This is a genomic window from Streptomyces sp. So13.3, assembly GCF_005860785.2.
GTDB classification, from domain to species: Bacteria; Actinomycetota; Actinomycetes; order Streptomycetales; family Streptomycetaceae; genus Actinacidiphila; species Actinacidiphila fildesensis.
On sequence record NZ_CP048835.1, the window covers coordinates 1 to 56272 of the forward strand.

Annotated in this window: 56 protein-coding genes and 4 pseudogenes (1 of these 60 cut by a window edge); 26 read left to right on the forward strand and 34 right to left on the reverse strand. The window is 69.3% G+C overall.

The annotated features are described in order from the left end of the window. Together C8250_RS00005 and C8250_RS00010 are read left to right on the forward strand one after the other, a co-directional pair. A pseudogene (locus C8250_RS00005) lies at window positions 1-324 on the forward strand (transcriptional regulator); the annotation flags it as partial. Between the two features lie 3 nt (window positions 325-327). Beyond that, window positions 328-885 (forward strand): helix-turn-helix transcriptional regulator, encoded by a 558-nt coding sequence (locus C8250_RS00010; RefSeq protein WP_138359395.1) that lies wholly within the window; start codon window positions 328-330, stop codon window positions 883-885. A 77-nt stretch (window positions 886-962) separates the two neighbouring features. Here C8250_RS00010 and C8250_RS00015 read toward each other — a convergent pair whose 3' ends face one another. Further along, window positions 963-1310 carry a hypothetical protein gene (locus C8250_RS00015; protein WP_232486115.1) on the reverse strand — a complete coding sequence of 116 codons (348 nt, stop codon included), beginning with the start codon at window positions 1308-1310 and terminating at the stop codon, window positions 963-965. Between the two features lie 315 nt (window positions 1311-1625). On the opposite strand from C8250_RS00015, the gene C8250_RS00020 reads away from it, so the two are divergent. Both C8250_RS00020 and C8250_RS00025 read left to right on the forward strand, forming a co-directional pair. Beyond that, on the forward strand, window positions 1626-2246 hold the full coding sequence (locus tag C8250_RS00020; protein ID WP_138359393.1) for a hypothetical protein: 621 nt from the start codon (window positions 1626-1628) through the stop codon (window positions 2244-2246). Window positions 2247-2452: 206 nt separating this feature from the next. Then, window positions 2453-3007, forward strand: coding sequence for an XRE family transcriptional regulator (locus C8250_RS00025; RefSeq protein ID WP_138359391.1), 555 nt, complete (start codon window positions 2453-2455; stop codon window positions 3005-3007). A gap of 57 nt (window positions 3008-3064) precedes the next feature. Here C8250_RS00025 and C8250_RS00030 read toward each other — a convergent pair whose 3' ends face one another. From C8250_RS00030 to C8250_RS43085, 4 genes are read right to left on the reverse strand one after another with little or no spacing between them, the layout of a single operon-like run. Next, a complete protein-coding gene (locus C8250_RS00030) occupies window positions 3065-4186 on the reverse strand; it encodes a hypothetical protein (protein ID WP_232486114.1) in 1122 nt (373 codons plus the stop codon). Next, window positions 4183-4926: an ATP-binding protein gene (locus tag C8250_RS00035; RefSeq protein WP_138359389.1), complete on the reverse strand. Its 744-nt coding sequence runs from the start codon at window positions 4924-4926 to the stop codon at window positions 4183-4185. The genes C8250_RS00030 and C8250_RS00035 overlap by 4 nt, the downstream gene beginning before the upstream one ends. Further along, the gene (locus C8250_RS00040; protein ID WP_244808908.1) at window positions 4923-6635 is read right to left on the reverse strand and encodes a Mu transposase C-terminal domain-containing protein; all 1713 of its coding nucleotides are present in this window, start codon (window positions 6633-6635) and stop codon (window positions 4923-4925) included. The genes C8250_RS00035 and C8250_RS00040 overlap by 4 nt, the downstream gene beginning before the upstream one ends. Window positions 6636-6667: 32 nt before the next feature. Beyond that, window positions 6668-7342 (reverse strand): ATP-binding protein, encoded by a 675-nt coding sequence (locus tag C8250_RS43085; protein ID WP_244808909.1) that lies wholly within the window; start codon window positions 7340-7342, stop codon window positions 6668-6670. A gap of 888 nt (window positions 7343-8230) precedes the next feature. Between C8250_RS43085 and C8250_RS00050 the strand changes: the two genes are divergently transcribed. Next, window positions 8231-8815 carry a hypothetical protein gene (locus C8250_RS00050; RefSeq protein ID WP_244808910.1) on the forward strand — a complete coding sequence of 195 codons (585 nt, stop codon included), beginning with the start codon at window positions 8231-8233 and terminating at the stop codon, window positions 8813-8815. 58 nt (window positions 8816-8873) lie between these two features. Beyond that, entirely contained in the window at window positions 8874-9293 is a 420-nt protein-coding gene (locus tag C8250_RS00055; protein WP_138359113.1) for a helix-turn-helix domain-containing protein, read from the forward strand. Between the two features lie 753 nt (window positions 9294-10046). On the opposite strand, the gene C8250_RS00060 is transcribed toward C8250_RS00055, so the two are convergent. The 8 genes from C8250_RS00060 to C8250_RS00095 all read right to left on the reverse strand — a co-directional run bounded on the left by C8250_RS00060 (window position 10047) and on the right by C8250_RS00095 (window position 16814). Beyond that, window positions 10047-10358, reverse strand: a complete 312-nt coding sequence (locus tag C8250_RS00060) for a hypothetical protein (protein ID WP_187144652.1) — start codon at window positions 10356-10358, stop codon at window positions 10047-10049. 294 nt (window positions 10359-10652) lie between these two features. Further along, window positions 10653-11318: a class I SAM-dependent methyltransferase gene (locus tag C8250_RS00065; protein WP_138359115.1), complete on the reverse strand. Its 666-nt coding sequence runs from the start codon at window positions 11316-11318 to the stop codon at window positions 10653-10655. Window positions 11319-11544: 226 nt separating this feature from the next. Next, a complete protein-coding gene (locus C8250_RS00070) occupies window positions 11545-11817 on the reverse strand; it encodes a hypothetical protein (RefSeq protein ID WP_187145371.1) in 273 nt (90 codons plus the stop codon). 1125 nt (window positions 11818-12942) lie between these two features. Beyond that, on the reverse strand, window positions 12943-13308 hold the full coding sequence (locus C8250_RS00075) for an STAS domain-containing protein (protein ID WP_187144654.1): 366 nt from the start codon (window positions 13306-13308) through the stop codon (window positions 12943-12945). 47 nt (window positions 13309-13355) lie between these two features. After that, window positions 13356-13667 carry a hypothetical protein gene (locus tag C8250_RS00080; RefSeq protein WP_187144655.1) on the reverse strand — a complete coding sequence of 104 codons (312 nt, stop codon included), beginning with the start codon at window positions 13665-13667 and terminating at the stop codon, window positions 13356-13358. An 84-nt stretch (window positions 13668-13751) separates the two neighbouring features. Next, entirely contained in the window at window positions 13752-15050 is a 1299-nt protein-coding gene (locus C8250_RS00085) for an ArsB/NhaD family transporter (RefSeq protein ID WP_138359119.1), read from the reverse strand. Next, the gene (locus C8250_RS00090) at window positions 15047-15514 is read right to left on the reverse strand and encodes a CBS domain-containing protein (protein ID WP_138359121.1); all 468 of its coding nucleotides are present in this window, start codon (window positions 15512-15514) and stop codon (window positions 15047-15049) included. Before C8250_RS00090 ends, C8250_RS00085 begins: the two co-directional genes overlap by 4 nt. Next, entirely contained in the window at window positions 15501-16814 is a 1314-nt protein-coding gene (locus C8250_RS00095) for a cation:proton antiporter (RefSeq protein WP_138359123.1), read from the reverse strand. Before C8250_RS00095 ends, C8250_RS00090 begins: the two co-directional genes overlap by 14 nt. A 209-nt stretch (window positions 16815-17023) precedes the next feature. On the opposite strand from C8250_RS00095, the gene C8250_RS00100 reads away from it, so the two are divergent. Then, window positions 17024-17344, forward strand: a complete 321-nt coding sequence (locus C8250_RS00100; RefSeq protein ID WP_138359125.1) for a hypothetical protein — start codon at window positions 17024-17026, stop codon at window positions 17342-17344. A 1-nt stretch (window position 17345) separates the two neighbouring features. On the opposite strand, the gene C8250_RS00105 is transcribed toward C8250_RS00100, so the two are convergent. From C8250_RS00105 to C8250_RS00115, 3 genes are all read right to left on the reverse strand, one after another. Then, window positions 17346-17747: a hypothetical protein gene (locus tag C8250_RS00105; protein ID WP_138359127.1), complete on the reverse strand. Its 402-nt coding sequence runs from the start codon at window positions 17745-17747 to the stop codon at window positions 17346-17348. A 215-nt stretch (window positions 17748-17962) separates the two neighbouring features. Then, window positions 17963-18223: a hypothetical protein gene (locus C8250_RS00110; RefSeq protein WP_138359129.1), complete on the reverse strand. Its 261-nt coding sequence runs from the start codon at window positions 18221-18223 to the stop codon at window positions 17963-17965. Beyond that, window positions 18220-18525 (reverse strand): DUF6247 family protein, encoded by a 306-nt coding sequence (locus C8250_RS00115; protein ID WP_138359139.1) that lies wholly within the window; start codon window positions 18523-18525, stop codon window positions 18220-18222. Before C8250_RS00115 ends, C8250_RS00110 begins: the two co-directional genes overlap by 4 nt. A 505-nt stretch (window positions 18526-19030) precedes the next feature. Between C8250_RS00115 and C8250_RS00120 the strand changes: the two genes are divergently transcribed. After that, window positions 19031-19420, forward strand: a complete 390-nt coding sequence (locus tag C8250_RS00120; protein WP_138359131.1) for a hypothetical protein — start codon at window positions 19031-19033, stop codon at window positions 19418-19420. A gap of 335 nt (window positions 19421-19755) precedes the next feature. Here the strand turns inward: C8250_RS00120 and C8250_RS00125 are convergent, their stop codons facing one another. The 5 genes from C8250_RS00125 to C8250_RS00145 form a co-directional block, all read right to left on the reverse strand. After that, on the reverse strand, window positions 19756-20256 hold the full coding sequence (locus C8250_RS00125) for a hypothetical protein (RefSeq protein ID WP_138359133.1): 501 nt from the start codon (window positions 20254-20256) through the stop codon (window positions 19756-19758). A 47-nt stretch (window positions 20257-20303) separates the two neighbouring features. Beyond that, window positions 20304-21821 carry a hypothetical protein gene (locus tag C8250_RS00130; protein ID WP_138359135.1) on the reverse strand — a complete coding sequence of 506 codons (1518 nt, stop codon included), beginning with the start codon at window positions 21819-21821 and terminating at the stop codon, window positions 20304-20306. Between the two features lie 214 nt (window positions 21822-22035). Next, window positions 22036-22590: a helix-turn-helix transcriptional regulator gene (locus C8250_RS00135; protein ID WP_138359137.1), complete on the reverse strand. Its 555-nt coding sequence runs from the start codon at window positions 22588-22590 to the stop codon at window positions 22036-22038. 3 nt (window positions 22591-22593) lie between these two features. After that, a complete protein-coding gene (locus C8250_RS00140; RefSeq protein WP_187144656.1) occupies window positions 22594-24708 on the reverse strand; it encodes a helix-turn-helix transcriptional regulator in 2115 nt (704 codons plus the stop codon). Between the two features lie 273 nt (window positions 24709-24981). Next, the gene (locus tag C8250_RS00145) at window positions 24982-25656 is read right to left on the reverse strand and encodes a DUF6193 family natural product biosynthesis protein (protein WP_244808911.1); all 675 of its coding nucleotides are present in this window, start codon (window positions 25654-25656) and stop codon (window positions 24982-24984) included. A gap of 479 nt (window positions 25657-26135) precedes the next feature. On the opposite strand from C8250_RS00145, the gene C8250_RS00150 reads away from it, so the two are divergent. After that, window positions 26136-26426: a hypothetical protein gene (locus C8250_RS00150; protein ID WP_232486113.1), complete on the forward strand. Its 291-nt coding sequence runs from the start codon at window positions 26136-26138 to the stop codon at window positions 26424-26426. A 407-nt stretch (window positions 26427-26833) separates the two neighbouring features. Here C8250_RS00150 and C8250_RS00155 read toward each other — a convergent pair whose 3' ends face one another. Further along, on the reverse strand, window positions 26834-28192 hold the full coding sequence (locus C8250_RS00155; protein ID WP_138359259.1) for an alpha/beta fold hydrolase: 1359 nt from the start codon (window positions 28190-28192) through the stop codon (window positions 26834-26836). A gap of 126 nt (window positions 28193-28318) precedes the next feature. On the opposite strand from C8250_RS00155, the gene C8250_RS00160 reads away from it, so the two are divergent. The 3 genes and pseudogenes from C8250_RS00160 to C8250_RS00170 all read left to right on the forward strand — a co-directional run. Then, window positions 28319-29493, forward strand: a protein-coding gene (locus tag C8250_RS00160) for an IS3 family transposase (RefSeq protein ID WP_138359257.1) whose coding sequence is annotated in 2 segments (ribosomal slippage) — window positions 28319-28586 and window positions 28586-29493 — 1176 coding nt in all. Because the reading frame shifts where the segments join, the coding sequence is not laid out codon by codon here. Further along, window positions 29490-29834 carry a helix-turn-helix domain-containing protein gene (locus C8250_RS00165; protein WP_138359255.1) on the forward strand — a complete coding sequence of 115 codons (345 nt, stop codon included), beginning with the start codon at window positions 29490-29492 and terminating at the stop codon, window positions 29832-29834. The genes C8250_RS00160 and C8250_RS00165 overlap by 4 nt, the downstream gene beginning before the upstream one ends. Window positions 29835-29875: 41 nt before the next feature. Continuing rightward, window positions 29876-30097, forward strand: a pseudogene (locus C8250_RS00170) (ISAzo13 family transposase); the annotation flags it as partial. A 359-nt stretch (window positions 30098-30456) separates the two neighbouring features. On the opposite strand, the gene C8250_RS00175 reads toward C8250_RS00170, so the two are convergent. Further along, window positions 30457-30996 (reverse strand): hypothetical protein, encoded by a 540-nt coding sequence (locus C8250_RS00175; RefSeq protein WP_232486204.1) that lies wholly within the window; start codon window positions 30994-30996, stop codon window positions 30457-30459. A gap of 959 nt (window positions 30997-31955) precedes the next feature. Then, on the reverse strand, window positions 31956-33914 hold the full coding sequence (locus C8250_RS00180; protein WP_138359253.1) for a glycosyltransferase family 39 protein: 1959 nt from the start codon (window positions 33912-33914) through the stop codon (window positions 31956-31958). 422 nt (window positions 33915-34336) lie between these two features. On the opposite strand from C8250_RS00180, the gene C8250_RS00185 reads away from it, so the two are divergent. Then, on the forward strand, window positions 34337-34918 hold the full coding sequence (locus tag C8250_RS00185; protein ID WP_269290382.1) for an IS5 family transposase: 582 nt from the start codon (window positions 34337-34339) through the stop codon (window positions 34916-34918). After that, the gene (locus tag C8250_RS44370; RefSeq protein WP_269290385.1) at window positions 34879-35118 is read left to right on the forward strand and encodes a transposase; all 240 of its coding nucleotides are present in this window, start codon (window positions 34879-34881) and stop codon (window positions 35116-35118) included. The genes C8250_RS00185 and C8250_RS44370 overlap by 40 nt, the downstream gene beginning before the upstream one ends. On the opposite strand, the gene C8250_RS00190 is transcribed toward C8250_RS44370, so the two are convergent. The 3 genes from C8250_RS00190 to C8250_RS00200 all read right to left on the reverse strand — a co-directional run bounded on the left by C8250_RS00190 (window position 35084) and on the right by C8250_RS00200 (window position 37767). Continuing rightward, complete coding sequence (locus tag C8250_RS00190) at window positions 35084-35578, reverse strand: hypothetical protein (protein ID WP_138359645.1); 495 nt, start codon at window positions 35576-35578, stop codon at window positions 35084-35086. The genes C8250_RS44370 and C8250_RS00190 overlap by 35 nt on opposite strands. Window positions 35579-35792: 214 nt before the next feature. Continuing rightward, complete coding sequence (locus C8250_RS00195; RefSeq protein WP_138359363.1) at window positions 35793-36401, reverse strand: cysteine hydrolase; 609 nt, start codon at window positions 36399-36401, stop codon at window positions 35793-35795. Window positions 36402-36522: 121 nt separating this feature from the next. Continuing rightward, window positions 36523-37767 (reverse strand): MFS transporter, encoded by a 1245-nt coding sequence (locus C8250_RS00200; RefSeq protein WP_187144657.1) that lies wholly within the window; start codon window positions 37765-37767, stop codon window positions 36523-36525. 138 nt (window positions 37768-37905) lie between these two features. On the opposite strand from C8250_RS00200, the gene C8250_RS00205 reads away from it, so the two are divergent. Continuing rightward, window positions 37906-38841, forward strand: coding sequence for a LysR family transcriptional regulator (locus C8250_RS00205; protein WP_138359361.1), 936 nt, complete (start codon window positions 37906-37908; stop codon window positions 38839-38841). Between the two features lie 414 nt (window positions 38842-39255). After that, a complete protein-coding gene (locus C8250_RS00210) occupies window positions 39256-40230 on the forward strand; it encodes a site-specific integrase (protein ID WP_138359359.1) in 975 nt (324 codons plus the stop codon). A gap of 134 nt (window positions 40231-40364) precedes the next feature. Here C8250_RS00210 and C8250_RS00215 read toward each other — a convergent pair whose 3' ends face one another. Both C8250_RS00215 and C8250_RS00220 read right to left on the reverse strand, forming a co-directional pair. After that, window positions 40365-41978, reverse strand: coding sequence for an MFS transporter (locus tag C8250_RS00215; RefSeq protein ID WP_138359357.1), 1614 nt, complete (start codon window positions 41976-41978; stop codon window positions 40365-40367). A 129-nt stretch (window positions 41979-42107) separates the two neighbouring features. Beyond that, on the reverse strand, window positions 42108-43118 hold the full coding sequence (locus C8250_RS00220; protein WP_138359355.1) for an NAD(P)/FAD-dependent oxidoreductase: 1011 nt from the start codon (window positions 43116-43118) through the stop codon (window positions 42108-42110). Window positions 43119-43213: 95 nt separating this feature from the next. Here C8250_RS00220 and C8250_RS00225 point away from each other — a divergent pair, with 95 nt between their 5' ends. The 6 genes and pseudogenes from C8250_RS00225 to C8250_RS00250 form a co-directional block, all read left to right on the forward strand. Further along, window positions 43214-43807: an XRE family transcriptional regulator gene (locus C8250_RS00225; protein WP_164297689.1), complete on the forward strand. Its 594-nt coding sequence runs from the start codon at window positions 43214-43216 to the stop codon at window positions 43805-43807. A 127-nt stretch (window positions 43808-43934) separates the two neighbouring features. Continuing rightward, window positions 43935-44180: pseudogene (locus C8250_RS00230) on the forward strand (SAM-dependent methyltransferase); the annotation flags it as partial. Window positions 44181-44267: 87 nt separating this feature from the next. Further along, entirely contained in the window at window positions 44268-45722 is a 1455-nt protein-coding gene (istA, locus tag C8250_RS00235) for an IS21 family transposase (protein WP_164299683.1), read from the forward strand. Continuing rightward, window positions 45719-46489, forward strand: a complete 771-nt coding sequence (gene istB, locus C8250_RS00240; RefSeq protein WP_138359593.1) for an IS21-like element helper ATPase IstB — start codon at window positions 45719-45721, stop codon at window positions 46487-46489. The genes istA and istB overlap by 4 nt, the downstream gene beginning before the upstream one ends. A gap of 82 nt (window positions 46490-46571) precedes the next feature. Further along, complete coding sequence (locus tag C8250_RS00245; protein WP_138359591.1) at window positions 46572-46940, forward strand: VOC family protein; 369 nt, start codon at window positions 46572-46574, stop codon at window positions 46938-46940. A 78-nt stretch (window positions 46941-47018) separates the two neighbouring features. Next, a pseudogene (locus tag C8250_RS00250) lies at window positions 47019-47651 on the forward strand (class I SAM-dependent methyltransferase); the annotation flags it as partial. 1175 nt (window positions 47652-48826) lie between these two features. Here the strand turns inward: C8250_RS00250 and C8250_RS00255 are convergent. Together C8250_RS00255 and C8250_RS00260 are read right to left on the reverse strand one after the other, a co-directional pair. Continuing rightward, window positions 48827-49816 (reverse strand): aldo/keto reductase, encoded by a 990-nt coding sequence (locus C8250_RS00255; RefSeq protein ID WP_138359529.1) that lies wholly within the window; start codon window positions 49814-49816, stop codon window positions 48827-48829. A gap of 51 nt (window positions 49817-49867) precedes the next feature. Further along, entirely contained in the window at window positions 49868-50455 is a 588-nt protein-coding gene (locus tag C8250_RS00260; RefSeq protein ID WP_138359531.1) for a flavodoxin family protein, read from the reverse strand. 236 nt (window positions 50456-50691) lie between these two features. Between C8250_RS00260 and C8250_RS00265 the strand changes: the two genes are divergently transcribed. The 3 genes from C8250_RS00265 to C8250_RS00275 all read left to right on the forward strand — a co-directional run bounded on the left by C8250_RS00265 (window position 50692) and on the right by C8250_RS00275 (window position 53777). Continuing rightward, on the forward strand, window positions 50692-51441 hold the full coding sequence (locus C8250_RS00265) for a TetR/AcrR family transcriptional regulator (RefSeq protein ID WP_138359533.1): 750 nt from the start codon (window positions 50692-50694) through the stop codon (window positions 51439-51441). Between the two features lie 270 nt (window positions 51442-51711). Then, window positions 51712-53157, forward strand: coding sequence for an NF041680 family putative transposase (locus C8250_RS00270; RefSeq protein ID WP_138359647.1), 1446 nt, complete (start codon window positions 51712-51714; stop codon window positions 53155-53157). 125 nt (window positions 53158-53282) lie between these two features. After that, window positions 53283-53777, forward strand: a complete 495-nt coding sequence (locus C8250_RS00275; RefSeq protein WP_138359645.1) for a hypothetical protein — start codon at window positions 53283-53285, stop codon at window positions 53775-53777. Here C8250_RS00275 and C8250_RS44375 read toward each other — a convergent pair. The 3 genes from C8250_RS44375 to C8250_RS00285 form a co-directional block, all read right to left on the reverse strand. Then, on the reverse strand, window positions 53743-54027 hold the full coding sequence (locus tag C8250_RS44375) for a transposase (RefSeq protein WP_346268794.1): 285 nt from the start codon (window positions 54025-54027) through the stop codon (window positions 53743-53745). The genes C8250_RS00275 and C8250_RS44375 overlap by 35 nt on opposite strands. Continuing rightward, window positions 53943-54524 carry an IS5 family transposase gene (locus tag C8250_RS00280; protein ID WP_269290382.1) on the reverse strand — a complete coding sequence of 194 codons (582 nt, stop codon included), beginning with the start codon at window positions 54522-54524 and terminating at the stop codon, window positions 53943-53945. Before C8250_RS00280 ends, C8250_RS44375 begins: the two co-directional genes overlap by 85 nt. A 482-nt stretch (window positions 54525-55006) precedes the next feature. Next, on the reverse strand, window positions 55007-55675 hold the full coding sequence (locus C8250_RS00285) for a winged helix-turn-helix transcriptional regulator (protein WP_138359541.1): 669 nt from the start codon (window positions 55673-55675) through the stop codon (window positions 55007-55009). Between the two features lie 165 nt (window positions 55676-55840). On the opposite strand from C8250_RS00285, the gene C8250_RS00290 reads away from it, so the two are divergent. Continuing rightward, window positions 55841-56272: the 5' portion of a dihydrofolate reductase family protein gene (locus C8250_RS00290; RefSeq protein WP_138359539.1), read on the forward strand. It continues 141 nt past the right edge of the window; only the first 432 of its 573 coding nucleotides appear in the window; its start codon is at window positions 55841-55843; the stop codon falls past the right edge of the window.

Genomic DNA, 56272 nt, shown 5'->3' on the forward strand with positions numbered 1-56272 from the left:
TTCCGCGCCGCCGTCATCAGCAAGGCGCGGGTCAACATGCACCGCAAGCTCAACAACATGGTCAAGATGACCGGCCTGTACCCACTCGCCGTACTCTCCGACTGCGTCGTCTACCCCTCACCGGGCGAGAGCCCGCTGGACTTCCTCCCCTACGCGGCGTCCGGCAAGCCGCAGCCCGGCGGGTTCCGCCTCGGCGCTACGCCCGGCCTGGCGAAACTGGAGGGCGTCCAGTCGATGCTGTGGGCGGTCGAGCTGATGGAGAAGGGTCTGAACCCGGCCCGCCACATCAAGGGCGGCGACGCCGTCCTGGACGAAGGAGAGTAGGCCATGGGCGAGATCGAGGCCGCCATCGAGCGCGCCGACCGGGAAGCCTTCACCCGTCAGCCGCCCAAGACCCTTCCGGCCCGCATCAACTACCTGCTCAAACAGCTCGGAACCGCGAAGGCCGTCGCGCAGGAGCTCGGCATCACCGCCGACTCCGTCAACCGCTACCGGCGCGGCGCCCGCAAGAACCCACCCAAGGACATCGCCGCGAAGATCGACAACGCCGTACGTCAGCGATGGCAGCCCCAGGTCCGCAAGCGCCGGCAGCGGCAAGCCGCCGCCACGACTGGGGTCACGGTGGAGACGAGGGCACGGTTCGGGTACACGGCACCGGTCGGCACAACCGACGACGGAAGATTCCGGCGGCTCACCGTGCACCTCCCCCCGGCCTACGCACAACGCCTGTTCGACGCCCGCAACACAGGCGCCAGCGACCAGCAGATGCGGGGGATCATCGCCGAGGGATTCAAAGAGGTCTACTTCCAGGACGGCGGAGGCCGCGCCACAGGACTCTCCGACGTCACCCTCAACGACATCGACTACCTCGACCTCGACTACTGAGGCCGCGGAGTGACGCTGTGGCGTCGGCAGCGTGGGTGTGCCGAAGCACGATAGGTGTCACCAAGGCAGGCGTGTTGTCACTCGGGGACTTCGGTCGGCTCCTGCAGGGGGGTGGGCCGGAGTCCGCCTGCGCAGGCCAGCACTTCCGTCGCTGAAGAGTTCAGGAAGATCGTGAACACGGACGATCTGTCCACGGAGTCGATGGATCCGGTACGAAGCGGCTCTTCCCCAGCCTGCCGGAGGATGTCGACAGAGGCGGCAAGGCCCTCAATTGTGTGGCCGCGCCGAGCGGCCGTGCGCACTCGAATCGCGAACACACCCGCGTGCCGGTTGGCGGGGACCAGACCGTCCGAGACATCGAAGGCGCCACCGCCAATCAAGGCGTCACGGGCAGGTCCGCATGCCGGGGTCTGTTCGCGAAGCATGGCGATGAGTTCCTCGCGAGGCAGGCTGCGCGCCGGTACCCGTACGACCCACTCATCGACCTCGTGTGACAACTGCAGTGCCTCTCTGGTGACAGTCCGACTGCTTCGATCTGCTCCCTTCGCAGGCTATCCGGTGCCGACGGTGACAACTACTGAACTTCGGCACAGTGGGACGTAGCTCTTCAGTTGGCGAATGAGCGCGAAACTTGGCGAGCTGAGCGTTCACGGTCGCGGCTGGCATGATCGACGGGTGATAGATGTTCGCTTGCCCGCGTGCCGGGGATCGGTGCGGCTGTTCGACCGGGGTGGATTGTGATGGCCTGGTGGCTCCGTCGGCGGTCGGAGCCCGTCGAGGAGTTGGTGTCGGGCCGGCTGCCGGTCGGCAGCGCCGAGATGCCATCGGACGAGGAGCTGGCCGACCTGAGGGTTGCGGCAGAGGTGGGCGATGATGTGGCCATGGTGAGCCTGGCGGCGGCCCTGCATCTGCAGGGCGACCGGGTCGGCGCGCTGCACTGGTGGGACCGGGCATGGGCGGCCGGAAACGTGGTTGCCGGCTACAACCTGGGCATGTTGCACGCGGCCGCCGGTGACGCGAACCGCGCGCAGGTGGCCTGGGAGAAGGCGGCGGCGTTCGGCGACCCGGACGCCATGCTGGGCCTGGTCAAGCAGGCGTTCGGCCGTGGCGACGCGGTCGGCGTCGAGCGCTGGGCGCCAGTGATCCTCGCGCAGGACGAGGCGTTCCCGATCACTGCGCTGGGCGTGGCCTTCCGGGATGGTGGCGACCTGGCGCGGGCCATGCAGGCGTTCCTACGCGCCGAGCAGCTGGGCGACGGGTATGCAATGGAGTACCGGGCCCGGATCCTGGCTGCTCAGGGGCAGCACGAGGAGGCTGACACGTTGCGAGCACGGGCAGCGGCGGCCGAGCGGATGCTCTGAGGCGTAGACGTGCGGCGAGCCGGCTCCGACATGCCTCCGCGCGGCCGGCCCAGCAGATGCTCAACTCGCCAACTGAAGCGCGCAGTCACACAGCGGTAGCTGAAGTCGGATACCGCGGCCATGAGTACGCGGAAACAGGTCGGGGCGGAGCAGAAATGTGGGACCTCTGGAGCAGTAGGTAGTCGACACGGGCATCGGGAGGGGTCTTGGGCGAGATCGACGAAGGATTAGAGCGGGTCTTGCGTACCCGGCCACTGCCAGTCAGTGTCAGTGCCCGCCTGGGCTTCCTGCTCAGAGCGGAGAAGGGATCCACGAAGAGGCTGGCTCCTGTTCTGGGGGTCTCGCAGCGTACGGTGCAGCGGTGGGTCACCTCCGGCCCGGGGAGGCGCCAGCCGGGCCCTGTGCAAGCGCAGGTAATCGAGGATGTCGTCCGAGCGCGATGGCAGCCCCGGATTCGCGAGCGGTTGCGTGCGGATGCCGAGGCCCGCGGCTTCTGTCTGCATACCCGGGCGCGGTTCGGGTTCGCGTCCGCAGTCGGCTCCTCCGATGATCCGCGTCGGCGGCTGATCACCCAGCGGCTGTCTGGCGCGGTCGCGCGGGAGCTGTTCGCCGCCCGGGACGCCGGTGCCGGCGAGGCGCAGCAGATGGTCATCCTGGCCCGCTCGCTGGGGCATGCGTACTTCCGTGACGGAGGAGGGCGCGCCCACGGGCTCCAGGTGGCCTTCTCGGATGTCGAGTTCGCCGACTTCACCATCGGGTGACCGGGGCGGTGGTCGAGGAGGTCGGGTCCGCCGCAGGCTGTGTGCGGATCTATTGGTCTACCGGCGCGGTCGGGACGGCTTTCCGGGCCGGGACAGCAGGGTCTCATAGCGCTCGGCCTGCCCGCGTTCCGCCCAGTCCCACATGACGCCGCTGGTGACGGTCGGCTGCGGGAGCGGGGGCTGGGGTGGGCGCAGTCTGGCGTTCTCGGCCAGAGCCAGGATGTGGGGGCGTTCGTCCTGGCGGGCCAGCAGCTCTTGGCTGTCGGTGAGAGCAGCGAAGGATGCCGCAGCGCTCAGGAACGGGCGGGCCCATGCCGGGATCGGGTGGGAGGCGCAGCCGTCGGTGTAGCGGGCGGGGTCGTGGAAGGCGAGGGTGGCCGCGTCGGGGCCGAGGTCTTCGGCGCGGACGGTGAGGAGTTGCTGGAACGACGCGCGGGTGAGCAGCGTGGTGGCAAGGGCGGCGGCCAGCCGGGGGTGGGCGGTTGCCTGGCGGATTCTGCGGGTGATCTCGCGTACGGCTGCCTCGGTGAGGGAGCGTGGGGGCGGCCGGTGGCGCCAGTCGATCGGTGCCGGCGTGCACGGGCCGGTGCAGGACTGGGTGCTGTCGTAGGAGACGAGGCGGTCCAGGGCGGGGATGGTCATCCAGCGGACCGCAGACGCGGTCGGGGTCTGCGCGGAGAGCTGGGTGCCAGTTGCTGCGGGTGTGCCGCCGTAGTAGTGGCTGCGGGCGGTATCCAGGTCGCTGGTGACGGTGTGGGGCACGGGGTGCAGGGCCCGGTGGAGCGCGATGGTCAGGTGGGGGCGGTGGCAGACCAGGGTCAGGGGGATGCTGGTGGTGTCGCGTAGGTGCAGGAGGCGATCGAGGCGGCGTGTGGTGAGCCGGTGGGCGCGCAGGACGGTGAGCCGGGCGGCAGGCAGGGCGGCGATCCAGGCGGTGGCGGCCTCCCACGCGGGCTGTCGGCCTGCAGGGAAGCGGCCTGGCAGTAACGGCGGTTTGCCCAGGGCTGCGAGGAGGTCGTGGGCGAGAGCGGTGTCGCTGGTGGTGCCCGGTCCGGGGTGCAGCGTGATCCGGCCGACGGCAGGATCGTGGGCTGCCAGGGCGGTGTGAGTGTGGGCGACGTCGTCGTACCGGTCCATGACCAGGGCGACGGGCGGCGGGGCTCGGCGGGTGGCGTTCATGCGAGGCGGCTGAAGGCCCAGCGCAGCAGTTCCTGATCCACCACGGAGCGTCCCGTGCGGGCCAGGGCGGTACGGGCATGGGCGGTCAGTTGCGCCCACGCGCGGAAGTTGCCGTGCGCGGCGTGCTGGTCGGCGAAGGCGATGTCGTCGGGGTCGGCGTCGGCCCAGACCGGGTGGAACAGCGGAATCACCTCAAGGACCTCGGCGGGGGTGAGGCGGGTGAAGTGCTGCCAGATGAAGACGCGGGAGGACAGCATCGGCTCGCGACGCAGCACGGTGTGGCAGCCCGCACCACCGACGAAGATGATCGCGAGCTGGGTTGCGGGTTCGTCCCACAGGTAGCGGAAATATTCGAACGCCTCCCCGTTGAGCCACTGCGCCTCGTCCACCAGGAACGTGCGGGGGCGTTCGGCCAGCGCGGTCTTCAGCAGCCGGTCGAACTCGCTCGGGTGGCGCGGTGGTTCACCGGCCAGATCGAGCGCGGTGAACAGTTCGTAGCGCACCGCGCGGGCCGTGGGCCGGGCCCGGAAGGTGATCTTGCGGACGTCCTCGCCGGGTTCGAGTTCGCGCAGGCAGGTGTTGACGGCAAGGGTCTTGCCGAAGCCGGCACCGCCGTGGATGCACATCATGGCCCGCGCGGCGACGGTGTCGGTGATGTTCTCCCGGGCAGTGAGCAGGGCGCGGGTGGTGACCACGGAGGCGTCGGGCAGGTCGACGTACTGGTAGGTGGCCGCGGTCACGGGGCGTCTCCGGTGCGATGGGGCGGATGGGCGGGCGGACCATCGGGGGCGGGATCGGGGTCGGTTGTGGTCGCCGCGGGCAGCCCCGGCGCGGCGCGGGTGGCGAGAGATGGCGGGGTCCGCCAGTCGAGCGGCGGCGCAGCGGGCGGGATCAGATCAGGCAGCGCCAGCTGCGACAGGTCCGACTCGGTGGCCTGAGCGAGCTGTCGACTGGCCTCGGCGGCGCTGAGGGTGCCCAGACGCCGGGGCGGCCCGGGTTCGGTGGCGGCGGCGTAGCGCTCGCGCTGGGATGCTTCGAGGTCTTTCCTCAGACGACGGGTGCGCGCGGCCCGCACCCGGCGTACGGCGCTGACCTGCTCCTCGGTGGCCTGGTCGGCCAGGTCTGCGGGGCCGAGGTAGCGGCCGGTGACGGGGTCGAAGATCTCGATGCGGTGGTCGTGGTGGGGCATGTAGCGCACCTGGACCCGGATGCCGGTCTTGCCGGTCATCCACGCGGCGACATAGTCGCGTGTGCGGAAGCGGATCCCGCGCGTGGTGAGTGTGCGGGTGCCGGCGTCCTCCAGGGTGAAAGTCCACACATCGGTGGCCGGCACGTCCCGCAGTGGAGTGGGATCGGCCTGCCACGCCTCCAACGGGGTCTTCCCGCCCAACGGCGCCGGCCGGTGGGAGGTGTTCCACCACTGCACCCACTCCAGCAGCCGGGCGGTGAACTCCTCGAAGCCCAGCAGAATCTCGTCCCTGGGCCGGGAGGGGCGTTTGCCGGGGCGGGGCTGGCGGGCGTAGCCGGGCAGCGCGGCCAGGAACATGCTTTCCACTGCCCGGTTGAGGCCCTCGACGGTGCCCTTGAGGTGCGGGGTGTAGGCGGGCAGGTCCTCCACGCCCACGTCCAGGAGGTCGAGGGCAGTCATCACCATGGCGGACAGGAAGTCTTTGCCGCGGTCCATGCGGACCTTTTCCGGCCGCCCGCCGAACGGACCGTAAGGGTCCTCGCGCAGCACCGCGGAGCGCAAGGCGGCCAGCACCGATTCCCGCGACGGATACCCCGGGCTCACCGCCAGCCCGGTGATCGCGTTCGTCGCGCAGTCGGTGAACCACGTGATCCAGGGCCGCCGCGCGGTCCCCTCCACATCGACCAGCAACGGGGCCTGGACGTGGTCGGTCTCCCACACCTGGTTGCGCCAGCCCCGCGGCCGGGACAGGAACACATCGTGCTTACGCGCCGCCCGCTCGCCACCCGCAAGCCCGGCCCGCTCCCCCGGATCCAAATCCCGCTGGAGCGCCCGGTGCAGTGTCGTCAGCGACGGCACGCAACCGGGCGGGGACTGCCGGGCGGCCCGTGCGGTGAGCTCGCGGTGGACCGCAGCCACGTTCCCCTTCCACAGGGCCAGCAGCCCACGAACCTCGGGCGTGATAGTGAACCTCTCCCCCGACTGGGCACGGGCGCCCGGCTCAACGGCCGCGGCCTCGTCGCGCCCGGCAGCGGCCAACCACCGCCACACGGTGCGCTCGCTCACCCCCAGCGCGTCCGCAGCCACGCGCACGTGGCCGGCCGTCAGTGCGCCCGAAGCACGCAGAGCAAGCAGCCGCCGCACCGCCGGGCCCCGCAGCGCTGTCCTCGACGCCGCCGGCAGTCCACCGCCGGTGGTCGCACGGGCGGCGTCACCGGTCTCCCCCGCGCCCGCTCCCCCGTGCGATACGGTTCGGGCCACGTCGGCCGCCACCGGTGGTGGAAGCGGTCCGCTCACTGTGGCGGCGCGATCCGCTGGAACAGCCGCCGCAGCAACGCCCGGTCCACGGCCGCATCGGCGACGGTGAGCAGTGCGTTCTGCAGATGCGTGGTCAAAGCGGCCCACGTGCGGAACGTGCCGTGCGCGCATGAGCGGTCGATCCACGCCAGATCAGCGGCCGCCACGGTGCCCCACAGCGGATGGAAACCGGTCACCGCGGTCGCCGCCTGCGCTCCGGTCAGACGCGGAACCTCCTGCCATGCGCCGACCCGGGACGCCAACTGTGGCAGTCGGGCCAGCGCCCGCTCACTGCCCGCCCCGCACAGCACCAGGGTGATCCGTGTGCCGGGGTGGTCCCACAGGCTCTGCACATACTCCAGGCACGGTCCCGGCAGTCGCTGCGCCTCGTCGAGCACCAGCACCCGCGCCTGTCCCAACGCCTCCGCGACCGCGGCATCCGCCAGCGCCGAGGTGTGCGGGAACCGGCCCGGCAGTCCCAACGCTTCGAACACCGCCCGTCTCATGCCGGCCACCGACGGGCGCACCGGTACCGGCACCCACGTCGCCTTCCAGCCCGCGGGCGGCTCGGCGAGCGCCATCCGCACGGCCGCGGTCTTGCCCCGGCCCGGGTCGCCGAACACGCACACGGCGCCCTCGGCCGCCATCGCCTGCCCGATCGCCTCAGCCACCGCCCGCACCGGCGGCGTCCCGCCACCGGGCCCCGGCCCAGCACCACCACCACCCCGCCACCACCACCGCCCCCCCCCGACGCCCGGCCCGCGGGCGGCGCGCGACGCCAGTTCGGCCGACGGCGCGCAGCACCATCCGGTGCGGCGCTCCCACCGCTCGCCGCCAGGGCGAGGTCGGCCAGCGCCTGCCGCATGTCCCCTTCCTCCCGGGCACGCCTCACCAACGCCCGGTCCGGCAACACCCGGCCGGCCTCCACGTCCCGGCGCACCACCCGGTACAGCGAGGCAAGCGACGGCACCTCACACCCGTCCGCAGCGCCCTTGAGATGCCGGTGCAGTACCGCCACGTTCCCGCCCGCCTGTGCCAACACCTCCCAGTCCCGATCGGACAACTCAAGGCGCGGCCGCGGCCTGCGCTCCACACGGCCCTCGGTCCGCGCCGCCTCCAGCCACCGCCATACCGTCCGCACGTTCACCCCGCCGACCTGGGCCCCCGCACGCACATGCGCCGACGTCAACGCCCCGGCCGCGTCCAGCTCCAGCAGCCGCGCCACCAGCACCGGCCTGGCCACCCCTAACCCGGCAGCCACCTCACCCCATCCGCCCCGCTCCCCCACCAACCAACCCTCCCGCCCGCGGACACCGACACCGACCACGGTGCAGGCCGCACACCCCCCGGACGATCAGAAGTGCCGTTCCCATGACAGCGGAGCAGGGCACGGTGTACCACCCCATGACACCAAAACCCACCGCATGTACCGCCCCGCGTCAGCGAACCAAACCACCACACCCACCGCTACCAGCACAAAGACCAGCATCTGACGTGCCGTCACTGACACCACCCCACTGACACCAAAGCGGCACATCGCAGTCCGCCCCGGCGAGCGCGTGGTTGCGCGGTCGGACGGCAAGGGCGGCTTGATCCTGGGCGTGGAGAAGATCCAGGGCCGCGAGTTCGCCGCGAGCGCGGGGTGCAGCGGCTACGTGCTGGATGCCCGGCTGCTGATGGACGTACTCGGCAGCCTCAAGATGCCCGGCTCCTGGTTCCAGGTCTGGTGCAAGCAGGTGGCGCTGCAGAACGCGAACCGCGCCGACGACCAGCTCCGGGAAGCCGCCCGCGGCTTCGTGAAGACCAACCAGCGCGACCTCCAGGCCCGGTGCAACCTGTCGGCGGCCTCCGTGAACGAGGCCAGCCAGTTCTTCACGCACATCGGCTGGCAGCGCACCGCCAAGCGCGGCATCCTCCAGCTGAACCCGTGGCTGACGGTGGCCGGCACCTCCGGCGAGCAGGAGAAGTGGCAGGCGCTCTGGAACGGGGCCAAGGGCCCGGCCTGCGTCATCCCGCACGCCGACTACCCCACCGAGTGGCGTCAGCTGCGCGAGGCCGAGAAGAAGGCCGCCGAGTCCGCCCGCCGCAAGGAGAAGGTCGTCACCCTGCGGCAGCGGCGTCCCGTACGCAAGGCGAGCGCATGACCTCGCCCGGCATATCCTCGGTACAGCGTCCCGACCTGATCGGAAGTGGTGAGGCTCCGTGAGCAGCTTTTACGTACCCAGCCCTCCCACGGAGGCCCCCGTCACGATCCCCCGTGACGTCCTGCGCCTCCTGGCCCTGGTCGACGTCTCCACCGCCGGCCGCCGCGTCCTGGACCAGCTGCTGTACCTCAGCGACCCGGATACCGGCACCGCTTCGATCAGCCAGAACGAGATGTGCACCGAGCTAGGCGCGAGCAAGCCGACCGTGAACCGCGGCTTCAAGGAACTCCGCGAGTGCGGACTCGCCTGGAGCCTCGAGGATGGCCTCTACCAGCTCCACCCGCTGCTGACCGGCGGCGCGGTCTCCTCCCCCGTCATGAAGGTCCCGGAGATCAAGGCCGCCGAACCCGGCCGCTTCACCGAACAGCGACGGGCCCGCTTCGCCGCCCAGATGGCCAACCTCGCCCCCACCGGCTGAGCACCCTACCGCGGCCCTCGTAGGCCGCCCAGCGGGCTCCTGGCCCCGCGAAGACCCCAAGGCGCCGCACTCTCCGTGCGGCGCCTTCTTCGTGCCCGCCCGCACCTGAGCCGGTAGCACTAGGTAAACCGGTTTGTTCTGGAGGAGCAGAACAAACGCGAGGCGCTCCACCACGCTGCCCGGCCACGAGACGCGGCCGAGCGGTAGCACCAGGTGAACCGGTTTGTTCTGGAGGAGCAGAACAATCAGCGGCCTCTCGGACCGAGGGCAATGTATGCGCCAACTGCGCATGGATCTCCTGCGTAACATCACAGCTCCGCTATGTTCCGCAGCCGCCGAAACGGGTCCGAGGTACTGCCCCCTGGCCCCGGAGCAGCAGGCACCGGCCAGAAGCAGCACGGCCCGAGCAGCGTGCAGGGGCTGGCCGTGCTGCAACGGCCGGGGCCGGCCTGCTACCCGTGCAGCACCCGTGTGCCGCCTGACCCAGGCAAATGCTGCGCTGCACCCACGACACCACCGTGCTGCAACCCGACAACCACCACCAGGACCACGAGCAGTAACCCGCCAACCACCGCCACCACCCCCGCTACCCATCGAGCAGCAGCCCGCTCCACACCACCGCGAGCAGCACAGCCAGGAGCAGCGGCACCCCGGTGCCGAAGGCCATCGCCTCACACCTCGCACCCTCACAGCGCGCCTCGCCAACCTGGGGAAACGGGCTGTGTGCCACACAGGACCGCCGGGGTGAGCGGTCTACAGGACGGTGCCGTACAGGGCGCGGCGGTCACCGGACATCGCGTAACGGCGGGCGGCGAGGCCGTTGTCGAGGGTCTCGCCGATCTGCTCGCACAGCGGGGTGAGGACGTCGGCCGCGACGGTGTCGGAGAGGTACGCCGGGGCGACTTCGAGCATCAGCTCCCCGAGCTGGTGGGTGGTGGCGGCGAGGTCGTCGACGACGAGGCGCAGCTCGGTGAGTGCGGGATCCGCCGGCGGACCGGCGGGCGGCGGGGGCGGTGCGGATGTTGCGGACGGACTGGTGGACCACGGCGCGCACGGTGGGCTCATCGAGCACCTGAAGGCCGGTGCGGGCGAGCGTAGCGAGGCGGCGGGTGATTTCAAGCTCCGCGACGTCGCCGGTACTGCCGGAGATGGCGATCAGGGCGCGTTGGGACAGGTCGTAGTCGAGCGCGGCCGCGGCGGCCGGTTCGCTGTCTCGCGTGCGGGACGTTCTGGGGTCGGCGGTGTGGCTTTGTCCACGAGAACGGGCAGCGTTTTGACACCAGGACGGACTGAGCTCAGGGGCTCTGGCGAGCCGGGAATGTTCACGAGATGGGACAGCACCGAGAGTTCAGGCGGTACTCACCGGGGGACGGTCTGGGTGACGCGCCACAGCCTCCGGGGGAGGCCGCCTTCCTCGAACGCGGCGACCTCATCCAGAGTCCAGCTCTTGGCGAGGTCGTCCACCAGGTCGCGGGGGAAGAAGTGGACGGCGAAGCCGCCGTGCTCCCAAATGTCGTCTCCGTGCCCGGTACCGGCCTGGTAGTGGGCATCCCCGGTGTGACGGACGGTGTAGACGAAGGCTCCGCCCGGCCGCAGCACCCGCCGCACCTCGGCGACCAGGGCGTGGATCTCCTGGGTGGACAGCGCCATGCAGAGCAGCATGTGCGCGAACACGGCATCCACCGAGGCGTCCGCGAGCGGCAGAGGCTGGCGGACGTCGTGAACCGCCGTGGTGGCCCGCCCGGCCACGCCCTGGGCTGCGGCGGCCTCACACAGCTGATCCAGACCCACCGGACTGAAGTCGGTGGCCATCACGGAGAAACCCTCGCGGGCGAAGTACAGCGCGTCACGGCCATGGCCGGCACCCAGCTCCAGTACCTGGCGGGCACCGGCGGCCCGGAAGACCGCAGCGGCACGGACCGCCGGCTCGGACGGCTCCTCGCCGTACATGCCGGGATGCTCGCCATAGATCTGCTGCCAGTGCGCGCGCTGAACCTCAGCCAGCCCCTGCTCCGATTCCGACACGCTGACGCCCTCCTCGCCGGGTCGGCATCGAACAACCGGCCCCCGTCAGGCCACCCTAAAGGGACCCCACCTCGTCGCCTCGCCTGCCCGCTGCACCAAAGACAGACGGTGCTGTCGATTCTCGTGAACATCGACTTCGACCCGAACCGGGTGCCTTCCGAAGCCCTGAACAATCGCTGCCGGAAATCGTGAACAAAGCCAGCGGTGACGGCGTCGTGGATCGCGGTCAGGGCGTGGCGACGTCGAGCAGCCGGTACGCCTGGGCGCGGCTGATGCTGAACTCCGCGCCGCAGTAGGATTCCCAGCTGCTGTGCCCGTGGGGAAGCCAGATGCGGGCGGCGTGCGCGGCGCGAACCCGGGTGGCGAGCACCGCCACGGAGCGTCGGACGTCGTCCATCGCCTCGCGCAGCCCGGCCGTCATCTCGCGGGTGCCGGCCACGGTCAGTGTCGCCCGCGCCGGTTCGGGGACATGTCCGTGATGCTGCTCGTGCTCGCCCATGTCCTCATCGTCCTCCGCGCTGGCGGGCCAAGGCCAGGGCGCACGGAAGCGAGGCGCAAGCCTCGTCTCACAGTCGGCGGCGTTCCGGGAGCGCCTACAGTTCGGAGTAGGACATCCTGGCGGTCTCCTGTTCGCCCTCTGGCGCGTGAGGGCCCGGCGTTGGGAAGACCTTGGCGGGGTTCACCCGCCGGGACGCGATCTGGAGTATGTGAGGGGGTGGCGAGTTGCGCCTGGTCAATGTTGGCAGGGCTCTGCTCATGGCCGTATGGATCGACGCCCTGAACGTATGGGAGAGCGGCGTTCACGCGCGAGGTCTGGTGATCGGGGGAGTCGGTACGTTCATCTTGGGACTCCTGATGTTCGAAGGTCTCGAGTGGCGGGACCGCCGTCGAGAGACCAGCAAATCGGGCCCGCCGCCGCCACTGCCCCCGGTCGGCTCAAGGTCCGGCCAGGCCAACGGCGTTGGCGGCAGCAGCACGAAGGCGGATGGCTAGCCGCGGGCGGACACGGTCGCAGTTGCTGGAAATCGTGGCAGGTCGTTGCGGTGGCGCATGCTGTGGCCGCTGGTCGTCGCCCGGACACCTGCCGGCGCTCCACGGTTGCCGCCGCACCAGTGGGTACAGCCGGCTACCTCTGAAGCGGACGGCCACTCTCACCTTCATCGATGACCAAACACACTCTGACCTGGAATGACATCAGCCGTCCTGGCGGCGCGTCCCACGGCGCCGCAGACTCGCACGCGTCAGTTGCGAGATCGTAGTGATCTGCAAAATGAGGGCCCAAGCTATCCACCAGGCGGACCCTCCGGAGAGAGTCGCCTGGATTGCAGCAGTTAGCAGCATGACGCTAACCAGGACCGCCACAGTCGAGGTCAGCAAGCTGAAGCGATCACTCACGCGTGCACTATCGCTGAACATGCACCTACTTGCCTAGCTAGTGAGTTGTCGCGGGCGAGAATGGTCTGGGCCTCGCCAGGAAGTGGTTCACCGCTGGCGTCACGCTGGAGCTGTCGTTCATCTGGATCGCGTCCAGGTCGGTCAGTGTGCGGTTCACGCCGCTTCGCTCCGCACCAGCACTGCTGACGTGTGCGCCGCGCCGCGCGTGGTCATGGTGCCGATGCGGTGTTCAGGCGGGTTGGTCGTCGTAGAACAGCGCGCGGTCCAGACCGAGTGCGCGGAGGTTGGCGCGCAGAGGTGGGTTGGCGCGATGGACGATGAGGGTGGTGCCGTGTTCGCGGGCGGCTGCCATGAGAGGGAAGAACAGCGAGCCAGCCGCCGTCCCCAGAGCCGAGATTTCCGCGAAGTCCAGATGCGCCTCGTCGGGTGATGCCTGCAGGAGTTGGGCCAGGAGTTGTCCGATCGGTGGGGCGTTGTCGTGGCTGATGTCGCCGTGCAGGCTCACCACGACGCGCTCGTGGTCATTGCGGTGGATGTGCACGTTGCGGCGCAGGGCACGTGCTGCGCGCCATGCTTTCCATCCTCGTTCCGGCATCGAGGTCTCTCCCTTGGCTATGTCGGATTGCACTGACCTGGGCCCGGTCAGGGCCGTGGACGGGCGGACCCGGGTTGTACGGCGCTGGCGATGGCGGTGAGGGTCAGGGCCACAAGGACCATGGCTATGCCCGCGCCGGTGCAGAAGATCAGGACGCGGTCGCTGACATGGGCCAGTCGCGGGAGGGTGTTGATGGCCACGACGCCGTAGTACAGCAGCGCACACACCCCCAGCATCCGGCGGTGGGTGAAACGCGGTGCCAGCCGCGGCAGCGGGACGCCGAGGAGCAGCAGGATGCCCAGGGGCAGCAGGACGGCACTGCTGATGGCCAAGGCTGTCCAGTTGATGGTGGGGTTCATCGGGGGCCTGTCGTGGATGCGATCTGATGACGGGGTGCCGGCCGGAGTAGCGCGGTGGCTGCCCTTGAGGTCGCGGGCAGGGGTTCAGGCGAGGGCGAAGTAGCGGAGCCATATGTAGAGGGCGGAGACGGTGATGGTGACGGCGGCGACGGGGGCGCCGTAGCGGGTGAAGGTCCAAAAGCTGATGGGGGTGCGGTTGCGCTCGGCGATGCCTAGGACGACGACGTTGGCGGAGGCGCCGATGGCGGTGGCGTTGCCGCCCAGGTCGGCGCCTGCGGCCAGAGCCCACCACAGGACCGGTCCGTGGGGGTCGCCGACGCTGTGGACCAGGTCGGCGGTGATGGGGGCCATGGTTGCGACGTAGGGGATGTTGTCGACGATGCCGGACAGGATCGCGGAGGCGCCGAGGAGCAGCATGGTGGCGCCCAGCGGGTTGCCGCCGGTGGCGTCGGCCAGTGCGGTGGAGACTTCGGTGATGACGCCGGTTTCGATCAGGGCGCCGACCATGATGAACAGGCCGGCGAAGAAGGCCAGGGTGGGCCATTCCACGTCCGCCAGGACGTCGTTGGTCTTGACCGGGCTGATGGCGACCAGCAGTCCGGCGCCGAGCAGGGCCACGACGCTGGGCTCGTAGTGCAGCACCGGGTGCAGCACGAACGCGGCCACCACCAGGCCGAGCACGATCAGGCCCTGGGCGAGCAGCCGGCGGTCGCGGATCGCTTCGCGTTCGCTGAGCGCCATCACCTCGGCGGCGCGGTGTTCGTCGTAGACGAATGCCGTGCGGAACATGAACCGGCACATGCCCACCAGCACGGCGGTCAGGATCACGGCCAGCGGGGCGAGGTGGACGAGGAAGTCGTTGAAGTTCAGGCCCGCCCGGCTGGCGATGATGATGTTGGGCGGATCACCGACCAGGGTGGCGATGCCGCCGATGTTGGAGGCCAGCACCTCGGCGATCAGGAACGGGGCGACAGGAAGGTTCAAGCGTTCGCACACCAACAGCGTGACCGGGGCGACCAGCAGCACCGTGGTGACGTTGTCCAGTAGCGCGGACGCCACCGCGGTGATGACCACCAGCATCACCATCACCCGGAAGGGCTTGGCGCGGGCGCGTTTGACCGCCCAGATCGCCAGAAACTCGAACAGTCCCGTGCGGCGCAGCACACCGACGATCATCATCATGCCCAGCAGCAGGAAGATGACGTTCCAGTCGATACCGGAACCGGTGGAGAAGAACGCGGCGTCCGCGTCCGTGGCGCGCAACGCGAGCATCAGCGCGGCGCCGCCCAACGCGGCTGCGACCCGGTGCACCCATTCGGTGATGATCAGAACGTAGGCGCCGGCGAAGACCGCCAGGGCTGCCCAGGCGTGCCAGTTGTTCATACCGCACCCAACAGACGCTCGAGGAGACGGGAGGCGGTGATGACCCCCAGCAGATGGTCCCGCCCCTGGCCCTTGGCGGCGCGCTCGACGACGGCCACCAGCGGGCTGCGGGAGGTCGCCATCAGAGCGGCGACCTCCACCGCCGTGTCCTCGGCGTCAGCGACCGGCGGGAATGTGGCGCCCGTGGGCAGCACCTGGCCGACCGTGCGACCGGCCAGCGCCTGGCACAGCCGGTCGGCGTGGGCCTCATCGATCACGGCCGCCAAGGCGGGGTCTTCCAGCACGTAGTTCGGCACCAGCAGGCGGACCAGTTGCGAGGCGGGCAGGATCGCACCGGGCATCCCGTTGCTGTCCAGCACCAGTACCGCCGGCAGGCGTTCTTCGGCCAGCAGTCGTGCAGCGGCCAGCGCGTCGTCGCCGACCCCGACGCTGGGGTACGGCTCGGCCAGATCACGTGCGCGCACGTCGGAGCTCCTTGCTCTTGAGATCGGTGTCGTCCTGTGCACCGGATTCCGGGCCGGCGGCCGTCCCCGGAACCTGTGGCTGTGGGTCGCGGCCCTCCACGACATCGGCCGTGGTGTCGTCCTCGTCGTCCGGGATGCCGATCAGGTCGTCGACGTGGAAGACGCGGGCGATGGGGACATCACTGCTGGAGTGCACCGCGATACACACCGCGATCAGCGTGTACGCCTGCTCGCCCTCGGGAATGCCCGCCTGCAGCACCAGCAGCCCGTAGACCACCGAAGCGAAGCCCTTGGGGCCGAACCAGGCCGCCACCCACCGCTCCCGGCGATCGATACCCGTGCCCAGCAGGGAGATCAGCAGCGAGGCCGGGCGAACCAGCACGATCGCCAAAACCACCACCACATACCCGCCCACCGACAGCCCCCCGAACAAAGCCGGAGTCAGCAGCGCCCCGAAGACCAGCAGCGCGGCGAACTTGCTCAACTCCGCCAACGCCTCGCCCAGCAGCTCAAAAGCGTGGGCGCTCTGCGGAGCGCACGAGGCCAGCACCGCCCCGGCAGCGAAAGCCGCCAGGTAGGGGTTGGCGCCGGTCAGGTGACAGGCCGCATACAGCACGATGCCGACCGCGAGCGGCCCCAGCGGCTGCAGACGCGGCTCCGCACCCAGCCCCGGAAGCCGCACCACGGCCGTGACCAGCAACGGCACCACCACACCCAGCGCGAGACCGCCGGCCAGCTCCAGGCCCACCACGCCCAACGAACCGTTGCCTTCGGCGTGCAACGGGCCGGCGGCGGTGATCAGGACCAGGACCACCGGAAGCGCCAGCCCGTCATTGAGCCCCGACTCGACGTTCAGCAACTGCCGCAGCCGGGCCGGCACCTCTTTGCGGCCCACGATCGCCGAGGCGAACACCGGATCGGTCGGTGACAGCACCGCACCCACCAACAACGACGTCGTCCAGTCCAGCCCCACCAGATAGTGCGTCAGCACGGCCACACCCGCGAATGCCAACGGCATCCCGATACCCAAGGCACGCGCGGGGGTGCGCCACGCGCTGCGCAGGCTGGGGAAGGAGACGTGCATGCCGTCGGTGAACAGCACCGTGAACAGCGCCAGGTCCGCGGTCGCGGTCACCAAGGGGCTGTCCGGGGTGATGTGAACCAAGCCCAGCGCACCGTCACCGACAGCGGCGCCGGCGAGCAGGAACAGCAAGGACGTGGAGAGAACGGAGCGGGCGGCAAGGCCGGACACCAGTACCGCTATCAGCAGGGCGACACCGAACACCGCGACAAGTACCACAGGAAGCTCCCTGGATCGGCAGAAGGATCGCCAAAGCGATCGCCGACCAGACTTCCCGGCACACCGTCCATGAACTTACACGATCTTTACGCGCTGACGACAAATTTTCGCCGGTCACGCTGGAGCCGCGAGTACCGCACGTCCCCCGGCGGGGAAGCGCCAGGTGACGACGCAGGTGTGATCGCTGAAAGATGGGGCAGACGGTCCCCGTGTCAAATGCTCCCGAACTCGTGTCGCGGGTGCGGCATGCCCTGGCGCACGCGGGCTTTCACCTGGTCGGCGAGGTACCTGCCGACAACAGGCCGGGGCTGCGGGTGACGGAAGACCCCTCCGGAGTCTTGATCACCTGGACCGCATCGGACGGGTTCTCCGCACTGGCCTCGAACCAGTTGGCCCCAGGTGACAGCATGAAGGCCATCGTCCAGGCCGCCGTCTCGGGCCTATTGCTGCAACTCGGACACACGGTCACGAAACCGCCCCACGAAGGTGACCTGCTGGTTCTGCCCGAGGGACCCCACAGCGGCGCCTAGCTCAGTCGCGCGACCCCACCGAAGCGTCCCCCGAAGGCGTACTCACTCCACCTGTGCCGGTTTGCGCGCGTGGTCGTTGCGTCCACACCACCAGGACCAGGGCTGCGACGAGCACCGCGATGGTGGGAGCCAGCACGTCGGCGATGGACGGGACCAGACGCTCTCGCAGGGCGTCCACCAGGAAAAAGCCAGCCGCACAGCTGGCTGCCACCGCCGCTACTCCGGCCCAGATCGACAGGTGATGGCGTCGCCACCATCCACCGAGGTACATCGCTGCCGGCGCCCAGACCGGCAGACCCGCACCGTACGGCACCAGCCACAACACCAGATACGCCACACCAATGAACAGCCACGTGGCCGCCAGCAAGCGCAGCGCCTGCCGTATCGAAACCTGGCCCATCATGGGCCCGCCCTTCCTCAAGCCCCGCCGATATCAGCCACGATGTTATCCAGACTCCGGCGACCGGCACCTGGCCAGAGGGAGCGCCCATCGCTCCAGGCTTCCCGGCGTGAAATCTGCACGCGGCTTCCTGTTCCAGTGCCAGGGCCGTCGCCGACACAGGGCCGCAGCTCTTGCCGAGCCCCGGATGAGCATCGACCAGGGCGGCCAACGAGTGGCTACCCGATCCAGATGATGGTGAGGACGGACAGTCGGCGCAGGGGCCGGTTCACCCAGTAGGTGAGGGACAGCTGGCCGACGGAGGCGTGGCGGACGTCCTCGCCTTCGGGGTCCTCGGCGTTCCACTGCCGGAAGCCCCACGGGTCGGCCGCGGCGGCGTCCAGGACGTCCCACACGGTGTCCTCCACGTGCTCAGGCAGGACGCCCAGAACCTTGGCGGCCGAGGCGGAGAAGCGGACCGCGTACGGCTGTCCGCTCACCGGCGCCTGCCGCGGAGCTCCGCCATGTCGATGAAGTCGCCGTCGTCGTAGCCGGAGGCGACGAACGCGTCGACCGCCGGGGCGGAGGCGACCAGGCCCTGCCACTCCTGGAGGACCTCGTACAGCGCGGCGAGGGAGAACGTGCGGCGCGATTCCTCGAGCGCCGCCGCCCACTGCCGCTCGAATGCCGGCACCCAGGTGTCGGCGCGCCGGTCGGCGCGCAGCTGGGTCAGGAGTTCGGCCGGCGCCCCGGGTGCGGGGGCGTACGGCGTGACGGGGGCGTGGTCGGGCTGCGCGCTCATCTGGTCCTCCCGGCGGGTCGTCACCTCACGGTACGCGCGCCGGGTCGCCATGGAAGCGGACATGCGGTGATCCCTCCTACCGGGTGCGCAGGGCGCGGGCGACGACCCGCGCGCGCTGGTCGGCCGCGTACGCACCGGCGGAAGCAGCGGCGTGCTCATCGAGGGGCTGACGGTCGGGCACGGGTGCGGTAGCCGGCTGGGCTGATGCCGGTCGAGCAGGGCGCCGACTTCCGCCGGCCGCCCGGCGAGCCCGAGCCCGACCCGGCCTGACGTCCGCTCGCCCCCGGCGGCCTCACCTTCTCAGGCCCGGACCGCCATATTTGAGTGCTGACACCATGGGTTGCGCCACGTCCAGGACCAGCTCACCATCTAGCCCCACCGCCCGGTGTGCAAGCGCCTCCACCTGGACAGTGGCCGTAGCTGGCCCGGCTCCCGCCTCGGATACCGTGTTCCTCTACGGGGTGTCATAACGGAAGTGACGCCCCCGACCGGAGGTAGTCAGCGTATGAGTTCAAAGCGCAGCAAGAATCCAGCCCTGCCCGTACTTGACGACGCATTTCGACTCGCGTCGGTCGAGGACGCCGAAGAGTCCGCCCGTGACGTGGCCGCGCGGCTGGCCACCACCGAGCTGCGCCGCGTTTCCCACCCGGGGCGGGTCACGTGGGGCCCCACCGATCAGGCCGAGCCCGTACCGGTCCCGCCGACTGTGGTCGACGGTGACGGGGACCTGTGGTTGCGGGACCGGGGCACTGGGACCTGGAGCATGCCCGAGTTCGACCCGAAGGAGTTCCCGGCCCGCTGTGGCGAGGTTCTGACGTGGGACCAGCTTGCCCGCGAGTTCGGCCCGCTAACCGCGCTGGCCGATGACCGCCGCATCGGCGGCGGCCGGCGCTGACCGCGCAGCCTTCTGGGATGACCGCGCCTCTTGAAGCGCCCGTTCACACGGGTGTCCCTCAGGCTCAGTGCTGAGGGGGATCTCCAGTGGATCTCGGCGCCCGGCAAGACAGCAGTCACGACGCCGCTCAGCACGCGGCACGGTGAGAATCCGACAGCTTCAATGCGACAGGACGCCCGGCTGACCCCGGCAGACCCAGGCACCCACCCGAAGTGACAACAAGCCTGCCTCGGTGTCATCTATCGTGCTTCGGCTCATGGCCGGAATTGTGACTGCGCGCTTCGTCTGGTGGGCCGGCCCGCGCGGAGGCATGCTGGAGCCGGCTCGCCGCGCGTCTACGCCTCAGAGCATCCGCTCGGCCGTCGCTGCCCGTGCTCGCAACGTGTCAGCCTCCGCGTGCTGCCCCTGAGCGGCCAGGATCCGGGCCCGGTACTCCATTGCATACCCGTCATTGCATACCCGTCGCCCAGCTCCTCGGCGCGTAGGAACGCGTGCATGGCGTGCGGCAGGTCGCCACCATCCCGGAAGGCCACGCCCAGCGCAGTGATCGGGAACGCCTCGTCCTGCGCGAGAATCACCGGCGCCCAGCGCTTGACGCCGACCGCGTCGCCACGGTCGAGCGCATGCTTGACGAGGCCCAGCATGGCGTCCGGATCGCCGAAGGCCGCAGCCTTCTCCCAGGCCACCTGCGCGCGGTTCGCGTCACCGGCCGCGGCGTGCAGCATGCCCAGGTTGTAGCCGGCAACCACGTTCCCGGCTGCCCATGCCCGGTCCCACCAGTGCAGCGCGCCGACCCGGTCGCCCTGCAGATGCAGGGCCGCCGCCAGGCTCACCATGGCCACTTGCACGTTCAGCTCGCCAACTAAGTCCTCGTCCTACGTGGTCAGAAGTCCTTGCTCTCGTTTTCGACGCCCGCCAGCCAGTCGGTCAGCTCGGCCAGGTGGTCGCGGGTGAGGCCGTGGGCTACCCATTCGTCCTGCCGATCGAGCCGGAGGAAGCCCTTACTGGCGAACGCCCGCCGCAGGTAGTCGGTGAAGCTCAGGACGTGTTCTTCTTCACGGACCAGCGGATCGGCGCCTGCGTGTGGAAGCCAGACGGAGTATGGGGCCCCGCCACTGATGTTCGCCTTGTGGAGGTAGTCGGCAGCAACGGTCAGTTCTAGCGGGCCGGCGATTTCGGGGCGCAGGTCCGCGGACTCGTCCTGCCACTCCTCGACTGAGAACCACGCGGTGGTGAGGTCGAGGATTTCCAGCGGGTCGGCGACGGCAAGTTGTTCTGGCACACCGGACGGGAAGGGGACGTCCCATGTGTCGCGCGGGACGAGGTCGATTGTTCCGACGATGCGCCAGTATGCGGCAAGAGCCGGTGGCGCCGGCGAGCCGGTGATCTGTTCCAGATGCCTCAGGCGGTCTTCGACGTCCGGGGCGGGTCCCGGCAGCGCCTGTTCCAGGGTGACCGGCCAGCCGTGGGCGATGAGGGCGGTGGCGAGGCTGTGGGCGTTCTGTCGGACACGCTCCATGGTCAGGGCGGCCACCTGCTCGGCCTCGGCGCGCTGCGGGCCGTCCAGGTGACCGAGGGCGCCGAGCTCGCGCCAGACACCCTGGTGGTCCCCGTTCGCATAGCGCGCGACGAGATCCCCCGCCCGCCACTGCTGGCGGGCAGGCCGAGACTGCGTCGTGCGCACCGTTGCGGCCGCGTCCAGGGCCGGGCCGGTGACGGCAGGATCGGCATACTTGAGCACCTCGCGGGCCTGCCCGCCCAGGACTTCGTGGTCACGGAGGCCGACGCAGAGGTCGAGCCAGCGGCGGTCCCGGGACACCAGGTCGCGGAGATCATCGGAGTGCCATTCAGGACCGGACTGGGAGAACGATTGTGGCGACAGGAAGGCGAGAGCCTGAATGGCGGCGATCTGACCGGGTGCAGCAGTCAGGCACTCGTCGGCGAACAGGTGGCTGACGTTGCCCCAGGCCGTCCCCTCGTCGGTGAACATGACCTTCAGGGCCATGAACTGGCCGAGGTGCTCGTGGTCGTGGATCCCCTTGCGCAGCGTGTCGCGGGCCCCGGCGGTCCCGATCTCGAACAGTGCGTGGGCAGCAGCCACCGCAACCGGATGGACCGGGCACTGCTCCCACAACCCGATCAATGTCGAGACGGACGGCTCGTAGCGCATCCTCCCGAGCGCACGGACCTGGTCAGAGACTGCCCGTCCGCCGTCAACGCTTCGGACGGCGGAGATGCCGACATCTTGGTAAGCCCTCGCTTCGTCCGCAGTCAGGCCGCTCCACTGCTCGATGCTGACGCGCGCCCTGACTCCGAGGTCCGGCCACGCGGCGAGAGCCTCCAGGAGGGACTCCAAAACTTGCGCGCCGGCGGTGTCATCTGTACTTGTGTTCTCCACCACGCGCGCAGTATGGCACCTCGCCGAACGTGCAAGTGATCATTGCGGGTCATAGCCCGCCCTGGACGACAGATTGCATGCTGACACGACAGTTGGCCTGCTGAGTCACACATGCCAGCCACGACGGTGAACGCTCAGCTCGCCAAGTGTCGCGCGCATTCGCCAACTGAAGCGCTGAGTCACAGCGGGAATTCAGCGGTCATGATTTCGTTCCTATTCAGAAATCCAGATCCAGGTAATCGATGTCATTCAGGGTTACGTCCGAGAGTCCCATGGCGCGGCCGCCGCCGTCCTGGAAATAGACTTCCTTAAACCCTTCGGCGATGATCCCACGCATGTCCTGGTCGCTGGCCCCTGTGTCGCGGGCGTCGAACAGGCGCTGCGCGTACGCGGCAGGGAGACGGACGGTGAGGCGGCGAAAGCGGCCGTCGTCGGTGGATCCGGCGGACGACTCGTAGCCGAACCGGGCCCGGGTCTCCACCGTGACCCCGGTGACGGCGGCCTGCTGGCGCCGGCGCTTGCGCACCTGGGGCTGCCAGCGGGAGCGGACGGCGTTGTCGATCTTCGCGGCGATGTCCTTGGGCGGGTTCTTGCGGGCGCCGCGCCGGTAGCGGTTGACGGAGTCGGCGGTGATGCCGAGCTCCTGCGCGACGGCCTTCGCGGTGCCCAGCTGCTTGAGCAGGTAGTTGATGCGGGCCGGAAGCGTCTTGGGCGGCTGACGGGTGAACGCTTCCCGGTCGGCGCGCTCGATGGCGGCCTCGATCTCGCCCATGGCCTACTCTCCTTCGTCCAGGACGGCGTCGCCGCCCTTGATGTGGCGGGCCGGGTTGAGGCCCTGCTCCATCAGGTCGACCGCCCACAGCATCGACTGGACGCCCTCCAGTTTCGCCAGGCCGGGCGTGGCACCGAGGCGGAACCCGCCGGGCTGCGGCTTGCCGGACGCGGCGTACGGCAGGAAATCGAGCGGGCTCTCACCTGGGCTCGGGTAGACGACGCAGTCGGACAGCACGGCGAGCGGGTACAGGCCCGTCAGCTTGACCATGTTGTTGAGCTTGCGGTGCATGTTGACCCGCGCCTTGCTGATGACGGCGGCCCGGATGTCGGGGCGCCATGTCGGCCGCGACAGGGCCGGCCACGGCTCGCCCTCCTTGTAGGACTTGCCCTGCGGGCGCTCGCGGAGCTTGCCGACGCCGCCCTTGATCGTGGCCTTGATCGCGGCCAGCACCGCGGCCAGGGCCGGGTCGTTCTGCTTGTGCTGTGCCATCGCGGCCAGGAACGCCGCATCGTCCAGGTCCTTGGTGACACCGAGGTCGGCGAGGGTGTCGACGTACGCGGTTTTGAGCCGGTCGTGCCACGGGTCCAGGTACGCGCCGGTCTCGCGCCGCAGGTACGCCTCGATCGGGTGCACGTCGTGCCCGAGCTCCTGGGCGTAGGCGACGGTGTGCGTCTGGTACCAGGCCAGCCCCGTCGGGCGGGTGCCGTCGGGGGTGAAGGGTGAGGGCAGGCGCGGGTCCAGCTCGATGCCGCTGAGGTCGACCAGCCAGCTGCCGGGGATCTTCGGGTTGAACGTCGGGGCGGTGAAGTGGTCGGGTCCGGACAGGCCCACGACCAGGCGGGCGGCGGCCGCGAGGAACGCGGTGTTCAGGTCCAGGCCGACCGCGAACGGCAGCAGGCACTCCTCATCCGTGAGCGAGTCCACCGACCGCACCCACTGGTACGCCTCTTCGTCGAGGAACCCGCCGGTCCAGCCGGAGTTCACGACGACGGGGTGTTCCGGGGTAGCCTCCGGTGGCGCGGGGTCCATCGACTCCGTCCCCAAGCTGCCGGGGTTGTAGCCGGCCACCCAGTTCCCGGTTGTCGGGTCCTGCACGGCCTTCGTCGGCGGGCGCAGCGCCGTCATCAGCTCCAGCCCGGACACGGCGGTGGAGCCGCGCGGGGTGGTGACCCGCTGGGCGTACACCCCGAGAACGCGGGCGACGTCGGCCGGCTCCATATCTGCGACGCCGGGCCAGGACCGCTCATCGAGGGCGTCCCACGACAGGATCGCCAGCTGCACGCACTGCCGCTCACGCCCGGTGGCCTTGCGGTAGATGCGCGCCCACGGGCCGAAACCGCGCTGGGTGAGCTGCCACTTCGCCTTGGTGACCTGCTTGACCACGGGATGGTCCTCGGGCAGGCGCAGGGAACGGCGCTGCTCGTGGCCCTCCAGTCGCTCCGGCAGCCCGAGCTTCACCGCGGCCGCCGCAGTCAGCACGATCAGCGGGTCTGAGTCCTTGCCGTAGCGGTTGAGCTTGGCGGCACCCAGGCCGGACTCCTTGAGGGTCCATTCCACCAGTTCCGGGATCGTGGTGGCCGGGCAGTCGAGGACGATGCCGTCGACGCCGTACGCGGAGCCGTCGCCATCGAGTACGGCGAGCGGGCCGTGCGGGAACCGCGGGTCGACGACGGCGGCCTTCGTGGCCTTCTTCGCGGCCGGGCGGCGCGACGACGTCGCCGGGCGGGTGGCCGGGCGCTCCGGTGCGACCGGGGTGGCGGGTGCCTCCACCGGTGCGACGGTCTCCGCCTCGGGCGCGGTCGGGCCGGTGAACGTCTCCGGCACCGCCACCGGCTGCGGCGCGACGACCGGAACGGGGGCGGTGTGGGCGGGGTACTTCGCAGCCCAGCCGTTCAGTAGTCGCTGGTAGGCCTCCAGGCGCGGCGGCTTGGGCTCGGAACGGCCGTTCTCGTAGTTCTTGACCGACTGCACAGTCGACTTCAACGCCTGCGCGAGACGGGCCTGGGTGATGCCCGCAGCTTCCCGCAGCCGGGCCCGCTCCGCCGGGGGCGGAAGCTGCGGCTCCTCCGCCAGCAACGCATCGATATTCGCGAACAGCTCTTCCTCGGATGCCATGGGTGGATCTCCTCTCGTGCCTCCACACTAGCACCGATTACCCTTGTTTTTAACCTGTTTTTTTACCCGTTCGGATTGATTTCCAGCAAGGAGCGGACAGCTTGAGCCTCTGTTTGCGACCGAGACTTTTACTTGGCGGACGAGTGCAGTAGTTGGCGGATCTTGTCTCCGCAACGCTGTGTCGTGTGTGACTGAACAGCCCAGGTGGCACCGTTCGCCAGGTACGTGCGCAGTCCGCTCCCGTACTGTCGGCCGAGCGTTTGCCGGGCGGGATCATCCGCCGAGCGTGGTGGGGCCGAGTCCGGACGGCAGTTGACGCACTGCCACGGCCACGGCCTCCCGCACTGTGGCGAATCGGCCAAGGTCCTGGCTGATGAGGCCCCTGCCCACCCCGTGCGTGCCGTCGCTGTTGGCGCTCAGGCACGGTCCGACGACGGTCAGGTCCGGGCGGGTGGTGGTCGAGAAGCGCAGTGCCCAGTGGCTGGTGAATGGGTAGAGAGCGCGCAGCGCCGGCTCGGTGTGCGCCGCCTCGATCAGGCTGTGGTACGTCTCCTGCCAGGCGTATTCCAGTTCGGCCGCTTCCTGGCGTATGCCCTGCCATTCCGATTCCGTCAAGCGCGCGGGATCGTTATCGGGCACCTCGAACCGGCCGGTCAGGTGCACGAACGGGGCCGCTTGGCGGATGTCGGCCAAGGGCGCCCCGTCGTGCCACGCTCGGGCGGCCCTGGCGACCTCCGCCAGGTCGTCCGTCGTGCCATCGATGAGGGGCAGGCTCTGGAACGGCTCCTCGCCGCGGATCGACCACCGGCGTTCGTGCGACCAGGCGCTGATCGCCAACGGCTCGCGGTGCGGCAGGCTACTTGAGACGGCCGCGTGGCGCAGCGGATCGAAGTCCGGCGACGCGACGGGGACGGCACCGAGGCAGCCGTCCGCCTCGGCCCGGAGCACTGTGGCGAGGCTGCCGCAAGCCGCAACGTCGGGGTACAGGACGGAGGGATCGGGAGGGGTAGTCACGGCTCATGATTGTGCCCGAGTCGCCGATTCCCAGGGCAGGCGGATGGCGCGCGTGAGGCCCGGACGGCTCCATCAAGGTTCTGATAACACCCGGTCGGGCTGTGAAGGACGTCGGACCGCCTCACCAGACACTCGCGCACAGCGAACGTCCACAATCATGATCCGCCAACTAACCCTCTCAAGATGCGCCAACAAGAATTCTCCACGCGCCCCTGACCTGCTCAGTTCGGCTCATGATCCGCCAACTACCACTCTCGGTCACACTGTTGCGACCGAGATTTCTACTTGGCGGACGAGCGCAGTAGTTGGCGGATCTTGCTTCCGTAACTGTTGTCTGTCACGAGAACGTCAGTGGAGTTTGCCATTGGACGTCAGTGGCTCTGCCATGAGGCGTGGCAGTAGGAAGTGCTGTCGTGGGAGTCCGTGAGCCGGAGGCTGTACCGAACGTCGTCGGCCAAGACGGCGGTACCGTCTCCACCGACCCCGATGGCCGCGTTGGCGGCCGGCCCACCGTCGTCAACGAGCAGCCGCTGCGCGCCGCTCGCGACATGCTGCCCAACCCCAAGAACAGCATCGAGACGATCGCGGCCCTGCTCGGCGTCTCGGTGGGGCACCCTCTCTACAACCACATCCCCGACCTGCGGGCGCTGCGGACCTCCCGCGTCCCCGCCCAGCTCGAAGGCAGCAACCCGTCAGCGACCTGACCCTCTTCGCCGACGCTCCCGCCGACCGCGTCCGTCGTCCACGGCGCGGTCATCATCAGCGCCATCGAGACCGCGTGGCGGGAGATCCGGCGCCGCTTCGACGGTTGTGCCCGGACATAGCCGGGCACAGCCGTCAGTACCGGAGGTGATCTGGCGCTGCTGGCCCTGGCCGCCGGCGCGATTGCTGAGCGGCCGGGCACATTGTGGGCGGCCGTCGGCCTGCCGACCGTGAACACCGAATGAGCTGAATCCGGGAACGGTGAGCGCCGGGGCGGTGCGACCGGATAGTCGCACCGCCCCGGCGTGCCGGTGGCGACTCGTCGGCCCCGCTGGCTGGCTGGCTGGATGCGCTGCGGCGGGGATGCTGCCCTGGGCCCCTCTCGGGCCGGGGGTCGGTGTGGGCGGTGTCAGGGGGTGGTGAGGCCCTTGTCGAGGAGCCAGTCGATCAGTGGGCCGGTGTCGACGTTGATCGTCGTGAAGTGTGCTCCCAGCGGCCCCTCGGTATCGTCCACCTCGGTCGCGTCGTAGAGCTTTTCGATGACTCTGCCGGGGTTGGTGGTCTTGAGTTCCTCGATGAGCTTCTCGGTGCCGGGGAAGGGACCCGTCAGCGGAGAGGAGGGCTGGTACTGGACACGCTTGTCCTCCAGCGCCTGGGAGATGCGCACGGGGACGGTGATGGCGAGGTTCGGGTTCATCTTTTTCAGCTGGCGGTTGAACTCCTGCTGGTCGGCGTTGGGGTTGTTGATGTATCCGGTGCCGGAGCCGTCGGGGCCCGCACGGAACTGCTCGTTGCCCCGCAGGCTGCCGAAGAGCTTTTGGTCGGCGCCCAGTTCGGCACGGGACAAGTTCCACACCTGCGGCCAGAACTCGAACGCATCGTCCGACAGGACCTGACCGGGATCGATGATCTTGATGGATTCGGGGTCCGCGTCAGCGTGGTCGGCGGCGGATCCGGCGATGGCGCCCGCCAGGAACAGTGCCGAGAACGCGTAGCCGGAGTTCTTGAAGACGTTCGCCAGGTTGGCGCTGGCCTGGATGATGTCGAAGGGGTGGTTGGCCGGGGCGATCGCCGCGACGCCGACGAGCCCGTCCACCCGGCCCGGCGCGTTGGCGGCGGCGAACAGGGCGGCCTGCCCGCCCTGGGAGTGCCCGACGATGGCGAACATCTGGGAGATCTCGTCGCGAAAGAGCCGGCGGGCGGCCAGCACGATGTCCAGCGCGGCGCGTGCCTCGGACTGGCCCAGCAAATAGGGGTGGAGCTTGTCGTCGGGGCCCAGCCCGGTTCCGGTGCCGTCGTCGGTACCGGTCCCCAGCGCCTCGTAGTCCGTCATCGCCACCGCCCACCCCTGGTCCAGGAAGCGGCCGAGCATCGCCTTGGGATAGGCGTTCATGGGGGACGCCCCGGTGTCGCCGGTGTCCCGCGACGGCGCGACCCGGTTCGCGCAGCCCACCGTGCCGTGGCACCAGGTGATCAGCGGGTAGCCGCCCTTAGGGACCGGGTGCGCCTGACGGTCGGGCAGGACGATGATGCCGGAAGTCGCCACCGCGGTCGGGTTCTGGCCCGCGCTCTCGGACCGGTACAGCACCAGCCAGTTCTCCCCGCCCCCCGGCACCGCGAAAGTGTTGACCAGCGGCCGCAGGTAGAGGGGGTCACCGACGGCCGCCCCGGACAGCGAATCGGGCCTCGTGAAGTTCGTGTAGAACGCGTCATCGCCGCCGGCAGGGGTCTGCTCGACCAGCTTCTCGATCAGGGCCGTGTCTCTCATGGGCTTCCCTTCAAAGGAACCGCACCACCACGCGACCGCTCAGTCCAGGTATTGCTAGGGCGTTTCCCCTTGATCGAGGACACCCTGATCATTGGATCGTGAAGATCCATAGGACAGGAGTTCCCGTTGGGGACGTCGAAGTACACCCCTGAGTTCCGGGCCGATGCCGTCGCGCTGTACCGCGCGAGCCCGGGACGTACGTATGCCTCGGTGGCCAAGGACCTGGGCATCAACCACGAGACGCTGCGGGTCTGGGTGCGTGAGGCCGAGCAGGCCGCCGTGCCCGGGACCGCCGAGGCCACCGCCCTGGCCAGGGAGAACAAGCAGCTCAAAGCCCGGATCAGGGAACTCGAGCTCGAGCGGGAGATCCTGCACCGGGCGGCCAAGTATTTCGCGGGCGAGACGAACTGGTGATCCGCTTCCAGTTCGTTGCCGACCACCACGACGCCTACGGCGTGAAGCGGCTGTGCACCCTCCTGGCCGTCTCCCGCTCCGGTTTCTACCGCTGGCGCGAAGCCGGCTCGGCCCGGGCCGAGCGCGAACGCGCCGACCAGGTCCTCACCGAGCGCATCGCCGAGATCCACCGGGAGTCCGACAGCACCTACGGCAGTCCCAGGATCACCGCCGAGCTGCGGGACGAGGGACGGCTGGTGAACCACAAGCGTGTCGAGCGGCTGATGCGCCGACGCGGCATCGTGGGGGTGCACCTGCGTAAGAAGGTCCGCACCACGGTTCCCGCACCCGACGCGACGCCGGTGCCGGACCTGCTCCAGCGGGACTTCACCGCCGCTGCACCGAACCAGAAGTACGTCGGCGACATTACCTACCTGCCCATCGGGGACGGACAATTCCTTTATCTCGCAACCGTGTTGGACCTGCATTCCAAGCGACTGACGGGCTGGTCGATCGCCGACCACATGCGGACCGAACTCATCGCCGACGCCCTGCGGGCCGCCGCCGGCACGCGGGGCGGAGACCTGCATGGAGCGATCTTCCACAGCGACAACGGAGCCCAATACTCGTCCAAGGAGTTCGCGGCGCTCTGTGACCGGTTCGGCGTGATCCGATCGCGCGGAGCCGTCGGCACGAGCGCCGACAATGCCGCCGCGGAGTCCTTCAACGCCAGCATGAAACGCGAGACGCTCCAGGGCGCGAAACGCTGGCCCGGGGCCCGCGCCGCCCGCCTGTCCGTCTTCCGCTGGGTCACCCGCTACAACACCAGGCGACGGCACTCCGCCCTCGGCCAACAGAGCCCGATCACCTACGAACAACGATCAACCACGCTGACCATCGCCGCATGACAACCGGTGTCCTCGATCAAGGGGAAAGCCCAAGCCGCACCGTCACCCACCTCGACGTCACCATCCTCGAACCCACCGATCAGCAGCCCGCGCTGCCCACCGCCTCCCGGGACGATCGGCACACCGCCCCCGACAAGCGCCGCCGACACCGAATTCTGACCCTGCTCCAGGAAGACCCCACTCGGCTGTGGCAACCCCGCGACATTGCGGCTCACTTCGGCGACGTCACCCTGGAGACCATGTACAGACAACTGAACCGCTGGGCCACCAGCGGCCTCATCCACAAGCTCGGCCCCGGCCTCTACGCCGCCACGACATGGTCACCAACTTCCCTTGCGTGACCTGCGAAAACGCTAACTACCCGGCCTTGGGGCAAGCCCCCCGGCTCTTCTCCCACATCACGATGAACTGGCGCGGCCGGCCACTGACCAGCCATGAAGTCATCATGCAATCCATCGCCGCGACCACCACGCGTACCGGACTGAGGGTGACGGCCGAACTCGACACCAACGCCTACCCGACCGGAGTGCACATCGGCGCCGCGGAGATGGCCGCTCTGCCATTGACCCGGCATGTCTCCGCTCACAGCTCCGTGTGCGTCTGATCCGATCAAAACATGGCCCCTTACGCGTGAGGGGCGCTCACCCGATCAGGTAGCGAGGGAGAGCGGGCGTACCACCGGCGCGCGAAACGTCGTTGCGGTAGGACATGAACAGCACATTCACGACGACCGGGTGGCTCCTGGGCCACGTAGGGCCGGTTGGCCCAGGGCTGGTTGGCCCAGGGCCCGTCGGTCATACGGGCCGCCATCGGACACAGGCCGAACCCAAAGGGGCGTACTGCATGGACCCTCCGATCTATTCCGGGCTCGTCGCCGAATGGCAGGCCCACGGGCGGATGGTGCCCGGGCGGCCCGAGGCGCAGGCCCGGGGCCGGGCGGGAGTACCTACGGACCTGGCCCGATCAGCGCCGTTCGCCCCTGGGAGTGGTGTCGCGAGCGGCGTGCCCGGTACTCGCCGGGCCGTCCCAGGGATGGGGCCGCCGGGGCCGGACTACGGTGGCGAGCAGGCCGACCGCCTGACGGAGCGCGAGCTCCACCGCGGCGGGGCTGTACAGGGTGCCGGTGCCGTCGGGTGGGACGAGCCATCGCAGGCGACCCGCAGCCCGGTGCGGGGCCGGCACCGCGATCCACGTCCCCTTCCCGGCATAGCGAGTGCCGCAGCCCACCCAGTGGGTCGTGGGATCGGGTGGGAGGAAGAACCCCACTCGGTGGGCGCCGAAGTCCGCCAACGTCGGACCGGGCTCCTGCCGGGGGACGCGCAACAGGGCGTCGACGGCAAGCAGACCCAGCTCTTCCGGGACGCTGAGCACGTCCCAGAACCGTCCGGCGGGCAGTAGCACGGTCCCGCTCTCACCATGTTCCCACTCCCGCTTGCACGCCCGGGGATCCGTCGCGGCAGCGGCGAGCCATTCCAATGCCTGCCTCGGGACCGTACTTCTCATGTCCACTCCTCCATAACTGCCGTGCCCGCCACCGGACGTGCCGCCCTCGGGGCGCGCAAAAGCTGTTCGAATTTCCGGATAACTGCCGGGTTGGGTCGCCCATGCTGGTGGATATTTCTACCCGGCGGAAGAGGTGGCGCGGTGTGGCGTTTCCTCCGGAGCGCCCTCTCCTCCGGCGCCCTTGACAACGATCGAGAACAGGACATGCCCAACGCCACAACAGCGGCATTCATGCGCGCCTGGAGACACCCGCTCCTTTCGCTACTCTCACTCAGACGCCGCCTGAGCAGGGATCCCTTGGCCCAACTCGTGGAGACGGCCAAACGCCTCCAATACGGCGCCGGTTGGGATCACCCGGTGGATGACGACGACCCGAGACGGTGAGCGGCGGCCCCGGGGGTACACGGTCAAAGTGCCCGTCCATAGCGGACGTTGTGGGTCCAGATCCGCTCCAGCCGCACCCGCGCTCATCCGGCACCAGCCGCTCATCAATCCCCACGGCCGACAGCCTGCCCAGCCATCCAAATGAGATGACTTCTTATCCCCATCGATTCGGTTTTGACAACTCCCTTTGCGTCCAATCTGGTTGACCTCCCCGCCTGGCGGCTCGGCACCCGCTTGCTGGGATCCTTGCGGCGTCCGGATCGGCTGCGGGTCTGGCCGACTCAAGGGAAGTCTGAATGGACCGCAAGCAACTCATGATCATCGCTACGACGGTGTTCGGGTGGAGCGTGGTGATGGCCGCGCTGGGCCGGGCCGCCGGGTCACCGCGTCGCACCGGTTCCGGACAGGGAGGGCGGCGCTGCGTGACGATACCGGCCGTACCCCCTGCAAGACCTGTACCGGTGCGGCCCGGCCGCAAACTCGGCCCGATCGCGGACAGCGTCGGCAGCGCCCACCGCGCCTTGGTTCAGCTCGGTCTTCAAGATCGGGCGGGGCGGCATGCCCGCCCCGCCCGATCAGCGGGCCTTGGTGGCCGGTGTGCGTCGTGGGGTGTAGCAGTCGTAGAGCGGGGAGCTCTTGTCCGATGTGTGGCCGTAGGCGCTGGGGCGTACCCGGGTGCAGTGGTCCTTGATCCAGGCGGTCGCCGGAGTGGCGGGCCGCTGCGCGGTCAGCAGGGCGTACCGCACCTGGTGCGCGGCCACCAGGCTTTCAAGTTGCGGGGCCGTCGGGTAGGGGGTCAGGCCGGTGAAGCCGCCCATCACCAGCATCGGCTGGGTGGAGGCCCGCAGCAGCGGCTCCGCGGTGTAAGCGGCCTGGGTGGCGAGCAGGTACTTCTCGCCGGAGAGCCGGGCGGTCAGGTACTTCAGCAGCTTCGCGTCCCGGACCGACGGGTCGTTCAACGTGATCGGGGCGCTCCGGTGCGCCGGGTGGCGGACCTGCTCCTGGTAGGCGTTGCCGACCGGTCCGGCCAGCGGGGACATCGCGGAGCCGGCGTACCGGGAGTCCAGGGTCGAGGCGGTCCATACCGCCGGGGCGAGCAGCGTGGCCGCCACCCCCGCCGTGAAGGCCCAACGCGCCACCTGCGGCATTTCGCGCGCCCGGCGGATCCACAGGCCCGCCGCCGCGCCGAGCCCCAGCACCAGCACCAGGGGCAGCAGCCACGGCGCGAAGGAATGGTGCGGGACCTGGAGCACGACGGCCCACACGACGGTCAGCGCGATCGCCGCGGGCAGCGCCACGCGGCGCGGACCGTCCGCCTGCCACTGCGACCGGAAGAGGGCGAGGCCGGCGCCCGACAGCGCGGCCAGCGCCGGTGCGAGGACGGCGGTGTAATAGCCGTGGTTGCCGTTGGAGGAGCTGAACACCACCGTGTGCAGCAGCAGCCAGCCGCCCCACAGCACGAAACCGGCGCGCAGGGGGTCGGTGCGGGGCTGCCCCTTGCGCCACAGCACACCGAGGACGAAGGCGAGGAGCGACAGCGGGAGGAACCAGGATATCTGCGGGCCTATCGTGCTGTTGAGCAGCATCGTCAGGCCGGTGTTCCCGCTGGCGCGGCTGGCGGTCGTACCGGCCACGGAGCCCAGCGCGTCCGGGGCGCCGCCGAAGCGGCTGAGGCCGTTGTAGCCGAAGACCAGGGTGAACGGGTTGTTGTTGCGCGTCCCGTCGAGGTAGGGGCGCTGGCCGCCGGGGGTCAGATAGACCAGCAGCACCCAGGCGCAGGACACGACGAACGCCGTGCCGCCGGCTAGCAGCACCCGGCCCGCCCGGCGCAGCGGAGCACCCGGCGCGGCCAGCAGGTACACCGCGCCGAAGACCGGCAGCACCAGCCAGGCCTGCAGCATCTTCGCCTGGAAGGCCAGCCCCACCAGAGCGCCGCAGGTCAGCAGCGGCACGAGTCTCCCGGTCAGGACGGCCTTCTGCAGCGCTCCGGCCGCCAGCACCAGCAGCAAGGTGAGCAGGGTGTCCGGAATGCTGTGCCGGCCCAGCGCCACACTGATCGGGCTGAGCGCGAGGATCAGGGCGGCGAGCAGCGCGGCGACCGGTCCGGCCCAGGCGCGCACGATGCGGTGCAGCACCAGGACGCTGAGCACGCCCTCCACAGCCTGCGGGAACGCCACCGCCCAGACGTGCGGTCCGAACACCCGGACCGACAGTGCCTGCGGCCACAGCGCGCCGGGGATCTTGTCCACGGTGATCGACCCGCCCGCGTCGAGCCCACCGAAGACGAACGAGCGCCAGCTCGCGGACATCGACCGGACGGCCGCGCTGTAGTAGGGGTGGATCGCCGCTTCGCCCATGCCCCAGAAATAGAGCACCGTGGCCAGGACGAGGACCAGCAGCAGGGCCGGCAGCTCCCAGTGGAGGGTCTCCTGCGAGGGCTGCCCGACGACGGGTACGGCGGGCTCGGCGAGTCCCTGGCGGCTGGAGCGGCGCCGATGCGAGGATGCGTGCCGGGTGGTGGGACTCGTGGTCATGAAGCCGGACTCTCGTGTGGTGGCGGACCTGGCGCGGGGCCGGGTTTCGGCGACTGGGGCCGGTGGTCGGCCGTGACAAGTGCGGACCCAGCGTAGGCCCTGCCTGCCGGCCGCCGACGCCCGACCAGGCCTTGCGTAAACGCTCGTATGAGAAGCTGTTGCGCTATCGATCTTGAGGAACGTCGGTTCGAGTGATGAGCCTCGGTCGGGTGGTGTTGGGTTGTGGTCCGCATGAAGGCAGGGCCTCCGGTGCAGCTCGTGGTTGTCGAGACCGTTGAGCGCGCCGGGAGGCCCTGTTGTCCCAGTTCTATGCCCTGGCCGCGGCTGGCTCCAACTTCGTTGCGCGTGGGTGTGATTGTCTCGCGCACCGGTTCGGGAATGCGGCGGATCATCCGCACAGGCGGTCGAGGTATCCCTCGGATATGACAGACGCGGAGTGGGTGCAGGTTCGTGATCTGCTGCCGGTGCCGGGGTGGTTGGAGGGCCGGGGCGGGCGCCCGGAGGCCTACTGTCACCGGCAGATGGTGGACGCGGTGCGCTACCTGGTCGCCGGCGGCATCACGTGGCGGGCGATGCCTGCCGACTTTCCTGCCTGGGACCGCGTCTATGCCTTTTGGCGGCGCTGGCGTGACCAAGGCTGGATCGCGGAGTTCCACGACCGGCTGCGCGACCGGGTCCGCGAGGCCGCCGGCCGGGATACGGAACCGACTGCGGGCATCATCGACGCCCAGTCGGTGAAAGGAGCCGCTTCGGTGCCGGCCGCGAGCCGGGGCTTCGACGGCGGCAAGAAGGTCAACGGCCGCAAGCGCCACATCGTGGTGGACACCCTCGGGCTGCTGCTGGCAGTGAGTGTCACCGCGGCATCGGTCACCGACCGGGACGCCGCACGCACGGTGCTGACCCGCCTGCACCAAAGGCACTGGCCCTGGCCCGGGTATGGGCGGACGGCGGCTATACCGGGCCACTGGTCGACTTCACCCGCAGCACCCTGCGGATCGCGTTGACGGTGGTCAAACGCAGCGACGACTTGTCAGGGTTCGTCGTGCTGCCCAAGAGGTGGCTGGTGGAGCGCACGTTCGCGTGGCTGATGCGCTCACGCCGACTGGCCCGCGACTACGAAACCCGCACCGACAGCTCGCAAGCGATGATCTGGTGGTCGATGAGCATGGTCATGAGCCGCCGCCTCGCCCGCCCACGACGCTGAACATTCCCGGGCTCGCTTCGGCCAACCAGCCCCGCACCGCCAGGCGCTTCGTCTTCGACCGCACCCCCTCGACCTTCGCGGGAACCGGCTCCAGGCCAAGTGCTACCGCCAGCTGCCGGCAGTCCATCGCCCCGCCGCCGGACCTGCCCCGCTCCTGCAGGATTTCCATGATCCGCCGGTAGCCCGGGGCCAGAGCATCAGCCTCAAGCCCGTCCCGCCGCACCGGCACCACCGAACCGGGCCCCGCCGCCGCGACCTGCACCGGCCGCTCGCCGGCCCCAGCGAGTGACGAATCCTCCGCGCTTCCGCGAGGTTCCGCGAGGATCTGGCCGACTGTCTCCCGAGCGATCACGAACCGCTCCCACACAGCCTCTGCCTCACCCAACTCAGCCTGCAAGACCTCCACCCGCTGCCGGGCGGCACGCTCACGCTCTTCCAACAAACCCATCACCGACGGCACCCCAGCACCTCCACCGAAGAGACGACACGACACCTCATCCCTGCCGCCAAGATGGCAATGTCATGCCTGACCAGCGGAAACACAGCGATCACTCGCGGAAAGACAACAGCTTCTAAGGCAGGTGGGCTCCAGGCCCATTTGACTCATATGCCTTTAAAGCCTCTGCGAACCCCAGATGGCGGCGGCCGTGGGTGGGATCGGTGCGTGGTTCGGGTCAGTTGGCCCGGAGCAGGGCGGGCAGTTCGGCGGTGTCGATGATGTGGGCGCGTGAGGGGAGGGCGTGACGGAGCAGGGCGTGGTGGGCTTCGGTGTCTGGGTCGGCGACGCCGTCGGACAGGACGTAGAGCTGGTAGTCGCGGTCGGCCGCGTCGATGACGGTGGACAGGACGGCGCCGCTGGTGCTGATGCCGGAGACGACCAGAGTGGTGATGCCGCGTTCGCGCAGCTGCTGGTCGAGGTCGGTGGTGGACATGCCGCCGTAGCGGGTCTTGCGCACGGTGATGTCGCCGTCCTGGGGGGCCAGTCGCTCGTGGACGGCAGCGGCGGGATCCTCGTGGTGCAGGGCACGGTGCTGGGCCAGCGGGCCGAAGGACTTGTTGACGGCCGGGATCGCGTCCCAGTCGGCCTCGGTGAAGCCGACGCGTACGTAGGCGATGGTGGCGCCCATCGTCCGGACGTCGGCGATGGCCCCTGCTATACGGCCGAGCAGGGCCTCGCGGTCCCCGTCTTCGGGGAGGGCTGCCAGGATCGCGGGCTGGCAGTCCAAGACGAGAAGAGCGGTGTGCGCGGGGTCGAGGGCGGGGGCGGCGGGGGCGGTGCTCATGCGGGTGTCCTCCTTGCTGGTGGTGTGCCCGGTCGGCGCGGACGCGCGCACGGCCGGTCCAGCTGCGGCCTGGCGGACCGGCTGTGGCCTGCGGGCTTCGGTGGCGGGTTGTCGCGGTGGGTCATGAGTGGCCGAGGGACGGTTCCGGCTCGTGTTGCGGCGCCTGGTCACGCCGGGGAAGCAGGAGCGGGGTGGCCAGGATGAGCAGTCCCGCGGCCGTGAGAGAGGTGCGTGGGCTGGTGACGTCGGCGAGCAGACCGCCGAGCGCGGTGCAGAGCGCGATGGACGCCTGCTGGCCGATCGACCAGGCCGTCAGGGCGCGGGCGACGAGGTGCTTGGGCGTGCGTTCGAGCCGGTAGGTGGCGAGCACTGGGGTGTACAGGCTCATGTTGATGATGATCGCCAGCTCGACGGCCATCACGGTGACGAGGCCGACGACGCCGGGACGGACGAAGACCAGGCCGATCAGCCAGACGGCGCGCAGGGTGCCGACGGTCCGGAAGACCCGGTGCCGTCCGTAGCGGGCCACGACCCGGTGAGCCAGCCGGGAGCCGATGAGTCCACCAAAACAGGGGGCGGCGAAGGCGAGGGCGTACTGCCAGGGCGGGAAGCCGAGCTGGCGCAGGAGGAGCACGGCGAGCAGCGGCTCGGTGGCCATGATCAGGCCGGAGACGAGCATGTTGTTGAGGTAGAGCGCCCGCAGACCGGGCTCGCCCATGATGTGCCGCCAGCCGTCGAGCAGTGCGCGCGCCCGGAGCGGGCACTTGTCGCTTGCCTGCGGCGCTTCCTCCCGGCCGCGGATCGCGGTGATGCCCAGCGCGGAGAGCAGGTAGCTGAGCGTGTCGGCCACCACGGTGGTGACCGGCCCCAACAGGCCGATCGCCGCCCCGCCCAGCGGAGGCCCGACCGCGATGGAGCTCCAGTTCGTGGACTCGAACCGCGCGTTGGCCACGAGCAGGTCCTCCGGCCGGACGAGGGCCTTGAGGTAGGCGCCGCTGGCCGCGTTGAACGCGATCTTTGCCGCGGCGACCACAGCCGAGACCACGAGCAGCTGGACGAAACCGAGCCAGCCGAAGGCATAGGCGACCGGGATCGTCGCCATCGCCGCGAACCGGGTCAGGTCCATCGCGATCATGACCGGGCGCTTGCGCCGGAACTCCACCCACGGCGCGAGTGGCACCGCGATCAGCGCGCCCACCGCCGGCCCCACCGCGGACAGCGCGGACACCTCGGCGGGGCCAGCGCGCAACACCAGCACGGCGACCAGTGGTAATGCCCCGAACCCCAGCCCGGACCCGTACGCGCTCACCGCGTACGCCGCCCACAGCCAGCCGAACTGCTGGCCCAACGCTCTCCTGCCCATCATGCTTAGCGCGCCCCTCGACGTCTCACTCGAACAAACTGACATTGACTAGTGAGAGCTAAGCGAGCAGAACAACCGCAGGTCAAACAACTAACATGCCGTCTCTCCACAACCATCTGTTGTTCACTAAGGTGAGTCGGCATGGATCTAGAAGCCGTACGCACCTTCGCCGCCATCGCGGAAGCGGGCCAGTTTCAGAAGGCCGCCGCCGACCTGTCGATCACCCAGCAGGCCGTCTCCAAGCGCATCGCCGTCCTGGAGCGCGACCTCGGCGTGCGGCTGTTCACCCGCACGCCGCGCGGCGTCGAGCTCACCATCGACGGGCAGGCGTTCCTGCCCCACGCCCGCGACCTGTTGCGCGCCGCCGAGCGCGCGGTCGCGTCCGTGCGCGCTGGCCGCCGTCCACTGCGCGTCGACGTGATCAACTCGCGCGGCGCGGCGTCGGGCCTGATGCGTGGCTTCCACAGCGCGCACCCCGAGATCGACCTCGACGTGCTGATGCTGCTCGACATCGACAGGGCCGTCACCTCCATCCGATCCGGTGCGATCGACGCATCCTTCCGCGCCGTCACCGCGCCCGGCCAGCCGCTTCCCGAGGACATCGAGTCCGTCCGGGTGCTCGACGAACCGCTCCAGCTCCTCACCGGCCCCGCCCACGCGCTGGCCGCCGCCCGGTCGGTGACCCTCGCCCAGCTCGCCGGACACCGGATCTGGATGCCCGGGCTCCTCCCCGGCAGCGAGTGGGCCGCCTACTACGACGACCTCGTCGCCGCGTTCGGCCTCGCCATCGAGGCGACCGGCCCCAACTTCGGCTCCGACGCGCTCCTCGACACCGTCGCCGACACCCCGGCCCTGGCCACCTTCATGAGCGAGCACACCCGCCTCGTCTGGCCCGCCGGCCACGGCCTGCGCCGCATCCCAGTGACCGACCCGACACCTGTCTACCCGCACTCGCTCCTCTGGCACCGCGATAACCCCCACCCAGCGCTGGCCACCCTCCGCGCCCAGCTCGCCGCCACGAAGCCCGGCCACGACGCCACCGGGACCTGGACGCCGGGCTGGGTGCTCCCGCGATGAACGCCGCCACGCCTGCGATCATCGCGGCCGGATCGACGGGCGGTGGCAGGCAGGCAGGGGCGGAATCGGTCGATTCCGCCCCCATCGGTCGATCCAATCGTCACGCGCCCCCGACCAGCGGAAACGGCGCGCCGATCCAATCGGATCCGGTCCGGAGTTCCGCCTCCCTATTTCGCCCCTAGGATGGGCCGCGGACACCGCCGGGCACGGGGCTTGAGAAACATCCATGTCAGATCGTGCGCTAAGCCTTTGTTGTCCATTGTGGGCAGCTGACGGAGCATCGGCCCCGGGCATCCGCTGAAGTCTTCCCACAGATAACACCCCAATATCTGCGGTAGCTTGATCTGTCACCTGCGGTGGCGTGTCCCGGCCGCTGCATGAAGCGACCCTGTTATCTGTGCCAAGGGGGAAGCGGTGCCCGTCGTCGTACAGCTGCCGACCGGCAAGGCGTTGACCGTCCGGGCGGCGGCTGACGTGTTCCTCGACTCGCTCGGCAACCCGAACACGGTCCGCAACTACGGGATCGGGGTGGGGAAGAGCGCCGAACGGCTCGGCGAGGGCCGGCCGCTGGCGACGGTGGCGGACGAAGAGATCGGCGAGGTCTTGGAACTGCTGTGGGGCACCGCAGCGGTCAACACCTGGAACTCGCGCCGCGCGGCGGTGATGTCCTGGCTCGGCTGGTGCCGTGAGCGCGGCTACGAGGGTCCGGCGGTCCCGGCCTGGGCGAAGCGGGTGGCGGTGCCGGACTCCGAGACCTCGGCCCGCTCGAAGATGGCGGTCGACCGCCTCGTCGCCCGCCGGGAGGTGCACCTGCGGGAGAAAACGCTGTGGCGGATGCTGTACGAGACCGCCGGGCGGGCGGAGGAGATCCTCGGCGTCAACATCGAGGACCTGGACCTTGCCGGGCGCCGCTGCCAGGTCAAGGCCAAGGGCGCCCGGACCAAGGCGCGCCGCCGGGGGCAGGTCCGCGAGGACTACGTGCTGGAGACCGTCTACTGGGACGCGGGCACCGCCCGCCTGCTGCCGCGGCTACTGAAGGGCCGCACCCGCGGGCCGGTGTTCGTCACCCATCGCCGCCCCGGGCCGGGGAAGGTAGTGAGCCGACGCGACGTGTGCCCGGACACCGGCTTGGCCCGGCTCTCCTACGGGCAGGCCCGCGCGCTGCTGGACGAGCACACCGCGCTGCGGGGGCCAGGCACTGGATGGGACCTGCACGAGTACCGCCATTCCTCCCTGACTCACCTCGGCGAGCAGGGCGCGTCGCTGCTGATGCTCATGGCCAAGTCCCGGCACAAGAAGCCCGAGAACGTCCGCCGGTACTTCAAGCCGTCTCCCGACGCGATTGCCGAGCTGACCAGCCTGCTCGCGCTCGGCGACAGCAGGCGCTGACCGCCTGACCAGAGCTTCAGCTGTTCAAGATCAGGCCATGGCCCTTTTGGCCTGATCGACACGTGGGGTGTCCGGTACCGCGAGCATGGTGCCGGACACCCCGCAGAAGCGCGAGCGGTCTGCTTGCTGTGCGCTTAGCTGTTCTGTGATTGGCGGGCGGGGCCGGTCTCGGTGGCTTCTGTCTCGTCCCTGACGGCGGTGGCGGTGTTCTTCGGGCCGGGCAGGGCGACATAGACGAAGAGCACACCCATGACAGCGACGCCTGCCCACATGGCCTGCTGCCAGCCGTCGACGAAGGAATGCTGGGCGGCATGGAGCAGGCTCTGTGCGTTCGAGCCGGTGCTGGGTGCGATCTCGGCGGCGTTGGCGATGCCTTCACGTGCGGTGTCCGCGGCCCCCTGGGCGATGCCGTGGAGCCGGTCGTCGATGGTGTTGCGGTAGCCGGCGGACACGAGCGCGCCGAGCAGGGCGACACCCAGTGCGGTGCCGAACTCGCGGGTGACGTCGTTGAGCGCGGAGGCGACGCCCTGCTTCCCACGCGGCAGGGAGGCAGTGATGGCCTCGGTGGACGGGGTCATGGAGAGGCCCATGCCGAGGCCGATGGCAAGCAGGCCGGGCAGGATGGACAGGTATCCGCCCTCGACGGAGACGGACAGGGCCATGAGCGCCAGGCCGAGGGTGGCCAGCGCGATGCTGGCGGCCATGGTCGAGCGGGCGCCGATGCGGGCGGCGAGCATGGGCGCCAGGCCGGAGGCCATCATCATCATGACGGCCATGGGCATCATCGCGACCGTGGACAACAGACCGGACCAGCCCAGGACGGCCTGGAAGAAGGGGAAGAGGACCACGGCGATACCCGCCTGCACGCCGAAGACGACCAGCAGCGTAATCGAGCCTCTGGCCAGGCCCCGCTCACGGAACAGCCGCACGTCCAGCAGTGAAGCGTCGCGCCGGCGCAGTTCCCAGGACACGAAGCCGACGGAGGCGACGAGGCCGATGGCGAGGCTGATCAAGGTGGCGGGGGCGGTCCAGCCGTGCTCGGGGCCTTCCTGGAGGACGAAGATGAGGCCGACCACGGCAACGGTGGAGGCCAGCGCGCCGACGGTGTCGAAGCGATGGGGCGACTTCTCGCGGGAGTTGGGAACCGACTTCAGGGTCATGGCCAGGGCCACCAGGACCAGGACCACCGGCAGGGCGAACAGCCAGCGCCAGTCGGCGACGTCGACCAGGAGGGCGGAGAGGAACATGCCCAGGATGCCGCCGCCCCCGGCGACACCGGTCCACACGCCGATCGCCTTTCCGCGCTGCTCCTCGGGGAAGGTGGAGGTGATGACGGCCAGCGTAATCGGCATGATCATGGCTGCGCCGACGCCGCTGGCCACGCGCGCGGCGAGCATGATCTCCGCCGTCGGGGCCAGGCTGGCTGCGACGTTCGCGGCGCCGAAGACACCGAGCCCGGCGACCAGCATGGGCTTGCGGCCCAAGCGGTCACCGATCGCACCGAGTGGCAGCAGGAGCGCGGCCAGGGCGAGGGTGTAGATGTTGATGATCCACAGGATCGTGCTCTGCGAGGCACCGAATTCGACGGCCATGTGGGTCTGCGCGACGTTCAGTCCGGACACCGACGCGATGACGGCCATCAGCGCGATCGAGACGGCGATGAGGATCCTGCGCAGCTGACGCGCCTCCGGCGTGCCATCGTCTCTTGCGTGTTCGGCTGCCCCCGGGACGGGCTGGTTCGTAGTCATCGTTTCCTCTCAAAAAGGGCATGCGAAGTCAGCGCCGGAGCAGTGCCGGTCGCCGTGCAGGTGGGGTCGGCCGCCGCGCGCAGCGAGGGCTGCGCTCCCGCGCCGGGTTCAGCCGAGAAAGTAGAGGTGTCAGGCGATGACAGTGCTGCCCTGCGCTGCGGCGAGGGCCGCATCGGTGTCCGCGGTGGCCAGCAGGGCGTTGATGTGGGAGCCGGCCAGCGCCCCGGCTGCGGCGGAGGCGCCGACCTGGGCGCTCAGATCGGTGGCGTTGCCGGCCACCCACACGCCCGGAATCGCGGTGGTGCCCGCCATTGCGGAGGCGAAACGCCGCCCCATGTCGTCGGGCAGGTCCTCCATCGGCAGCTTCAGCGCGTCCAGGCCCTCGGTGCGGGCCTGCATCTGGGTGGCGACGGCGAGGACGCGGCGCTTAACGAATGCGCCGTCGGTCAGCCGGACCCCCGCGATGCCGCCCTCTTGGCTGATGACTTCCTGCACGGGCGTGTCGATGACGCGGATGTCGCGGGCGGCGAAGCGCGCCCGGGCGTCCTCATCCAGGTCGGTGCCGTGGGTGAAGTAGATCAGGTCGTCGGTCAACTGCCGGAACAGCAGGGCGTGGTGGAGGGATGCGGGGCCGGTGGCGAGGATGCCGATGGGCTCGTCGCGGACCTCCCAGCCGTGGCAGTAAGGGCAGTGGACCACGCTGTGGCCCCAGCGCTCGGCCAGACCGGGCACATCGGGCAGCACGTCCCGCAGGCCGGTGGCCACCAGCACCCGGCGGGTCGTCAGGATGCGGCCGTCGGCCAGGACGACGCTGAAGCGCAGGTCCCCGTCGGGTGACGGGGCGGCGGGCTCGGCCGATGCCACCTCGCCGTAGACGATGCGGCCGCCGTACTGGCGCACCTGCTCCCGGCCCTGCCTGAGGATCTCGGAGGGCGGCGTGCCGTCCAGGACGATGAAGCCGTGCATCGCCGCGGCGGGCGCATTGCGCGGGGTGCCGCTGTCGATCACGACGACGGAGCGGCGGGAGCGGGCAAGTATCAGCGCACCGTTCAGCCCTGCGGCCCCGCCGCCGATCACCACGGCGTCCACCGTCTCACCAGGCAGTGTGTCGCTCTCGTACACGGAAGCCGTCTCCGTCATGGCCCTGTCCTTCCTTCGCGCATGGTCCCGTATGTTCCGGTCCCTCTGCACGCGACGCTAACCCAGCCTTGCATCAAGGGCATATACTGTTGCCTATGACGCAAGAAGATGGAGAGCTAGACAGCCTCGTACGCAAACGCATCCGCGCTCTGCGGGTGGCGCAGGGCTGGTCCCTGGAGGAACTGGCCACCCGCGCGCACCTCAGCCAGTCCTCGCTCAGCCGCATCGAGAACGGTCAGCGCCGCCTCGCGCTGGACCAGCTCGTCACCCTCGCCCGCGCCCTGGATACCACCCTCGACCAGCTCGTCGAGACGGCCGCCGACGATGTCGTCACCAGCCCGACGATCGACGGAGCCCACGGCCGGATGCGCTGGCTTGTAAAGGGCGACCCCGGCATGAGTGTGGTGCGCCAGCGCATGACCGAACCGCCGCCCGAGAACCCGGCGCGTATGCGCGCCCACCCGGGGCGCGAATGGCTCGTCGTCCTGTCCGGCACCGCGATTCTCATGCTCGGCCACCGCCGCTTCCGCGTCGAGACCAACCAGGCCGCCGAGTTCCCCACGATGATGCCGCACGCCATCGGCGCCGAAGGTGGGCCCTGCGAGATCCTGGGCATCTTCGACCGGGACGCCCGCCGCGGTCACCGTAACGACGACCCCGACCGCGAGGCACAGGACACTCCCGAATGACGGCGCGGTCCGCACGGCAGCCCCGGTAGCGGCGACATCTTGCGCGCCAGGCAGCAGACCTGACCATCATCTTGCGCAGAGTGGGAGCGTGCTTGCCGCATGCGCATAGCCCTTCTAGGGTGAAGGCATGACCCAAGCACACCCGCACACCCCCCACCACGATGCTCCGCACGGGCACCACCAGCAGCACGGAACCGGCGGCCAGGCAGAGATCCTTGACCTGGACGCCGAGGTCCTCGCCGAGCACACCGCCTCCATCACCGCATGGCTTCCGCTGAGAACGGACCCCCGCCAGATCATGGATCTGGGCTGCGGCACCGGGGCGGGGACCTTTGCCCTCCTCGACCGCTTCCCCGATGCGCACGTCACCGCCTGTCGGGGTACACGTGAACGTCCCCAGCCTCGTACGGATGAAAAGGGACAGTTGCTGATGCGGTGAGACATGCTGCTCGGCACTCTGATGCTTGGTCGATTCGGGCGGCGGAGGGGGCTGGCAGTGGTCTTGGATCCGCAGCGTTGGCTGGAGCTCCGGCGCTTTCGGGGCCTGCTGGAGTCCGGGGCGATGAGCCTGTCGGAGATCGCCAGGGAGACCGGGCTGGACCGCAAAACGGTCCGTAAGTACCTGTCGGCGCCGGGTCCGGCGACGCCTCCGCGGCGGTCGCCGAGTGGGCGGTCGCGGGCGAGGGTGATCGACGAGTTCGGGCCATTGATCGACTCGATGCTTCGGGCCGAGGTCCTGATGAAGGCCGCGGTCATTCATGAGCGGTTGGCCCAGGAGTACGGCTTCACTGGCAACTACCAGCGAGTCAAGCTCTACGTCCAGACCTCCCGGCCCAGAATCGCCGAGGAACTCGGCATCACGCCCAAGGAACTGGCGGGGATGCACCGCCGGTTCGAGGTGATTCCGGGGGCCCAGGCCCAGGTTGACTGGGGTGATGAGGGCAAGATCCTCGCTCACATGGGCATCGCGAAGGTCTACTCCTTCCATATGACGTTGTCGTATTCGCGGGACCCGTTCTGCTGCTTCACCACGAGCCAGGACCTGCAGACCTTCTTCGACTGCCACCGCCGGGCCTTCGCCCACTTCGGCGGGGCTCCGATGACGATCGTCTACGACCGGACCAAGACCGTCGTCCGCCGCCACGTTGCTCCTGGTGAGGCGGTCCCGCTGCATCCGGAAGCGGTCGGCTTCGCCGGCCACTACGACTTCGACATCGACGTGCTGGCCGCCTACCGGCCGCAGGGCAAGGGCCGGGTCGAGCGGCAAGTTCTGATCGTCCGCGATCACGTTCTGTCCGGCCGGTCGTTCTCCTCCGTCGAGGAGATGGACGCCGCGTTCACCGCGTGGGTGCCGCTGCGGCGGGCCCAGATCCACAAGACGCACCGGGAGGTCATCGCGGAGCGGGCGGCGAGAGATCACGCGGCGCTCAAGCCGCTGCCGTCGGTTCCGTACTTGGTGGCCGAGCGGCAGCTGCGGCACGTCGGCAAGGACTGCCTGGTCGCCTTCGACGGGAACCTCTACTCCGTGCCGGCCCGGCGAGTCCGTGCTCGTCAGCTGGTCGAGGTCCGAGCCACGAAGTCCCAGGTCATGCTGCATGGCACCCTTGCTGACATCCATGGCAGCACGCTGCTTGCCGCCCACCCCCGGGCGATCGGCCGCGGTGCCCGTGTCGTCGATGAGTCGCACTGGGACGGTCTGCCCACCGGTAAGAACCGTCGGACCACCACCGGCGACATCCCCATCCAGCCTCGGCAAGAGCGGCCGCGGGGCGAGGAGACCGGCCCGCTGCAGGCCCTGCTGAACCGGGCCGCGGCCACCCGGATCGAGGTCGGGCGCCGACCGTTGTCGGTCTATGACGAGCTGACTGGCACCCGTCCCTTCACCACCCATCGAGCGACGAAGGAATCCTCTTGAGCGAGCTGACCGGCAACCGTATCCGCACCACGGCCGGCAAGCTCGGCCTGCCCCACCTCGCGGAAACCATCAACGAGTTCACCCGCCGGGCGGACGAGGCGAAGATGGGCTATCTCGACTTCCTCGACCTGGTCCTCTCCGAGGAGCTGGCTGTCCGCGACGACCGCCGGTTCCGGCAGGGTCTGCGACTCTCCCGGCTGCCGCACCACAAGACGCTCGATGAGTACGACTTCTCGTTCCAGCCCGACCTCGACCCGCGCAAGGTCAAGGACCTCGCCACGCTCTCGTTCGTCGAGGCCAAGGCCAACGCGGCTCTCCTGGGCCCGCCGGGGGTGGGTAAAACACACATCGCCGTCGCTCTCGCGGTCGCGGCTTGCCGGGCCGGCTACTCGGTCTACTTCACCAGCCTCGACGACATGGTCCGCAACCTCAAAGCCGCCGAAGCCGCCGGCCGCCTGGCCAACAAGCTCGGCACCTACCTACGGCCGGGTGTCCTCGTAGTCGACGAGGTGGGCTACGAGATCCTCGAACGCGGAGAAGCCAACCTGGTCTTCCAGGTCATCTCCAAGCGGTATGAAAAGGGCTCGATCATCCTGACCTCGAACAAGACCTTCAGCGAATGGGGACAGGTGTTCGGTGACGAGGTCCTGGCCACCGCCATCCTCGACCGCCTCCTGCACCATTGCGACGTGATCTCCATCAACGGCCCCAGCTACCGGCTCAAGAACCGACTCAAGGCCATCGAGCGGGACACAGACGTGGCCTGACAGGCCACGTCGCGAACCGGCCGGCGGGGCGGCCCCTTTTAGGGTGGCATCAGGAAAGTCTGCTGATCAGCTCGGAGATGCCATGCCCTTGAAGATGAAGTTGAGCGCGATAACACTAGATTGCCCTGATCCACTGGCTCTGGCGGTGTTCTATCAACAGGCCACCGGCCTTGAGCCGCACCCGAAGTCGGACGCTGACTTTGCCGGTCTCAACCGTGAGGATGGACTCCTCATAGGCTTTCAACGGGTCGACGACTACCGGGCGCCGAGCTGGCCTGATCAGGCCGTTCCCCAACAATTTCACCTTTGCTTCGACGTCGCGGACCTGGACGAGGCGGAGGCTCGGTTGCTGGAGCTGGGAGCAGGCAAGGCTCATCACCAGCCGCATGAGGACAGGTGGCGGGTCCTCACTGATCCGGCCGGGCATCCCTTCTGCATCGTCAGGGGCTGACGCAGCCGTGCTCCCGCACACGACATAGCTGGGGACGTTCATCCGTACGCGGTTGGGGAGGTTAGGTAGTACGCCGACACCGCCGTCGATACTTCAGCCGAGCACCTTCAGCGCCTGCGCACAAAAGCGTGCGCACGCGAAGTGGAGAAGCGCGTGCGCACCGTACAGGCCGACCTTGACGCCGCCGGGTGGCCCGACCTCGGATCACCGGACCTGGTGTGGGCGTCAGCCTCGATGCACCACATGGCCCGCCCCAACCGCGTACTGCGCACCGTCCACGACCTGCTCACTCCCGGCGGTCTGTTCGCCGTCGTCGAACTCGCCGGCTTCCCCCGCTTCCTGCCCCCAAGCGCCCCTACGGACCGGCCCGGCCTGGAAGAACGCGTCCACGCAGCGACCGACCGCATGCAGGCTGAGCGCATGCCCCACCGCGGCGCCGACTGGGGCCCGATGCTCACCGACGCCGGATTCACCGTCGAGGGCGAGCACACCATCACCGTGAACATCGAGGGCTCCCGCAACGAAGCGATCGGCCGCTACGCCCTCGGCGGCCTGCAGCGCATCCGCAGCGCCGTCGCCGAGACACTCTCCCCCGAGGATCTCACCGCGCTCGACCAGCTCCTCGACACCGACAGCCCAAACAGCATCCTGCGCCGCGACGACCTGACGATGCGCACCGAGCGCACCGTCTGGGCCGCCCGCCGCACCTGATCCCCGACACCCCCGACCAGCCTCCGGGCAGCGCCAACACACAGTGAGACTCCGCCAACCTGACGGCGGTGTTGGCGAGGCTGCCCGGATCCCGGGCGACCGCGTCCCCGGTGCGCTCGGCCCGCGCCGAGCCGCCCGCACCCTGCCGGCGCCGCACACCCGTGTTCGCCTCCCCGCCCCCGTCGGCCCTGGCCTGTGCAGTGTCCTTCGCGACGGCCTCCCCGGACACCTCACCCTCCGACGGCGCACTGGTGCGGTCCGGCCCCAGCGGAACCGCCAGCGCCGCGACCGCGGTGGCCGCGATGACCGACGCGCTCACCACGTTCCCCACCTCCACCGACCCAGCGTGTAGACCAGCGGCGAGGCCACCGCCAGAACATCAGCACCAACCACCACCACGACCTTACGAACACGCACCATCATGTCCCCCTCAACATGAGCCCCCGTCAGGCGCCACACTCCAGGAACCCGCCGCGCGCCGCGCAGCCACACACCGGCAATGCGATGACGCCAACTACCGACGAGTATTCGACGCCATCAGTGCCTGTTTTTGAAGGCTGGTCAGGGTTGTGGTGCGGCTGGATGATCTGGGGTGTGAAGCCGCGGGATGGTGGGCGGGGTGGGGGCCGGCGGTATTGCCGAGAGTGTGGTGATCCGCTGTCGGTATCGATGGCGCCGGAGGCGGTGTTTTGTTCGGGTCGGTGCAGGTCACGGCGGTGGAGGGCGCTTGGGCGGGCTCGACAGCGGGTGGTGGCGATGCAGCGGGGTGAGCAGGCCCGGTGCCCGGTGTGTGGGCGGTGTTGGACTGTGGGGGTGGAGCATCCGCGGTCGGCGCGGTTCTGTTCTGCGCGGTGCCGGACGCGGGCCTGGCGCCGGCGGGAGGCGTCACGCTAAAGCGTCTCGGTGACGCTCTAGCCGAACGCTGCAGGTGAAAGGGCGGGAGTGCGGGAGTGCGGGGGGCTTTATGGTGGGTGGGGTGTGCTGCGGGCGCCCCGTGTTTGCGCTCTGCCCGGGGCCCGAGCCGCGCCCCACCCCGTCGAGCCGGTCAAAACGGCCTACACGCCCATGCCCATACGCATCCGAACGCGCCCACACGAAACCATCCGCCTCGCTCCCGCCGCCCTGCGCTGATGTCACCGGAGCCGACCTGAGTGGCATCTGTCCCGAGGTGGATATCAGATCCAGGTGGGCACGTGCCCACCGGCGTAGCGGGCGCCGAAGCCGCCCTGAGGCAGGATCTCGTCGATGGCCTTGAGGTCGGTGTCGGTGAGGGTGAGGTCGGCGGCGCCGGTATTCTCCTCGATGCGCTTTTGGCTGCGGGTGCCGGGGATGGGCACGATGTGCTCGCCCCGGGTCAGAAGCCAGGCCAGGGCGAGCTGGGAGACGGTGGCACCCTTGGTCGCCGCGAGCTCGGCGAGCCGGTCGACGGCTTCGACGTTCTTCTCGAAGTTGCCCGGCTGCCAGCGCGGGTCGACGGTGCGTATGTCGGTGGCTTCGTACTGGTCGGCGGGCTTGGCGGTGCCGGTGATGAAGCCGCGGCCGAGGGGGGAGTAGGCGACGAAGCCGACGCCGAGTTCGTCCAGGGTGGGGAAGAGCTGCTCGGCGTCCCGTTCGAACAGGGAGTACTCGGTCTGCAGGACGGAGACCGGCTGCACGGCGTGCGCCTTGCGGATCGTCTCGGGTCCGGCCTCGCTGAGGCCGAAGTACTTCACCTTGCCCGCGTCGATCAGCTCCTTGACGGTGCCCGCGACCTCCTCGATGGGCACCTGGGGGTCGACGCGGTGCTGGTAGAAGACGTCGATGTGATCCACGCCGAGGTAGCGCAGGCTGTTGTCGGCGACCTTGCGGATGTTGTCGGGCCGGCTGTTGAGAGCTTCGCCGATCTGCTCCGGAGCCATGGACATGTCGACCCCGAACTTGGTGGCCAGGACCACGTCGTCGCGGAAGTCCCTGACCGCCTTGCCGACCAGGATCTCGTTGGATCCGGTGCCCCAGCCGTACATCTCGGCGGTGTCGAAGAAGGTGACGCTCAGGTCGTGGGCGCGGCGGAGGGCGGCGACACCGGCCTCCTCGTCGGTGGGTCCGTAGGCCATGGTCAGGCCCATCGCGCCGTAGCCGATCGCCGAGACCTCAAGGCCCTGGCTTCCCAGTGTCCGGTGCTGCATGACGCACTCCCCTGAAAGATATTAAAAGGTATTTTTTGGCTGACCGTAGTGTCAGTGCGCTGCGGCGGTCAGGCCGGCGCGGTGGATGCGGGTGTGCTCGGCGACTCGCCGGCCGAGGTGGCGGGCGGTGTTCAGGTCTGCGTCGTGGACGGCGGGGGTGTCATTGAAGCTTTGTGCGCCGGCGCCGAGGTAGAAGCCGAGTCGGTTGTCGTCCTGGGGGCTGGATGTGGTGGTGTTCCAGCCCGGCAGGAGGTTCAGGCTCACCCAGAGCATTCCGTGCTGGGCCGCCAGGAGTGAGAGGTACTGCAGGGTGTGCAGCTTGTCGCCGCTCATGGAGCCGGAGTTGGTGAATCCCGCCGCGAGCTTGTCGCTCCAGGCGCGGGTCATCCACCGCTTGCTGCTGGCCTCGGCGAAGGCGTGAAACGCCCCGGATGCGGTGCCCATGTAAGTGGGGGTGCCGAAGATGATGGCGTCTGCGGCGTCCATCAGTTCCCAGTCGGCGTCGCTGAGGGAGGCGACGTCCACGCGCTGGACCTGTGTCCCGGCGATGGAGCGCGCGCCGTCTTCGACGGCCGCGGCGATCTGGGCGGTGTGGCCGTAGCCGGAATGCGATGCGATGACGATCGAGATGTCGGACATGGGTGTTCCTCTCCTGCCGCGATGGCGGCGTGTTCGGTGGCGCGGGCGGTCGACGCGGTGCCCGCTGCGGCGGTCGGCCGCACGGCTCCACGAGTGGAGCCGACGGCCCGGCCGGGGCGCGGCGCATGCCCGGGTGTCGCGGGCCGGCGCCGACCACCACCAGCCTGGATCGTCGTTCCGCTTAAAACAGTAGCACCGATAGGGCGGTGATCCACAAAATGAGATATCGTTGTTCCATGAACGAGGGACGACGCGCCGCGCGGCGCCAGGTGCTGCAGGTGGCCGCCAAGCTTTTGGAAGAGGGCGGCAGCGAGGCGGTCTCCACGCGCGCTGTCGCCGCGGCCGCAGGCATCACGGCCCCAGCGCTGTACCGGATGTTCGACGACAAGGCCGGACTCCTGGCCGAGCTGGCCGCCTACGGGTTCGAGATGTACCTGGCCGAGAAAAGGGAGGCACTGGCGCTGACCCCCGACGACCCGGTGGCCGACCTCTACCGCGGCTGGGACCTGCACGTCGACTTCGGAGTGCGGCACCCCGCGTTCTACATGCTCATGTACGGCACACTGCAGCCCGGGCGGCGGCCCCCGGCCGCGGACGAGGCACACGCCCTGCTGGTGACACTGCTGGGCCGGGCGGCCGAGGCCGGACGCCTTCGGGTTCCGGTGGCGCAGGCGACCCGCGTCATCCACGCGGCGACAACGGGTGCCACGCTGGCGCTGATCGGCGAAGAGCCCTCGGAGCGGGACCTGACCACTTCGGCACGGCTGCGGGACACCGTCATCGCCTCGATCACCACGGACCCGCCCGCCTCGTCCGGGTCGGACCTGGCCTCGCGCGCACTCGCCCTCGACGCCGCACTGGAAACCGCGCTCACCACCAAGTCCCCGGCTGCGGGCACCGGGGTATCTCTGCGAGACGCCGAGATGGCGCTGCTCCGCGAATGGCTTCAGCAGCTGGCTGAGGTTCCCCCGGTGTGCGGGAGGTGATGATCAGCTGGTCAGGACGGGTTGGCGGGTGTTCAGGTTCGCTAGTTCGGTCGTCGCTCGGTTGGTGTAGTGCTGTTCCTCGAACTCGATGGGGCTGAGGAAGCCGAGACGTTTTTGGATGCGCCGGCTGTTGTAGCTTGTTATTTATGGTCCGGACTCGAACATCGAGTAGGACACCATCACTCACCTGGGCCTTTACCGGACAGGCGGACGGCCTCCGCATGAGCATGCGTTCTGTCACCGAACCGCACTCATACGAAGGCCGCAGGGGTGAGTCTGCTGCATCACAATGCTTGGCACGAGGCACTCGACTTCACGTCACACTTCCGGGAGGACTTCTACGCGTCCCTGACCCGGCGTGGTGACACTCTGTTCGAGCTCACGGACGCGATGCTCTGCGAGAACGGACCGGTGACCTCGCCGGTTGACCTGACGCTGCTGGCCGAACACCGGCGCGGGCACGGCGCGTTGTACGACGCGCTGAACTGCGGGCGTATCGACGTGGACGGGTTGCGGCACGCTCTGGCGATGCTGCCGCAGCCCAAGGCCGCCGACAACCGGATCGTCCTCGCGGTCGACGTGACCCACTGGCTGCGGCCCGACGCCCCGTGCAGCCCGGACCGGCTGTTCTGCCACGTCTACGGACGCAGCGGGCGCTCCAGCGACCAGCTCGTGCCCGGCTGGCCGTACTCGTTCGTGGCCGCCTTGGAGACCGGCCGCACCTCCTGGTGCCAACTCCTGGACGCGAGGCGGCTCGGCCCCGACGACGACGTCGCCGAGGTCACCGCGGCCCAGGTCCGCCGCGTGGTCACCGACCTGATCGACGCAGGCCAGTGGGAGCCCGGTGATCCGGACGTCCTGATCGTCCTCGACGCCGGCTACGACGCCCCGCGCCTGGCCCACCTCCTCGCGGGTCTGCCTGTCGAGGTTCTGGGCCGGATGCGTTCCGACCGTGTCATGCGACGCCCGCCGCCGCCCCGCACCCGCCGGGCCGGCCGCCCGACCCGGCACGGAGGAGTGTTCCGCTTCGCCGATCCGGACACCTGGGGCGCCCCGGACGTGGAAACCATGCAGGTCACCGACCGCTACGGCACCGCTCGGGCTGTGGCCTTCGACCGTCTCCATCCACATCTGACCACCCGCTGTGCATGGATCGACCACACCGGTGAGCTCCCCATCATCGAGGGCACCCAGATCCGCCTGGCGGTCGACAGACTGCCCAGCGGCCAGGACCCGCAGCCGGTCTGGCTGTGGTCCTCGAAGACCGGCATGACCGGTGAGGACGTCGATCTGCGCTGGCAGGCATTCCTCCGCCGCTTCGACATCGAGCACACCTTCCGCATGATCAAGCAGACGTTCGGCTGGACCCGCCCCAAGCTCCGCACCCCCGAGGCTGCGGACCGCTGGACGTGGCTCGTGATCGCGGCCCACACCCAGCTCAGGCTCCTCCGCGAAGCCGCCGCCGACCTTCGTCGCCCGTGGGAGAAGCGAACGGAGCCCGCCCGGCTCACCCCGGCCCGCGTCCGCCGGGGATTTCGCAACCTCCGCCCGCACCTGCACAGTCCTGCCCGTGCACCGAAACCCTCAACACCCGGGCCAGGCCGTCCAGTCGGCTCGAAGAACCGCCATCCCGCCACCCGCCACGATGTGGGCAAAACGACCAGACGCCCCGAGAGCATCACTGAACGCAATCGCCTTAAAGGCCACAAAGGTTAAATTTCAAGCTTAGAAGCTGTTGTCTTTCCGCGAGTGATCGCTGTGTTTCCGCTGGTCAGGCATGACATTGCCATCTTGGCGGCAGGGATGAGGTGTCGTGTCGTCTCTTCGGTGGAGGTGCTGGGGTGCCGTCGGTGATGGGTTTGTTGGAAGAGCGTGAGCGTGCCGCCCGGCAGCGGGTGGAGGTCTTGCAGGCTGAGTTGGGTGAGGCAGAGGCTGTGTGGGAGCGGTTCGTGATCGCTCGGGAGACAGTCGGCCAGATCCTCGCGGAACCTCGCGGAAGCGCGGAGGATTCGTCACTCGCTGGGGCCGGCGAGCGGCCGGTGCAGGTCGCGGCGGCGGGGCCCGGTTCGGTGGTGCCGGTGCGGCGGGACGGGCTTGAGGCTGATGCTCTGGCCCCGGGCTACCGGCGGATCATGGAAATCCTGCAGGAGCGGGGCAGGTCCGGCGGCGGGGCGATGGACTGCCGGCAGCTGGCGGTAGCACTTGGCCTGGAGCCGGTTCCCGCGAAGGTCGAGGGGGTGCGGTCGAAGACGAAGCGCCTGGCGGTGCGGGGCTGGTTGGCCGAAGCGAGCCCGGGAATGTTCAGCGTCGTGGGCGGGCGAGGCGGCGGCTCATGACCATGCTCATCGACCACCAGATCATCGCTTGCGAGCTGTCGGTGCGGGTTTCGTAGTCGCGGGCCAGTCGGCGTGAGCGCATCAGCCACGCGAACGTGCGCTCCACCAGCCACCTCTTGGGCAGCACGACGAACCCTGACAAGTCGTCGCTGCGTTTGACCACCGTCAACGCGATCCGCAGGGTGCTGCGGGTGAAGTCGACCAGTGGCCCGGTATAGCCGCCGTCCGCCCATACCCGGGCCAGGGCCAGTGCCTTTGGTGCAGGCGGGTCAGCACCGTGCGTGCGGCGTCCCGGTCGGTGACCGATGCCGCGGTGACACTCACTGCCAGCAGCAGCCCGAGGGTGTCCACCACGATGTGGCGCTTGCGGCCGTTGACCTTCTTGCCGCCGTCGAAGCCCCGGCTCGCGGCCGGCACCGAAGCGGCTCCTTTCACCGACTGGGCGTCGATGATGCCCGCAGTCGGTTCCGTATCCCGGCCGGCGGCCTCGCGGACCCGGTCGCGCAGCCGGTCGTGGAACTCCGCGATCCAGCCTTGGTCACGCCAGCGCCGCCAAAAGGCATAGACGCGGTCCCAGGCAGGAAAGTCGGCAGGCATCGCCCGCCACGTGATGCCGCCGGCGACCAGGTAGCGCACCGCGTCCACCATCTGCCGGTGACAGTAGGCCTCCGGGCGCCCGCCCCGGCCCTCCAACCACCCCGGCACCGGCAGCAGATCACGAACCTGCACCCACTCCGCGTCTGTCATATCCGAGGGATACCTCGACCGCCTGTGCGGATGATCCGCCGCATTCCCGAACCGGTGCGCGAGACAATCACACCCACGCGCAACGAAGTTGGAGCCAGCCGCGGCCAGGGCATAGAACTGGGACAACAGGGCCTCCCGGCGCGCTCAACGGTCTCGACAACCACGAGCTGCACCGGAGGCCCTGCCTTCATGCGGACCACAACCCAACACCACCCGACCGAGGCTCATCACTCGAACCGACGTTCCTCAAGATCGATAGCGCAACAGCTTCTTACAGATATCTGGGGGCTGTTCAGGCATGTTCGCCTCCTTGCCTCGGGTGAACCGAAGCAAGGAGAGGTCGAGCACCGGATCCAAACGTTTGGACACGTTTCCGAGGCCCCTGAGGATGCGGGCCGAGGTGTGGCTTGCGGACGGCTACCGTACCGAGAGTTGTGCGCCGGCTGTAGGGCCCGGTTTCCTCAGCAAGGTTTCCTTGGTCATCACGAGGCGGGGGCAGCAGGAGCGGGCAGGCTGAGCACGGCGGTCAGGCGTGCGACGGAGGCGATGTCGCCTTCGACCCGGACGTCCCCCGCAGCGACCGCGTCGGGCAGCTGCCGTCCGCCGTACACGACGCGCGCGAGCGCGGAGGGCCGTGCGGTGATGACGGCTTCCGGTTGCTGCTGGTAGCCGCGCTCGGCATGAAGGGTGCCGTCGGCGATGAGGACTTGGAAGACTTCGTCGCCGAGGTGAAGCTCGAATCTCCCGTGCACGCCCTGGCTGCGGCTGGGGTCGAAGTTGGTGCGCAGGGAGAGGACGAACGAAGTGGCGCTCAGGTGGGCGGTGCGGTCGTGGGCCGGCGAGCGCACCGCCCAGCGGCCCAGTGCCCGTACGACGGGTTCGAGTTCGAGGCCCCAGTCGGTGAGCTCGTAGGCCTCTGCGGCGGCGGGGGCCGGGAGACGGTGCTTGCGGACGATGCCGGAGGCCTCCAGTTCTGCGAGGCGCTGGGCGAGCACGTTGGTGCTGATGCCGGGCAGGTCCGTGCGTAGTTGGCCGTACCGCTTGGGGCCCAGCAGCAGCTCGCGGACCACCAGGAGTGCCCAGCGCTCGCCGACGAGATCGAGGGCGTGGCCCGTCCCGCACGCGTCGTTGTAGCTCCGCTTCGTTGCCATGCCGGCAAGTCTACCCCGACGGTTTTGATTTGGAAGTGACTGGTTGTTTTTTGAAAGCGAAGTGGCTACGGTGATCACATCGACGGCAGGCAGCGCGCCGTAGCCGCAAGCCAGACCACGCCGGCTCAATGAGAACCGGACACGAGACACCCGAGGAACCCTCAGATGCGCACCCTGATCAGCACCGCTTTCATCTCGCTCGACGGCGTCGTGGAGGGCCCGGGCGGTGAGCCCGGCTACCGCAACTCCGGGTGGACCTTCAAGGACGTTGAGTTCCTCCCCGAGGCGTTCGAGATCAAGGGCCGCGAGCAGCAGGAGACCACCGCAATACTGCTGGGCCGGACCAGCTACGAGGCGTTCAGCCCGGTGTGGCCGGACATGGCGGACTTCGCCGACTACAAGACGATGCCGAAGTACGTCGTCTCCACCAGCCTCACCGAGGACAAGCTGGTGTCGAACTGGGGCGAGACCACGATCCTGCGCTCGCTCGACGACGTCGCCGCGCTAAAGGAGACCGACGGCGGTCCGATCATCGTCCACGGCAGTGCCACGCTGAACCAGGCCCTTTCGGACGCCGGCCTGATCGACCGCTACCAC

What these genes read in the sequence shown, in the direction of transcription:
- C8250_RS00215 (WP_138359357.1), bottom strand. Translation starts at nt 41,978, where the DNA reads ATGACTACGAACCAGCCCGTCCCGGGGGCAGCCGAACACGCAAGAGAC.
- C8250_RS00200 (WP_187144657.1), bottom strand. Translation starts at nt 37,767, where the DNA reads ATGATGGGCAGGAGAGCGTTGGGCCAGCAGTTCGGCTGGCTGTGGGCG.
- C8250_RS00030 (WP_232486114.1), bottom strand. Translation starts at nt 4,186, where the DNA reads ATGAACGCCACCCGCCGAGCCCCGCCGCCCGTCGCCCTGGTCATGGAC.
- C8250_RS00280 (WP_269290382.1), bottom strand. Translation starts at nt 54,524, where the DNA reads ATGACAGACGCGGAGTGGGTGCAGGTTCGTGATCTGCTGCCGGTGCCG.
- C8250_RS00185 (WP_269290382.1), top strand. Translation starts at nt 34,337, where the DNA reads ATGACAGACGCGGAGTGGGTGCAGGTTCGTGATCTGCTGCCGGTGCCG.
- C8250_RS00165 (WP_138359255.1), top strand. Translation starts at nt 29,490, where the DNA reads ATGACAACCGGTGTCCTCGATCAAGGGGAAAGCCCAAGCCGCACCGTC.
- C8250_RS00060 (WP_187144652.1), bottom strand. Translation starts at nt 10,358, where the DNA reads ATGAGCCCACCGTGCGCGCCGTGGTCCACCAGTCCGTCCGCAACATCC.
- C8250_RS00015 (WP_232486115.1), bottom strand. Translation starts at nt 1,310, where the DNA reads ATGCTTCGCGAACAGACCCCGGCATGCGGACCTGCCCGTGACGCCTTG.
- C8250_RS00135 (WP_138359137.1), bottom strand. Translation starts at nt 22,590, where the DNA reads ATGGGCGAGATCGAGGCCGCCATCGAGCGCGCCGACCGGGAAGCGTTC.
- C8250_RS00205 (WP_138359361.1), top strand. Translation starts at nt 37,906, where the DNA reads ATGGATCTAGAAGCCGTACGCACCTTCGCCGCCATCGCGGAAGCGGGC.
- C8250_RS00080 (WP_187144655.1), bottom strand. Translation starts at nt 13,667, where the DNA reads ATGAACCCCACCATCAACTGGACAGCCTTGGCCATCAGCAGTGCCGTC.
- C8250_RS00265 (WP_138359533.1), top strand. Translation starts at nt 50,692, where the DNA reads ATGAACGAGGGACGACGCGCCGCGCGGCGCCAGGTGCTGCAGGTGGCC.
- C8250_RS00175 (WP_232486204.1), bottom strand. Translation starts at nt 30,996, where the DNA reads ATGAGAAGTACGGTCCCGAGGCAGGCATTGGAATGGCTCGCCGCTGCC.
- C8250_RS00180 (WP_138359253.1), bottom strand. Translation starts at nt 33,914, where the DNA reads ATGACCACGAGTCCCACCACCCGGCACGCATCCTCGCATCGGCGCCGC.
- C8250_RS00010 (WP_138359395.1), top strand. Translation starts at nt 328, where the DNA reads ATGGGCGAGATCGAGGCCGCCATCGAGCGCGCCGACCGGGAAGCCTTC.
- C8250_RS00070 (WP_187145371.1), bottom strand. Translation starts at nt 11,817, where the DNA reads ATGGGCGAGCACGAGCAGCATCACGGACATGTCCCCGAACCGGCGCGG.
- C8250_RS00255 (WP_138359529.1), bottom strand. Translation starts at nt 49,816, where the DNA reads ATGCAGCACCGGACACTGGGAAGCCAGGGCCTTGAGGTCTCGGCGATC.
- C8250_RS00140 (WP_187144656.1), bottom strand. Translation starts at nt 24,708, where the DNA reads ATGGCATCCGAGGAAGAGCTGTTCGCGAATATCGATGCGTTGCTGGCG.
- C8250_RS00220 (WP_138359355.1), bottom strand. Translation starts at nt 43,118, where the DNA reads ATGACGGAGACGGCTTCCGTGTACGAGAGCGACACACTGCCTGGTGAG.
- C8250_RS00085 (WP_138359119.1), bottom strand. Translation starts at nt 15,050, where the DNA reads ATGAACAACTGGCACGCCTGGGCAGCCCTGGCGGTCTTCGCCGGCGCC.
- C8250_RS00225 (WP_164297689.1), top strand. Translation starts at nt 43,214, where the DNA reads ATGACGCAAGAAGATGGAGAGCTAGACAGCCTCGTACGCAAACGCATC.
- C8250_RS00120 (WP_138359131.1), top strand. Translation starts at nt 19,031, where the DNA reads ATGAGTTCAAAGCGCAGCAAGAATCCAGCCCTGCCCGTACTTGACGAC.
- C8250_RS00285 (WP_138359541.1), bottom strand. Translation starts at nt 55,675, where the DNA reads ATGGCAACGAAGCGGAGCTACAACGACGCGTGCGGGACGGGCCACGCC.
- istA (WP_164299683.1), top strand. Translation starts at nt 44,268, where the DNA reads ATGCTTGGTCGATTCGGGCGGCGGAGGGGGCTGGCAGTGGTCTTGGAT.
- C8250_RS00125 (WP_138359133.1), bottom strand. Translation starts at nt 20,256, where the DNA reads ATGGTGAGCCTGGCGGCGGCCCTGCATCTGCAGGGCGACCGGGTCGGC.
- C8250_RS00245 (WP_138359591.1), top strand. Translation starts at nt 46,572, where the DNA reads ATGCCCTTGAAGATGAAGTTGAGCGCGATAACACTAGATTGCCCTGAT.
- C8250_RS00115 (WP_138359139.1), bottom strand. Translation starts at nt 18,525, where the DNA reads ATGAGCGCGCAGCCCGACCACGCCCCCGTCACGCCGTACGCCCCCGCA.
- C8250_RS00195 (WP_138359363.1), bottom strand. Translation starts at nt 36,401, where the DNA reads ATGAGCACCGCCCCCGCCGCCCCCGCCCTCGACCCCGCGCACACCGCT.
- C8250_RS00020 (WP_138359393.1), top strand. Translation starts at nt 1,626, where the DNA reads ATGGCCTGGTGGCTCCGTCGGCGGTCGGAGCCCGTCGAGGAGTTGGTG.
- C8250_RS00260 (WP_138359531.1), bottom strand. Translation starts at nt 50,455, where the DNA reads ATGTCCGACATCTCGATCGTCATCGCATCGCATTCCGGCTACGGCCAC.
- C8250_RS00155 (WP_138359259.1), bottom strand. Translation starts at nt 28,192, where the DNA reads ATGAGAGACACGGCCCTGATCGAGAAGCTGGTCGAGCAGACCCCTGCC.
- C8250_RS00105 (WP_138359127.1), bottom strand. Translation starts at nt 17,747, where the DNA reads ATGATGGGCCAGGTTTCGATACGGCAGGCGCTGCGCTTGCTGGCGGCC.
- C8250_RS00075 (WP_187144654.1), bottom strand. Translation starts at nt 13,308, where the DNA reads ATGCCGGAACGAGGATGGAAAGCATGGCGCGCAGCACGTGCCCTGCGC.